Source organism: Geobacillus sp. CAMR5420 (genome assembly GCF_000691465.1).
Taxonomy (GTDB): domain Bacteria; phylum Bacillota; class Bacilli; order Bacillales; family Anoxybacillaceae; genus Geobacillus; species Geobacillus thermoleovorans.
Window position 1 is genome coordinate 57,672 of record NZ_JHUS01000054.1, and the last position, 57,469, is coordinate 115,140.

The 57,469-nt window shown below is 54.5% G+C and carries 58 protein-coding genes and 2 other annotated features (2 of these 60 only partly in view); of the genes, 6 read left to right on the top strand and 52 right to left on the bottom strand.

Features of this window, described 5'->3' with window-relative positions; genetic code table 11:
* The 14 genes from tgt to nadB all read right to left on the bottom strand — a co-directional run.
* Window positions 1-635, bottom strand: partial view of a tRNA guanosine(34) transglycosylase Tgt gene (gene tgt / locus DI44_RS04140; RefSeq protein ID WP_033014797.1) — the 5' portion only. The gene continues 508 nt to the left of window position 1, outside the view; only the first 635 of its 1,143 coding nucleotides appear in the window; it begins with the start codon at window positions 633-635; the stop codon falls past the left edge of the window.
* 17 nt (window positions 636-652) lie between these two features.
* On the bottom strand, window positions 653-1,681 hold the full coding sequence (queA, locus tag DI44_RS04135; protein ID WP_023633730.1) for a tRNA preQ1(34) S-adenosylmethionine ribosyltransferase-isomerase QueA: 1,029 nt from the start codon (window positions 1,679-1,681) through the stop codon (window positions 653-655).
* A gap of 418 nt (window positions 1,682-2,099) precedes the next feature.
* The gene (locus tag DI44_RS04130; RefSeq protein WP_013524224.1) at window positions 2,100-2,306 is read right to left on the bottom strand and encodes a DUF2905 domain-containing protein; all 207 of its coding nucleotides are present in this window, start codon (window positions 2,304-2,306) and stop codon (window positions 2,100-2,102) included.
* Window positions 2,303-3,304 (bottom strand): Holliday junction branch migration DNA helicase RuvB, encoded by a 1,002-nt coding sequence (ruvB, locus tag DI44_RS04125; RefSeq protein ID WP_033025911.1) that lies wholly within the window; start codon window positions 3,302-3,304, stop codon window positions 2,303-2,305. Before ruvB ends, DI44_RS04130 begins: the two co-directional genes overlap by 4 nt.
* 25 nt (window positions 3,305-3,329) lie before the next feature.
* Window positions 3,330-3,914 (bottom strand): Holliday junction branch migration protein RuvA, encoded by a 585-nt coding sequence (gene ruvA, locus DI44_RS04120; RefSeq protein ID WP_011232068.1) that lies wholly within the window; start codon window positions 3,912-3,914, stop codon window positions 3,330-3,332.
* 103 nt (window positions 3,915-4,017) lie between these two features.
* A complete protein-coding gene (locus DI44_RS04115; RefSeq protein ID WP_011232069.1) occupies window positions 4,018-4,494 on the bottom strand; it encodes an intercompartmental signaling factor BofC in 477 nt (158 codons plus the stop codon).
* Window positions 4,495-4,722: 228 nt separating this feature from the next.
* Window positions 4,723-5,463 carry a YebC/PmpR family DNA-binding transcriptional regulator gene (locus DI44_RS04110; protein ID WP_014196414.1) on the bottom strand — a complete coding sequence of 247 codons (741 nt, stop codon included), beginning with the start codon at window positions 5,461-5,463 and terminating at the stop codon, window positions 4,723-4,725.
* Between the two features lie 138 nt (window positions 5,464-5,601).
* Window positions 5,602-6,336: a YhcN/YlaJ family sporulation lipoprotein gene (locus DI44_RS04105; RefSeq protein WP_011232071.1), complete on the bottom strand. Its 735-nt coding sequence runs from the start codon at window positions 6,334-6,336 to the stop codon at window positions 5,602-5,604.
* Window positions 6,337-6,451: 115 nt separating this feature from the next.
* A complete protein-coding gene (nadE, locus tag DI44_RS04100; protein ID WP_011232072.1) occupies window positions 6,452-7,192 on the bottom strand; it encodes an NAD(+) synthase in 741 nt (246 codons plus the stop codon).
* Between the two features lie 34 nt (window positions 7,193-7,226).
* A complete protein-coding gene (locus DI44_RS04095; protein ID WP_033025913.1) occupies window positions 7,227-8,171 on the bottom strand; it encodes a phosphotransferase in 945 nt (314 codons plus the stop codon).
* Window positions 8,155-9,726: a SafA/ExsA family spore coat assembly protein gene (gene safA, locus DI44_RS04090; protein ID WP_033025914.1), complete on the bottom strand. Its 1,572-nt coding sequence runs from the start codon at window positions 9,724-9,726 to the stop codon at window positions 8,155-8,157. Before safA ends, DI44_RS04095 begins: the two co-directional genes overlap by 17 nt.
* A gap of 158 nt (window positions 9,727-9,884) precedes the next feature.
* Window positions 9,885-10,988, bottom strand: coding sequence for a quinolinate synthase NadA (gene nadA / locus DI44_RS04085; RefSeq protein ID WP_011232075.1), 1,104 nt, complete (start codon window positions 10,986-10,988; stop codon window positions 9,885-9,887).
* 14 nt (window positions 10,989-11,002) lie between these two features.
* Complete coding sequence (gene nadC / locus DI44_RS04080; RefSeq protein WP_011232076.1) at window positions 11,003-11,833, bottom strand: carboxylating nicotinate-nucleotide diphosphorylase; 831 nt, start codon at window positions 11,831-11,833, stop codon at window positions 11,003-11,005.
* A 28-nt stretch (window positions 11,834-11,861) separates the two neighbouring features.
* Window positions 11,862-13,454 carry an L-aspartate oxidase gene (nadB, locus tag DI44_RS04075; protein ID WP_173400011.1) on the bottom strand — a complete coding sequence of 531 codons (1,593 nt, stop codon included), beginning with the start codon at window positions 13,452-13,454 and terminating at the stop codon, window positions 11,862-11,864.
* Between the two features lie 69 nt (window positions 13,455-13,523).
* Here nadB and DI44_RS04070 point away from each other — a divergent pair, with 69 nt between their 5' ends.
* Entirely contained in the window at window positions 13,524-14,648 is a 1,125-nt protein-coding gene (locus DI44_RS04070; RefSeq protein WP_033025915.1) for an IscS subfamily cysteine desulfurase, read from the top strand.
* 15 nt (window positions 14,649-14,663) lie between these two features.
* Window positions 14,664-15,203, top strand: coding sequence for a transcription repressor NadR (locus DI44_RS04065; protein WP_014196418.1), 540 nt, complete (start codon window positions 14,664-14,666; stop codon window positions 15,201-15,203).
* A 113-nt stretch (window positions 15,204-15,316) separates the two neighbouring features.
* Here the strand turns inward: DI44_RS04065 and pheA are convergent, their stop codons facing one another.
* From pheA to DI44_RS03925, 29 genes are all read right to left on the bottom strand, one after another.
* Complete coding sequence (gene pheA / locus DI44_RS04060) at window positions 15,317-16,165, bottom strand: prephenate dehydratase (RefSeq protein WP_011232080.1); 849 nt, start codon at window positions 16,163-16,165, stop codon at window positions 15,317-15,319.
* Between the two features lie 21 nt (window positions 16,166-16,186).
* The gene (locus DI44_RS04055; protein ID WP_011232081.1) at window positions 16,187-16,630 is read right to left on the bottom strand and encodes an ACT domain-containing protein; all 444 of its coding nucleotides are present in this window, start codon (window positions 16,628-16,630) and stop codon (window positions 16,187-16,189) included.
* 16 nt (window positions 16,631-16,646) lie between these two features.
* Complete coding sequence (obgE, locus tag DI44_RS04050) at window positions 16,647-17,945, bottom strand: GTPase ObgE (RefSeq protein WP_033025916.1); 1,299 nt, start codon at window positions 17,943-17,945, stop codon at window positions 16,647-16,649.
* A 223-nt stretch (window positions 17,946-18,168) separates the two neighbouring features.
* A complete protein-coding gene (locus DI44_RS04045; protein ID WP_011232083.1) occupies window positions 18,169-18,717 on the bottom strand; it encodes a sporulation initiation phosphotransferase B in 549 nt (182 codons plus the stop codon).
* A gap of 171 nt (window positions 18,718-18,888) precedes the next feature.
* Window positions 18,889-19,179, bottom strand: a complete 291-nt coding sequence (gene rpmA, locus DI44_RS04040) for a 50S ribosomal protein L27 (protein WP_011232084.1) — start codon at window positions 19,177-19,179, stop codon at window positions 18,889-18,891.
* A 15-nt stretch (window positions 19,180-19,194) separates the two neighbouring features.
* Entirely contained in the window at window positions 19,195-19,524 is a 330-nt protein-coding gene (locus DI44_RS04035; RefSeq protein ID WP_020756216.1) for a ribosomal-processing cysteine protease Prp, read from the bottom strand.
* 2 nt (window positions 19,525-19,526) lie between these two features.
* Complete coding sequence (gene rplU, locus DI44_RS04030; protein ID WP_011232086.1) at window positions 19,527-19,835, bottom strand: 50S ribosomal protein L21; 309 nt, start codon at window positions 19,833-19,835, stop codon at window positions 19,527-19,529.
* 14 nt (window positions 19,836-19,849) lie between these two features.
* Window positions 19,850-19,929: a sequence feature (ribosomal protein L21 leader region), on the bottom strand.
* Between the two features lie 387 nt (window positions 19,930-20,316).
* Entirely contained in the window at window positions 20,317-21,177 is an 861-nt protein-coding gene (locus DI44_RS04025) for a site-2 protease family protein (RefSeq protein WP_023633735.1), read from the bottom strand.
* Entirely contained in the window at window positions 21,170-21,937 is a 768-nt protein-coding gene (locus tag DI44_RS04020) for a M23 family metallopeptidase (RefSeq protein ID WP_011232088.1), read from the bottom strand. Before DI44_RS04020 ends, DI44_RS04025 begins: the two co-directional genes overlap by 8 nt.
* Window positions 21,938-22,200: 263 nt before the next feature.
* A complete protein-coding gene (minD, locus tag DI44_RS04015; protein WP_011232089.1) occupies window positions 22,201-23,004 on the bottom strand; it encodes a septum site-determining protein MinD in 804 nt (267 codons plus the stop codon).
* Between the two features lie 2 nt (window positions 23,005-23,006).
* Window positions 23,007-23,699 (bottom strand): septum site-determining protein MinC, encoded by a 693-nt coding sequence (gene minC, locus DI44_RS04010; RefSeq protein ID WP_013144614.1) that lies wholly within the window; start codon window positions 23,697-23,699, stop codon window positions 23,007-23,009.
* Window positions 23,700-23,739: 40 nt separating this feature from the next.
* Complete coding sequence (mreD, locus tag DI44_RS04005) at window positions 23,740-24,258, bottom strand: rod shape-determining protein MreD (RefSeq protein ID WP_011232091.1); 519 nt, start codon at window positions 24,256-24,258, stop codon at window positions 23,740-23,742.
* The gene (gene mreC, locus DI44_RS04000; protein WP_013144612.1) at window positions 24,255-25,121 is read right to left on the bottom strand and encodes a rod shape-determining protein MreC; all 867 of its coding nucleotides are present in this window, start codon (window positions 25,119-25,121) and stop codon (window positions 24,255-24,257) included. Before mreC ends, mreD begins: the two co-directional genes overlap by 4 nt.
* Before the next feature lie 19 nt (window positions 25,122-25,140).
* Window positions 25,141-26,163 carry a rod shape-determining protein gene (locus DI44_RS03995; protein WP_011232093.1) on the bottom strand — a complete coding sequence of 341 codons (1,023 nt, stop codon included), beginning with the start codon at window positions 26,161-26,163 and terminating at the stop codon, window positions 25,141-25,143.
* A 157-nt stretch (window positions 26,164-26,320) separates the two neighbouring features.
* The gene (radC, locus tag DI44_RS03990) at window positions 26,321-27,001 is read right to left on the bottom strand and encodes a DNA repair protein RadC (RefSeq protein WP_013524237.1); all 681 of its coding nucleotides are present in this window, start codon (window positions 26,999-27,001) and stop codon (window positions 26,321-26,323) included.
* Between the two features lie 137 nt (window positions 27,002-27,138).
* Entirely contained in the window at window positions 27,139-27,714 is a 576-nt protein-coding gene (locus DI44_RS0117265) for a Maf family protein (protein ID WP_013524238.1), read from the bottom strand.
* A 328-nt stretch (window positions 27,715-28,042) separates the two neighbouring features.
* Window positions 28,043-29,152 carry a hypothetical protein gene (locus tag DI44_RS03985; RefSeq protein WP_033025918.1) on the bottom strand — a complete coding sequence of 370 codons (1,110 nt, stop codon included), beginning with the start codon at window positions 29,150-29,152 and terminating at the stop codon, window positions 28,043-28,045.
* 116 nt (window positions 29,153-29,268) lie between these two features.
* Complete coding sequence (locus DI44_RS03980) at window positions 29,269-29,730, bottom strand: type II secretion system protein (protein ID WP_011232097.1); 462 nt, start codon at window positions 29,728-29,730, stop codon at window positions 29,269-29,271.
* A 21-nt stretch (window positions 29,731-29,751) separates the two neighbouring features.
* Window positions 29,752-30,459: a hypothetical protein gene (locus tag DI44_RS03975; protein ID WP_033020268.1), complete on the bottom strand. Its 708-nt coding sequence runs from the start codon at window positions 30,457-30,459 to the stop codon at window positions 29,752-29,754.
* On the bottom strand, window positions 30,456-31,031 hold the full coding sequence (locus DI44_RS03970; protein WP_011232099.1) for a DUF2681 domain-containing protein: 576 nt from the start codon (window positions 31,029-31,031) through the stop codon (window positions 30,456-30,458). Before DI44_RS03970 ends, DI44_RS03975 begins: the two co-directional genes overlap by 4 nt.
* Complete coding sequence (gene pilM / locus DI44_RS03965) at window positions 31,021-31,953, bottom strand: pilus assembly protein PilM (protein WP_011232100.1); 933 nt, start codon at window positions 31,951-31,953, stop codon at window positions 31,021-31,023. Before pilM ends, DI44_RS03970 begins: the two co-directional genes overlap by 11 nt.
* A 27-nt stretch (window positions 31,954-31,980) precedes the next feature.
* The gene (locus DI44_RS03960; RefSeq protein WP_033025921.1) at window positions 31,981-32,727 is read right to left on the bottom strand and encodes an A24 family peptidase; all 747 of its coding nucleotides are present in this window, start codon (window positions 32,725-32,727) and stop codon (window positions 31,981-31,983) included.
* Window positions 32,728-32,731: 4 nt separating this feature from the next.
* Window positions 32,732-33,193: a prepilin-type N-terminal cleavage/methylation domain-containing protein gene (locus DI44_RS03955; RefSeq protein ID WP_033025923.1), complete on the bottom strand. Its 462-nt coding sequence runs from the start codon at window positions 33,191-33,193 to the stop codon at window positions 32,732-32,734.
* A gap of 95 nt (window positions 33,194-33,288) precedes the next feature.
* The gene (locus tag DI44_RS03950) at window positions 33,289-34,500 is read right to left on the bottom strand and encodes a type II secretion system F family protein (protein WP_021321856.1); all 1,212 of its coding nucleotides are present in this window, start codon (window positions 34,498-34,500) and stop codon (window positions 33,289-33,291) included.
* On the bottom strand, window positions 34,487-35,542 hold the full coding sequence (locus tag DI44_RS03945; protein ID WP_011232104.1) for a type IV pilus twitching motility protein PilT: 1,056 nt from the start codon (window positions 35,540-35,542) through the stop codon (window positions 34,487-34,489). The genes DI44_RS03950 and DI44_RS03945 overlap by 14 nt, the downstream gene beginning before the upstream one ends.
* Window positions 35,543-35,554: 12 nt before the next feature.
* Entirely contained in the window at window positions 35,555-37,219 is a 1,665-nt protein-coding gene (locus DI44_RS03940) for an ATPase, T2SS/T4P/T4SS family (RefSeq protein ID WP_011232105.1), read from the bottom strand.
* Complete coding sequence (locus DI44_RS03935) at window positions 37,216-38,556, bottom strand: VanW family protein (RefSeq protein ID WP_033025925.1); 1,341 nt, start codon at window positions 38,554-38,556, stop codon at window positions 37,216-37,218. Before DI44_RS03935 ends, DI44_RS03940 begins: the two co-directional genes overlap by 4 nt.
* A gap of 17 nt (window positions 38,557-38,573) precedes the next feature.
* Window positions 38,574-39,344 (bottom strand): PRC-barrel domain-containing protein, encoded by a 771-nt coding sequence (locus DI44_RS03930; RefSeq protein WP_033025927.1) that lies wholly within the window; start codon window positions 39,342-39,344, stop codon window positions 38,574-38,576.
* 10 nt (window positions 39,345-39,354) lie between these two features.
* Window positions 39,355-40,806 carry a hypothetical protein gene (locus DI44_RS03925; protein ID WP_011232108.1) on the bottom strand — a complete coding sequence of 484 codons (1,452 nt, stop codon included), beginning with the start codon at window positions 40,804-40,806 and terminating at the stop codon, window positions 39,355-39,357.
* A 116-nt stretch (window positions 40,807-40,922) separates the two neighbouring features.
* Between DI44_RS03925 and DI44_RS03920 the strand changes: the two genes are divergently transcribed.
* The 3 genes from DI44_RS03920 to DI44_RS03910 are packed head-to-tail and all read left to right on the top strand — an operon-like array spanning window position 40,923 to window position 43,842.
* Window positions 40,923-41,555 carry a prepilin-type N-terminal cleavage/methylation domain-containing protein gene (locus tag DI44_RS03920; RefSeq protein WP_021321853.1) on the top strand — a complete coding sequence of 211 codons (633 nt, stop codon included), beginning with the start codon at window positions 40,923-40,925 and terminating at the stop codon, window positions 41,553-41,555.
* Window positions 41,539-42,108, top strand: coding sequence for a prepilin-type N-terminal cleavage/methylation domain-containing protein (locus DI44_RS03915; protein ID WP_021321852.1), 570 nt, complete (start codon window positions 41,539-41,541; stop codon window positions 42,106-42,108). Before DI44_RS03920 ends, DI44_RS03915 begins: the two co-directional genes overlap by 17 nt.
* Window positions 42,109-42,120: 12 nt before the next feature.
* A complete protein-coding gene (locus DI44_RS03910; RefSeq protein ID WP_033025928.1) occupies window positions 42,121-43,842 on the top strand; it encodes a hypothetical protein in 1,722 nt (573 codons plus the stop codon).
* Window positions 43,843-43,908: 66 nt separating this feature from the next.
* Here DI44_RS03910 and DI44_RS03905 read toward each other — a convergent pair whose 3' ends face one another.
* The 3 genes from DI44_RS03905 to DI44_RS03895 form a co-directional block, all read right to left on the bottom strand.
* Window positions 43,909-46,797: a VWA domain-containing protein gene (locus tag DI44_RS03905; protein WP_033025929.1), complete on the bottom strand. Its 2,889-nt coding sequence runs from the start codon at window positions 46,795-46,797 to the stop codon at window positions 43,909-43,911.
* Window positions 46,798-46,884: 87 nt separating this feature from the next.
* The gene (locus tag DI44_RS03900) at window positions 46,885-48,177 is read right to left on the bottom strand and encodes a folylpolyglutamate synthase/dihydrofolate synthase family protein (protein ID WP_033025930.1); all 1,293 of its coding nucleotides are present in this window, start codon (window positions 48,175-48,177) and stop codon (window positions 46,885-46,887) included.
* 216 nt (window positions 48,178-48,393) lie between these two features.
* Entirely contained in the window at window positions 48,394-51,036 is a 2,643-nt protein-coding gene (locus DI44_RS03895) for a valine--tRNA ligase (RefSeq protein WP_033025931.1), read from the bottom strand.
* A 100-nt stretch (window positions 51,037-51,136) separates the two neighbouring features.
* Window positions 51,137-51,372 (bottom strand) — a binding site (T-box leader).
* A 139-nt stretch (window positions 51,373-51,511) separates the two neighbouring features.
* On the opposite strand from DI44_RS03895, the gene DI44_RS03890 reads away from it, so the two are divergent.
* Window positions 51,512-51,700, top strand: coding sequence for a hypothetical protein (locus tag DI44_RS03890; protein ID WP_011232115.1), 189 nt, complete (start codon window positions 51,512-51,514; stop codon window positions 51,698-51,700).
* Window positions 51,701-51,738: 38 nt separating this feature from the next.
* Here DI44_RS03890 and ysxE read toward each other — a convergent pair whose 3' ends face one another.
* The 6 genes from ysxE to hemC form a co-directional block, all read right to left on the bottom strand.
* Window positions 51,739-52,770 carry a spore coat protein YsxE gene (ysxE, locus tag DI44_RS03885; RefSeq protein ID WP_033025932.1) on the bottom strand — a complete coding sequence of 344 codons (1,032 nt, stop codon included), beginning with the start codon at window positions 52,768-52,770 and terminating at the stop codon, window positions 51,739-51,741.
* 43 nt (window positions 52,771-52,813) lie between these two features.
* Window positions 52,814-53,866, bottom strand: coding sequence for a stage VI sporulation protein D (gene spoVID / locus DI44_RS03880; protein WP_033025933.1), 1,053 nt, complete (start codon window positions 53,864-53,866; stop codon window positions 52,814-52,816).
* A gap of 118 nt (window positions 53,867-53,984) precedes the next feature.
* Window positions 53,985-55,274 carry a glutamate-1-semialdehyde 2,1-aminomutase gene (gene hemL / locus DI44_RS03875; RefSeq protein ID WP_033025934.1) on the bottom strand — a complete coding sequence of 430 codons (1,290 nt, stop codon included), beginning with the start codon at window positions 55,272-55,274 and terminating at the stop codon, window positions 53,985-53,987.
* A gap of 16 nt (window positions 55,275-55,290) precedes the next feature.
* Complete coding sequence (hemB, locus tag DI44_RS03870) at window positions 55,291-56,265, bottom strand: porphobilinogen synthase (RefSeq protein ID WP_033025936.1); 975 nt, start codon at window positions 56,263-56,265, stop codon at window positions 55,291-55,293.
* Window positions 56,266-57,036: a uroporphyrinogen-III synthase gene (locus tag DI44_RS03865; RefSeq protein WP_033020289.1), complete on the bottom strand. Its 771-nt coding sequence runs from the start codon at window positions 57,034-57,036 to the stop codon at window positions 56,266-56,268. It abuts the gene before it with no gap.
* A protein-coding gene (gene hemC / locus DI44_RS03860; RefSeq protein ID WP_033025938.1) for a hydroxymethylbilane synthase crosses the window boundary here: on the bottom strand, window positions 57,033-57,469 show its 3' end. 496 nt of this gene lie beyond the right edge of the window; 437 of the gene's 933 nt are visible here — the last part of the coding sequence; the start codon falls outside the window, past its right edge; it ends in the stop codon at window positions 57,033-57,035. The genes DI44_RS03865 and hemC overlap by 4 nt, the downstream gene beginning before the upstream one ends.

Genomic DNA, 57,469 nt, shown 5'->3' on the forward strand with positions numbered 1-57,469 from the left:
AAATCGAGCGACACTAAATCGCGGGCGCTTTGCCGGCGCAAATCTTCATATTCACCGCCTTGGACGATGCCAAACAGCCCTTGCTCATTCGGGCGGCGGTGCGCCTTCAAGCAGCGCTCCGCCCAACGGCTCGTCCGCTCGATGGACTGTTTCATGTATTCATACGTCGCTGGATACGGCGGGCACTCATCAAACGCCATGATGATGTCGGCGCCAAGCGCATTTTGAATCTCGACTGCTTTTTCCGGCGATAAAAACAGCTTATCGCCGTTTAAATGGTTGCGGAAATAGACGCCTTCTTCCTCGATGCGGCGGAATTCACTGAGGCTGAACACTTGGAAGCCGCCGGAATCCGTCAAAATGCCGCGATCCCAATTCATAAACGCATGCAACCCGCCCGCTTCCGCGACAATGTCATGCCCCGGGCGCAGCCAAAGATGATAGGTGTTGCTTAAAATGACGCCGGCCCCCATTGTCTTCAGCTCTTCCGGCGACAGCGTCTTGACCGTGGCGAGCGTCCCAACCGGCATAAACATCGGCGTTTCAAACGAGCCGTGCGGCGTATGGAGGATGCCAAGGCGCGCGCCCGTCTGCCGGCACGTTTTGATCAGTTCAAAGCGAATCGGTGTCGTCAACGTGCTCGTCTCCTTTCTCAAATGATGAGCATCGCATCACCGAAGCTGAAAAAGCGGTATCGCTCTTTGACCGCTACTTGATACGCGTGCAAAATATTTTCGCGCCCGGCAAGCGCACTCACGAGCATGATGAGCGTCGATTTCGGCAGGTGGAAGTTCGTCACCAGCCCATCAATCCCTTTGAACTCATAGCCCGGATAGATGAAAATGTCGGTCCAGCCGCTTTCGGCGACAAATCGGCCGTTATGTTTGCCGGCGATCGTCTCGAGCGTCCGTGTCGACGTCGTGCCGACGGCGATGATGCGGCCGCCCTGCTCCCGGACGCGGTTTAACGTCTCAGCCGTTTCCTCGCTCATTTGATAAAATTCGGCGTGCATATCGTGCTTCTCGACTTCATCCACTTGCACTGGCCGAAACGTGCCAAGCCCGACATGAAGGGTGATGAAGACGATATGCACCCCTTTTTCGCGAATGGCGTCAAGCAGCTCTTCGGTGAAATGCAAACCGGCGGTTGGCGCCGCTGCCGAACCAATTTCACGGGCGTACACCGTCTGATACCGTTCCGGGTCGTCAAGCTTTTCTTTAATGTACGGGGGCAGCGGCATCTCCCCAAGTTCGGCCAATACTTCATAAAACAGGCCGTCATACGAAAACTCAAGCACTCGCCCGCCGTGTTCCAGCGTATCGAGGCAGACGGCTTCAAGCTTCCCCTCGCCAAAGGTGAGTTTCGTTCCTGGCTTGACTCGTTTTCCCGGCTTGACGAGCGTCTCCCAACGGTCGCCGTCCAATTGCTTTAACAGCAGCACTTCGACCGTTCCGCCCGTTTCCTCTTTTTCGCCGTAAAGCCGCGCCGGCATGACGCGCGTATCGTTTAAAACGAGGCAGTCGCCCGGATTCAAGTACGAAATAATGTTGCGAAACGTTTCATGGCGAATGGCGCCCGTTCGTTTATCGAGCACCATGAGCCTTGATGCCGCCCGGTCTGGAAGCGGCGTTTGCGCAATCAACTCTTCCGGCAAATGAAAATCAAACAAATCGACTTTCATCCTATTTCGCGCAGGAGACTCCCACTTCAACGACCAAAGGGAGTAAGTGGGAGAGGAATGCTCGTTCCCCCTTTCTTTTGTGTATGATAGAATAAAGACGTGGAGAAAACTGTTAAATAAAGGCACTCCAATAACGGCTACTCGATGTATGGAGTTGGTTACAGGAAACGTTGTAACCGTAAAACATCGAGCGTAGGTCCGTCTGTTGTGTGTGGAAGCCAAGTACTGCCAACAGACACACCGAGAGAATCGGTAACGATGCAGGCATGACCTGCGTCGTTGGGTAGTCGTCAACCTGCCCCCTGATGCAACCCCAAGTCAAGGAAGGAGGACGAAGTCCGTTTGCACTTCTGGGGAGTTGCAAGCTCCCACTTCAAGCGTTAGCTAAGTGGGGGTAGTTGACGCAGTTCTCCTTCCTTCAGCGAAATCGTCCGAGCACGTAAAAAATCAACGATAACACAACGCTCAGCAAGATGGATGTCACAACGGGAAAATAAAACGTCATATTCCCTTTGCGGATGACGATATCCCCCGGCAAGCGGCCGAGTTTGACAAACTGCATGACAAACCCGACAATGATGAGCACAACGCCGATCGTCATGATCAACTTTGGCAAGCTGTTCACCGCTTCGGAACCTCCATTCCTAAATGGGTGTACGCAGCCGGCGTGACGACGCGCCCGCGCGGCGTACGCTGCAAGAGACCGATCTGCATCAAGTACGGCTCATACACTTCTTCAATCGTTTGTGCTTCTTCGCCGATGACGGCCGCCAGCGTTTCGAGCCCGACCGGGCCGCCGGCGAATTTTTCAATCATCGCTGAAAGCAGCTTATGGTCGATTTGGTCGAGCCCGAGCCGGTCGACTTGCAGCCGCTCGAGCGCCTCGACAGCAAGCGGCAGCGTAATTCCCCTCTCTCCGCGCACTTGCGCAAAATCGCGGACGCGCCGCAGCAAACGGTTGGCGATGCGCGGCGTGCCGCGCGCCCGACGGGCAAGCTCAAGCGCCGCTTCGCGCTCGATGCCGATTTGCAAGATGGCCGCCGCCCGCTCAATGATTTGGGCGAGTTGGTCGACGTGATAGTATTCGAGCCGGCTGATGACACCAAACCGGTCGCGAAGCGGCGCCGACAGCGCCCCGGCTCTCGTCGTCGCCCCGACGAGCGTAAATGGCGGCAAGTCGAGGCGAAGCGTGCGCGCATCCGGCCCTTTGCCAATCGTGATATCTAAGCAATAATCTTCCATCGCCGGATAGAGCACCTCTTCCACCGCCCGCGGCAGCCGGTGGATCTCATCAATAAAGAGCACATCCCCCGGCTCAAGCGAAGTGAGAAGCGCCGCCAAATCTCCCGGCCGCTCGAGCGCCGGTCCAGATGTCGCTCGCAGCTTGACGCCCATTTCATTGGCGATGATCACGGCGAGCGTCGTTTTCCCAAGCCCCGGCGGTCCGTACAGCAGCACATGGTCGAGCGTCTCTTCGCGGAGCTTGGCCGCTTCAATGAACACTTTTAAGTTTTCTTTGATCTTATCTTGCCCGATATATTCATGCAAATATTGCGGGCGCAAACTCGGTTCAAGCGCAGTTTCTTCCCCTAAGACCTCCCCGGATACAAGCCGTTCCTCCACCGTCATTCCTCCCTTTGGCCGCTGTTTATCCCAAAAGCAGCGCCAGCGCCCGCTTCACATACTGTTCCGTCGACATCGCTTCTTCGCGGAGCGCCGGAATGATTTTCTCGATCTCCCGTTCAGCGTAGCCGAGCGCCTTGAGCGCCGCCACCGCCTCGGCGAGCGCACCGGAAAGCGGTGCGGCCGAACGTGCAGCCGCCGGCGCCGCAAGCGCCCCGAGCTTCCCTTTTAAATCCAAAATCATTTGCCGGGCCGTCTTTTTGCCCACGCCTGGAAACTTGCATAAAAACGCCTCGTTTTCTTCCTCGATGGCCCGCGCCAGTTCATCCGGACGCCCGGCCGCCAAAATGGCGAGGCCGCCTTTCGGCCCGATGCCCGACACTTGCAGCAGCTTGGCGAACAAGTTGCGCTCCTCGCGCGTTGGGAACCCGTACAAGGCGTGCACACCTTCGCGTACATATTCGTATGTATAGACGGTCACCGCCGCCTCGCGGCTTTCCTGAAACGCAAACGGGTTCGGCGTAAAGATCTCGTAGCCGATGCCGTTATGGTCGATGACGATATATTCCGGGCAGACGTAATCGACATACCCACGGATAAACTCGATCAATGGATGCTCCTCTCCTTTTTTCGTCCTTTCATTGTATCATATGATTTCATTATAGCAAAAAGAAATCCCGCGATGCGCTTTGCACCACGGGCTTTCGCTTGGTTTATTGGACGACCGCAAAATGGCGGTACATTTCGATCACTTGTTCATACCGCTCTTTCGAGAGGACGCGAATTCCTTTCTTCAGCTTTTCTTGCTGACGGCTTTCGAGCTTTTGCACGTCGATTTGGAAAAACGACTGGATGATTTCGCTCGACCGGCCCGGTTTGCCGTTGAAGATAGACAACGTGCCATCGTCCGTAATTCCGAAGTAGCCGTTTGTTTTTAACAACGGCGAAATGTCGTTGATTGTTTTGCGAAATACGATCGTCTGATCATCGAGCGTCACGAGTTGCCAACCGCGATATTTTTTCCATATTTCTGTCATCGAATCGACGGTTTCGGTGACTTTCTCTTCGCTCATCTCTCCGTCCAAGTATTGCCGCTCGAGCACAATCGTCATCTTAACCGGTGCGGCGGAGGCCGAATGAACCGGCAACACGATGGCGGCGATCCACAGTATGAGGGAAAGAATTCGCATCGTTTGTTCCTCTCTTCTCGGATGATGGTTCCTTTACGCCACTAGTTTCACCAGCGGACGCCATTTTATTCCTTGATCCATCAGCTTTTTTGCCAAGCAAGCTGCCGCCGATCCAAAAAGTGGGGCGGGGATTCGAGCCAACGGCGCTCGATCATCATATTCCATTATGTTCCACGACCTTCGAACGTATGTACAAAAAAAATCCGCCGGCTTCGCCGACGGACGTCGCTACTCCTCAAGCACCGATTCGTCCAAATTATGGTACACTTCTTGGACGTCATCATCATCTTCAAGCGTATCGATCAACTTCAGCATTTTTTTCAAATCGTCGCCCTCAAGCGTCGTATACGTTTGCGGAATCATCGTAATTTCCGCGCTGGCAAACGTGAATCCTTGCTGTTCCAGCTCGTCTTTCACCGTTTCAAACGATTCGGGCGCTGTATAAATTTCGAACGATTCGTCCGTTGTTTCCATCTCCTCGGCGCCCGCTTCAATGGCCAACAGCAGCAATTCATCCTCATCAACGTTGTGCTGTTCGCGGTCAATCACGAGCAGCCCTTTGCGCTCGAACAAATAGGAGACGCAGCCCGTTTCCCCTAAATTGCCGCCGTTTTTCGAAAACGCCGCACGCACGTTGGCGGCGGTGCGGTTTTTATTATCCGTCAGGCAAACGACCATGACGGCAACGCCGCCTGGTCCATATCCTTCGTAACGAATTTCCTCATAGTTGGTATGTTCTTGGGTTCCAGTTGCTTTTTTAATCGCCCGTTCAATGTTTTCGCTCGGCATGTTGGCCGCTTTCGCCTTCTCAATGACAAGGCGCAGGCTCGGATTGGACGCTGGATCGCCTCCGCCGCTTTTGGCGGCCACATAAATTTCCTTCGCCAGTTTCATGAACAGTTTGCCGCGTTTGGCATCTTGAGCATTTTTCCGCCGTTGGATATTTTTCCACTTCGAATGTCCAGCCATCGACAGTTCTCCTCTCATCGCAACGGAATGTTCCGACTATTACTATAGCAAAAAACGCGGAAATTGTCAGCCAAGCTCCAGCGAAGGAGCAGCCATGAAAAAAGGCGCCCCGCTTTTTTGGGACGCCTTTTTCGTTTGTCACCGAGTGTTTTCCGGCCGTTCTTGAATCGTGCCATCGATAAAAATGGTGCGCAAATCACGGCGGATTTCTTCCATATTGATTGGAGTCCCGCGTCGAAGCGCGTTGTCAATCGTGCGAATGCGGTGGTACATGCTCGGATTCGAGGTGACGCGCACCCGCTTGCCGTCCGCGTACGGAGCGACCGCTTGCTCGACACGCTTCTCAAGCCGCTTGGGATGGCGGGCGTCTGTGGCAATCGCGATGAGCGCCTGATCGCCATACACAACCGCGCGGGCATCGTCGACTCCGTTCACCGCTGCGGCGCGGCGGGAGAGCTTCTCAGCCAAACCGCCGGCATAGCTTCGGTAGTACGACGGGTGCGGATCGACGTTTAGCGAGTGCAAATGCCCATGGTAGTTGTAATCACTGTCACCGAAATCGACGTCGGGCGGAAGAGCCGGAACGTCCGTGTCAAACCGGGTCGCTGCTGGTCCTCCGAGGCGGCCGCCGTCCGTCAAATAATCGGTGACCGGACCGCGGCGCGCCCATATATAACGGTTGTCATAATTGAGCGCATTCGTCCCGTATCGGCCATAGCGGAAATCGTCGCCTCGCTCCGTCGAGTAAAAACCGATCGGTCTCGCCGCATCATGATAACGCTGCGCCCCTTCCTCATTCGCCCGGTAGTTGGTGCATGAGGCGAGCAATCCGGCGACCGACAACGCGCCGATCCATCTGACCGCGTATCTCAATGGAAAACCCCCCTTGGTTTCCTTCGCCCAAGGCTGGCATGAAGCCAGCCTTACGTTTAGCTTGCGGCAAACGCGGGGGGTTTATCGCTGTCAGTTCAACCCAACGAGATGACAGCTAAAACTTCGGCGGCGCAATCGCCAACTGCCGTTTATGATGCGAACGTTCATGAAGCCGTTCAATAATTTTCCGATCGCGTTCTGGAATATCTTCCCCTTTTAAATATTTATCGATCATTTCATACGTCGTGCCCATTTCGCTTTCATCCGTCTGCCCTTCCCACAGTCCGGCGCTTGGAGCTTTCTTGATAATTTCTTCCGGGACGCCGAGCAGACGGCCCATTTCGCGCACTTCGCCTTTTGTAAAGTGAATGAGCGGCACTAAATCGACTCCACCGTCACCGTATTTCGTAAAGTAGCCCGTATGCCATTCGGCGGCGTTGTCCGTACCGACGACGAGATAGCCGTAATTGTTGGCGACCGCATACAACGTCGTCATGCGCAAACGCGCCCTTGTATTCGCATCGCCGAGGCGCGCGCGCTCTTCGCTCCATTCCCCGATGGCTTTCAGCTCGGCCTCGACCGCGCCAAACAACGTCCGGTGCGCCTCGGTCAAATCGATGACCAAATGCCGGATGCCGCAGCTTTTCACCACTTTCAGCGCATCTTCCATATCTTTCGGATTGCTTTTGCAAGGCATGATCAGCCCCAGCGAATCGTCCGGAAAGGCACGCTTAATCAAATGGGCGACAACCGCCGAGTCGATGCCGCCGCTGATGCCGACGACCGCCCCGTTTAAACCGGCTGATGAGACTTGGTCACGCAACCATTGCACGAGTTTGTCAATTTTTTCTTGCATCCGCCCTCGACTCCTTTTCCAAAGATTCCATTTCTCATTGTAGCATAGCATAAAGGCGGCGGACAAACCGTTCTCTCCGCTTGCGGTCAAACACAAGAGGGCGGCGGCGCGCGGCGGCTGACCGCCATTCGCGAAACACATCAGCCGGAAATAAGAGCGCATGCAAAAACCAGCGTTTTTCCAACCAACGGCGAAGCGGAGCGAAACGGGCGAGTGTTGAATATGACCAACCGATATACGGCAAGAGGCGATTGGCGTATTGGCAATAGTCAAGCCCGGGCGAGGCAAGAGCGGCCGCGTCATAGTCGATGAGGTACATCTGGCCGGTTGTGGTGCGCAAAAAATTATGGGAGGCGACATCACCATGAATGATGGCAGCAGAATCCGCCGTCAACTCTGGAGCATGCTCGCGACACGTTGATAGACAGTAATCCGCCCAGCGCAGCGTAAATAAAATGTCTTCTTTGTCCATGATCGTTTCAACAACAGGCAAATGTCGGCAAAACTCCTCATAGCGGCGCCGCCATTTGTCATACAGCTGCGCACGCGGCAGCCCCATCGCCTCCTGCTTGCTGCTGGCGATGTTTGCCGTTGCTGTATGGTAACGTTCGAGCAAATGAAGTCCGTCAGCGGCGTCAGCCCAAGCGGCAAACGAGATTGGACGCGCTCCGGCTACATATTCCGTCAGCAGCCAATAGCATCCGCCGGCTTCAACCACTCCTCCGCGCCCGATCGGCATAGGGGCCGGCGCGGCGGAAAAACCGGTCTTCCTTAATGCGGCAAGAAGCCAGGCGTGCCGCGCGGCCGCAACAGGAAAGCGATACGCTTTGGCGACAAACATTCCTTGCCGGGCGGCAATGGCTAAGACATGCGGTTTCAATGCCACAACTTGTTGAATAACAAGCCGATATTGGCGGTCAAGAAGAAAAAAGAGACGGCCGGCGGCGTCTCTTTTCACTTGGTTATTGTTCCTCGCCATGCCCGCTCTCCTCATCCGGCGGTTCGCTAAACAAACGGGGGCCGGCGACCGGCGGGGCGGATGATGGCGGGTAGGATGGCGGCGAGTATCCCGCTGGACTTGTCGGATAAACGACGCCTGGCCACGGAAGCGGCGGCGCTGACTGCGGCGCATATCCGTATGGAGCCGGCAGGGCGTACCCTCCATAATAGTACGGGGGCGGCGCATAGGCCGGTGCATACCCAAAAGGCGGATAGCCGACAGGCGAGGGGTGCGCCGCAGGCGGCGCATAAACTGGCGTTGCAGCGCCGGGCGGCGGGAGAACGCCCCCTGCGGACGGGACAAACGGGGCGGCAACCCCAGGCCCAGAAAACGGCGGCTCTAATGATTCACTGCTGCTTTCGTGAATGCCGGGAAACGGCGCCGAACCGTTTTCCGGACTTTCACCGCTTTTCCCAACGGCCGACGGCGCAGACGATGGCGGATAGGACGTCGGCATGATCGGCAGCGGCGGCGCGTAAAAACCGCTCCCCGGCCAAACTGGCGGCACTGGCGTACATCCTTGGTCAGTGCCAAATATTGGGATCGTCGGCGGGGCGACAGGAACGTATGGAATGTTCGGCAGCGGCGGCGCGTCTTCGCTCTCAGCCGCCGGTTCCCCTTTCCATTCAGCTGGGCTTTCATTGTCCTCCTCTTTCATCATGTTGGGCAAAATATTGCTCGGCTTCGGCGGAATCGGCGGCACGTTGGCCAGCGATTGAGCGAACGAAAGTTGAGGAGGCGGGGCCACCGGCGGAATCGTATGCACAAGCGGCGGCACAGAGGCGCCTTTCGCTTTTGCCCCTTCTTTTGCCTCCGCTTTCGGCGTTTTTGGTGCTTCTTGTGCCGTTGCTTTTGGCGCTTTTTTCTCGACAGCCTTTGGCGTTTCGTTCATCGCCGCTTTCGGCGCCTCACCCGCCGGTGCCTTTGGCGCTTCATTGATGGGCGCATTCGGCGTTTCGTTCACCAGTACGTTCGGCGCTTCATTCACCACTGCTTTTGGTGCCGCTTTTGGCGCTTCCTTCTCGACGGCCTTTGGCGCTTCATTGATGGGCACATTTGGCGTTTCATTCACTGATACATTTGGCATTTCGTTCACCGGCACGTTTGGCGCTTCATTCACTGGCACATTCTCCGCCTTCTTCTCCGGCGCTTTCGGTGTTTCCTTTACGACTGCTTTGGGCGTTTTCTTTACCACTGCTTTCGGCGCCTCACCCGCCGGTTCGTTTACCGCTGCCTCGCCTTCCGGAGCAGGGGCGACAGCAGTGTCAAGCTCGGTATCAATGTGGAATGAGACGAACGGTTTCGCCTCCGCGTACGGGTGCTCTTTTACGTGCATTTTTTTGGGTGACACAGGCGCCTTCGTCTCTTTTTTGACCGGCACCCCTGCTGTCGGCACTTTGATTTTCATTCCAGGCATAATCATATTCGGGTCGCTCAAATGCCCATTTATTTTTTTCAATTGTTCAAAATCCACTCCATATTTTTGGGCGATTTTCCAAAGGGTGTCGCCCTTTTGGACAATATGGATTTTCACTCCATTCCCCTCCTAAACCGAGACTGTTTACGCTCGATCGAACCGATGCTTGTTTCCCGTTATCGTCTTTCAACACAATGTATGACGATGATCGTTGATTTATGATAAAAAAATCCCTGACCGAACGAGGATCCCTCCTCGTCAAGCCAGGGAAAAAGCTAGGCAAGCGAAAGCATGCGGTCGAGCGCCTCTTTTGCCTCTGCGGCGATGTCTTTCGGAACGGTGATGCGATTGACGATCGCTCCTTGCTCAAGCGATTCGAGCGCCCAGACGAAATGCGGCAAATCAATTCGATTCATCGTTAAACACGGGCACATATATGGATTGAGAGAAACAATTTCTTTGTCTGGATGTTCATGCTTCAGCCGGTTCACCAAATTCATTTCCGTTCCAATCGCCCACTGGGTGCCGGGTGGAGCATTGCGGATCGTTTCAATAATGTATTTTGTCGAACCGGCGTAGTCTGCTTGCTGGACGACCTCCCAGCTGCATTCCGGATGGACGATGACATGGATTCCCGGCTTCATCCGTCGAATATGCTCGATTTGTCGCACGGTGAAGTTTTCATGCACGGAGCAATGTCCTTTCCAAAGAATGACTTTCACCTTGTCGAGATCGTCCGCCCCTTGGAGCGTCTCCTCATGCGGATCCCACACCGCCATCTCGTCAAGACGGATGCCGAGCGCATAGGCCGTATTTCTCCCTAAATGCTGATCCGGCAAAAAGAAAATCCGTTCATTCCGTGAAAACGCCCAAGCCATCATCTTTTTCGCGTTCGACGAGGTGACGGTCGCTCCGCCATGGCGGCCGACAAACGCTTTAATCGCCGCGGTCGAATTGACGTACACAAGCGGCACGATCGTCTCGCCAAACCGCTCAATAAGCGCCGCCCATGCCCGCTCGACTTGAAAAATATCGGCCATATCGGCCATTGAACAGCCGGCGCGCAAGTCCGGCAAAATGACCGTTTGGTCGTCGCTCGTTAAAATATCGGCGGTTTCCGCCATAAAATGGACGCCGCAAAACACAATATATTCGGCTTCGCTGTTCTTTGCCGCGAGCTGGGCAAGCTGAAGCGAATCGCCGGTCGCATCGGCGAACTGAATGACCTCATCCTTTTGGTAGTGATGACCCGGGATGAAAAGGCGCCGGCCGAACCGTTCTTTCACCGCGCGGGCGCGTGCTTCGAGCTCGCTTCGTTCCATCGTTTTATACCGTTTGGGCATCTCATCCAGCCGTTTCAACTGTTCAAGGACGTTCACGGTTCTCCCCTCCATTATCGCAAATTGAAACTCATATCGAGCGCCGGGGCGGAATGGGTTAAACATCCGAGCGAAATGTAGTCGACTCCGGTCGCGCCGTACGCCGCCACATTGGCGAGCGTAATTCCCCCCGACGCTTCCGTGATGATCGGCTTTGGCACAAGCCGGACGAACGCCCGCACCTCATCCGGCGTCCGGTTGTCAAACATAATGACATCCACCCCGGCCTCGACCGCCTCGAGCACTTCGTCTTCCGTTTCGGTCTCTACTTCGATTTTCACCATATGCCCAAGCCGCTCCCGCACCGTTTTGACGGCGCGGGCGATCGATCCGCAAAAGGCGATATGGTTGTCTTTAATCATGACACCGTCGTACAAGCCAAAGCGGTGATTGTAGCCGCCGCCGCATGTGACGGCATATTTTTCAAGCATGCGCAGCCCCGGCGTCGTTTTCCGCGTGTCGCAAATGCGTGTGGAGCTATTGCCAAGCAAGTCAACGGCCTGTCGCGTCACGGTGGCAATGCCGCTTAACCGCTGCAGCAAGTTTAAAATGACGCGCTCACCGGACAACAGCGGCCCGACCGGTCCGGATGCGACGGCGATCGTTTCGCCGGCTTGGACCCGTTCGCCGTCCTGTTTCATGATGGTTACTTCGACGCGCGGATCCAGCAGCTGATAGCCCGCCGCAATAATGCCGACGCCGGCCACCACCCCGTCCGCTTTGGCCATAAACATGCCTGATGCCCGTTCATGAGCCGGAAAAATCGTCTCGCTCGTCACATCGCCGTCGCCAATATCTTCAAGAAAAAACTGTCGCAACAGTTGTTCGAGCTTCAACCGGTTCATCTTTCATCCCTCCGTTTTCTTTGCCGCTTTACCTCCCAGCCCCAAGGCGGGCCCACTCTTCTTTCGTCCGCACGAGGCGCCGCCCCCGCCACTCCGGGCGTTCACGCGGAAAATCGCTCCGGTAATGGCCGCCGCGGCTTTCCGTGCGCCCAAGCGCTGATGAAGCGACAAGCCAGCCCACTAGCAACATATATCCTGTTTCAATCTCCTCTGCCGACAATCGTTCAAGGTCGCCATCCAGCCAATCCGGCAACGAAAACTGTTCCAACCAGTCGACCGCTTCGCGAAGCCGATCGCCGTTGCGGACGATGCCGACAAACGTTGACAGCTGTTCGCGGAGCAACGCCCGCTCTGGCAGCCGTGGTACAATCAAACGACGCGGGCTGGATGAATCCGCTCGGTGCACCGTTTCCGGCCACGCCGCTTGACGGCGGATGGCGCAGGCCGCACGGAATCCAAAGACGATCGCTTCAAGCAACGAGTTGCTCGCGAGCCGGTTGGCGCCGTGCACACCGGTGCACGCCGCTTCCCCGACGGCGTACAAGCCCGGAACCGTCGTCTGCCCCCACTCGTTGACGACAACGCCGCCCATTAAAAAATGGGCGCCCGGCGCGACAGGAAGGCGGCCGGCTTCAAGGTCGACGCCATAGGCCTCACATAGCGCGGCGATCGTCGGAAAGCGGCGGCGGAAGTGGGACACGCGGGAAATATTCAAATAGACGCGGCCGCCGCGATCGAGTTCCGCCGCGATCGCTCGGGCGACGATGTCGCGCGGAGCGAGATCGCGAAGCGGATGGACGCCGTCCATCAGCGGTCTTCCATCTTCCGCCTCAAGCACCGCCCCTTCGCCGCGCACCGCTTCCGAGACGAGCCCGACCGCTTTTCCGCCGGCAACGAGCATCGTCGGATGAAATTGGATAAACTCCATATCCGCCACCGCCGCACCGGCGCGGTACGCCATGGCAATGCCGTCGCCAGTCGCCGTCGGCGCATTGGAAGTGAACGTATACAATCCGGCGCATCCACCGGTCGCCAACACGACGGCCGACGCCGGCCAAATGGACACCGAACCGTCTTCCCGCTTCGTTTTCACCCCGACGCAACGCCCCTCTTCCACAAGCAAATCAATCACCTGCTCGCCTTCTTCCATCCATACGCGTCCCTCGAGCCGCTCAAGCAAAAACGAAACGAGTGCTTTGCCCGTTTGATCGCCGCCGGCGTGCAAAATCCGGCGGTGGCTATGCCCGCCTTCAAGGCCGAAACAAAACCGGCCGCGTTCGTCCCGATCAAACGCCATGCCGGCGTTGATCCATTCTTGCAGCCGCCTCGGCCCTTCGCGGACGAGCCGTTCGACCATTCGTTCATCGTTATGAAAGCAGCCGGCGACCATCGTATCGCGGAAATGAGCGCGCCAATCGTCGCTCTCTGCCAGCGCCGCGGCCACCCCTCCTTGCGCCCGCCATGAATTGCTGTCGGTGCAACGTTTTTTCGTGAATATCATCACATGGTCGAGCTCAGATAAATGATACGCGACCGTTAACGCCGCCAGCCCGCTTCCGACGATAATCACGCCACCTTCCTTCACTCTCGGACGCCCCTTTCTTTTCACCTGTCTTGACATCTATATTTACACATATTTAAACTAATGGCAAGAGGTTTGGCGAAAAAAATGATGCAAAGGCGGGGGAATATGATTTATTTGGATTACGCGGCAACGACGCCAATGTGCCAAGAGGCGATCGCCGCTTACGCTGAAGCGGCGTCCGTTTACTTTGGCAACGAAAGCAGCTTGCATGACATCGGAACGAAAGCGAAACAACTGCTTGCCTTATGCCGGCGCGAACTCGCCGCCATGATTAACGGAGAAGCGGAAGGGATCTATTTCACAAGCGGCGGAACGGAAGCGAACTTGCTCGCGATCCGTTCGCTAGCTGCCGCCTACCGGCATAAGGGAAACCACCTGATCACGACCGAAATCGAGCATGCCTCGCTCCATTACCTGTTCAAACAGCTGGAAACAGAAGGATATACGGTCACGTATTTGCCCGTCGACCGATTCGGGCGCATTCGACTTGCCGATTTGGAGCGGGCGATCACGCCGAAGACGATCCTTGCTTCCATCCAGCACGCCAACTCGGAAATCGGCACGATTCAGCCGCTTGCCGACATCGGCCGCCTCCTGCGGGCGCACGGCGTCCTTTTTCATAGCGACTGCGTGCAAACTTTTGCTAAAATACAGCTAGATGTTCAAGAGATAGGACTAGACAGCCTATCCGTTTCCGCCCATAAAGTGTACGGTCCCAAAGGGGTCGGCGCTGTGTACATCAACCCGCGCCGGCATTGGAAGCCGGTATTCCCGGGAGCGACGCACGAATCAGGCTTTCGGCCGGGAACGGTCAACGTACCGGGTATTGCCGCCTTCATTACGGCCGCGCAGCAGCTCCATCGACGAATGGCGGACGAACAGTCGCGTTTGGAACGACTGCGGAATCGGTTGCTTCACGCCATCGCCGCCAAACAGCTGCCGGTGACGGTGGAAGGCCATCCCGATTTCCGTCTTGCCCATATTATCGGTTTGTCCATCGCTGGGTACGAAGGGCAGCTTGTGATGCTTGAATGCAACCGCGCCGGCATCGCCATTTCCACCGGCAGCGCCTGCCAAGTCGGGCTGCAAGCGCCGTCGCGGACGATGCTCGCCGTCGGGAAAACGCCTGAAGAAGCGAAGCAATTCATCCGCATCTCATTGGGCGCGGCCACGACCGAAGCGGAGATCGACCAGTTCGTTTCCACATTGGAGCGACTTACATCGGCATGAAAGGAGGAATGGCAGGTGAAAGAGGAAAAGAAAATTTTAGGGGAAAGGCGGCGCCAGCTCATTTTGCAATGGTTGAAAGAAAGCGAAGCGCCGCTCACGGGGGCTGAGCTGGCAGCGAAAACGAACGTCAGCCGCCAAGTGATCGTCCAAGACATTTCACTGTTAAAGGCGCGCAACGAACCAATCATCGCCACAAGCCAAGGCTATTTGTATTTAAAGCCGGCTGAACCGGCCAAAACGTACACGAGGACGATCGCCTGCTTCCATACGCCAGAACAGACGAAAGAAGAGTTGTATTTGCTCGTGGATTGCGGCGTGACGGTCAAGGACGTCAAAATCGAGCATCCGGTCTACGGCGATTTAACCGCCTCGATCATGGTGAGCAACCGCCTGGAAGTCGACCAATTCATCGCCAAAATCGAGGCGACAAAATCGTCGTATTTGTTGCAGCTGACGGACGGAACCCATTTGCATACGCTGGAAGCCGATTCACCAGTGAAGCTTGACGCCGCCTGCCGCGCCTTGAAACAGGCTGGATTTCTGATCGAAGCGTGAACGGATCGCCTTGCGCTCGTCCGTCATTCCCTCTTCGCAAATGCCGTACGTCAGGACGCTGGATAAAGAGAAAATGCGGACGGCTATGACCCATCCGCATTTTTTCGTCTTCGTCAAGCAAAATAATATGGATAGCTGCCCAACAGCTGCACTGTGCAGCCGAGCGCCTCAATTTCCGCGATCGCCCCCGGGATGAGGACGTCATCCATCGGCGCGTCGATGTCAATAATAAAGAAATAATTTCCAAGGCCCGTTTTCGCTGGGCGCGATTCGATTTTCGTCAAGTTGAGCCGCCGCCAGGCAAACGCTGATAACACTTGATGGAGTGCGCCCGGACGGTCTTGCGGCAGCATGACGACCACGGTCGTCTTGTCGCCAGCATAAAGAGGCGAAGCAGGCGAAAGCGGCTCTTTGCGCCGGCTGACGACAATAAAGCGCGTATGGTTGTAATCGTAATCGTGGACGTTTTCCTGCACGATCACTAGCCCGTATTTTTCCGCCGCCAGCCGGTTGGCGATCGCCGCCGCCGGCAAGTGCGGATGCTCGCTCACAAATTTCGCGGCGGCGCTCGTTGACGTCATCGGCACTTGCTTCGCCCCTTTCAGCACCGTATGCAAAAACTTCCGGCATTGGGCAATGGCGTGCGAGTGGGAATACACTTCTTTCACTTCGCGCCAATGAGGGGTGAAATATGGGTGCACCATCAAATGTTGCTCGATCGGCACAACGATTTCGCCGATGATCGGCAACGGCTGTTCGTGAATTAAATAGTCGAGTGTCAAATTGACCGATCCTTCCAAGGCGTTCTCGAGCGGCACCACGGCCGCTTCAATCTCTCCGGCCGCCGCGGCGTCAATGCAATCGGGAATCGTGTCATACGGCTCCCGCGGCTGCGACGGAAAAAGAAGAGCAGCCGCCGCTTCGGTGAACGTCGCCTTCGGTCCTAAATAACCGATTTTCATCTCGTTTGCCTCTCCCTTGCTTTAATACACTCCCGAACCGACAATTTCCACTTTTTCGACAAATTCGAGCTGTTTGAGCTTAGCGAGGAGCTCATCAATCTCCTCGTTCATATCGTTTGTGCTGACCGACAGCGTCACGTTCGCCCTCCCTTGAAGCGGAATCGTTTGATGGATGGTCAGCACGTTGCAGCCGGCCGCCGCCACAACGCCAAGCAGCTGTGACAACGTTCCGGAGCGGTCTTCTAAATGGAAAAAGAGCGTGACGATGTTTTCTTTCGTCACCGCTTGGAACGGAAAAATGGCATCGCGGTATTTGTAAAACACACCGCGGCTGATGTTGGCGAGCTGCGCCGCCTCGGCGACCGAGGCGGCTTTTTTCCGCTCAAGCAGCTGTTTAGCGAGCACGACTTTCTTCATCGCTTCCGGCAGGACGTCTTCGCGCACCAAATAAAATTTTTTCTCCACCGCACCTTCCCCCGCTCTATTCATCCCAGTCGTCGACAAACTCGAACTCGTAATCAAGCAACCGGATCGTGTCTCCGTCTTTCGCGCCGCGCTCGCGCAGCGCATCATCCACCCCCATCGCCTTAAGCTGGCGGGCGAAGCGGCGCACCGATTCTTCGCGCGAGAAATCCGTCATCTTAAACAACTTTTCAATTTTGCCGCCCGCCAAAATGAATGCTCCGTCGCTGGCGCGGGTGATCGTAAACGGCGGCTCCTCTTTTTCATATTTGTACACGACGCGCTGCACGGCCGGATCTTCCCGTTCATGAAGCGGGAATTCCGGCGTCGTTTCCAACAGGTCGGCGATGGCAAACAACAGCTCGCGCACTCCTTGTCTTGTCGCTGCAGAAATCGGAAAGACCGGCACCGCATCGCCGACTTTCTCTTTGAAGCGGCGCAAATTTTCTTCGGCGTTCGGCATGTCCATTTTATTGGCGGCAACAATTTGCGGCCGCTCGGTCAAGCGCAAATTGTACTGTTTCAGCTCTTCGTTGATGACGAGATAATCGTTGTACGGATCGCGCCCTTCGACCGCCGCCATGTCGATGACATGGACGATGACACGCGTCCGTTCAATATGGCGCAAAAACTGATGCCCGAGCCCGACCCCTTGATGGGCCCCTTCAATCAATCCCGGCAAGTCGGCCATCACAAAACTGCGCCCGTCTTCCGTTTCGACAACGCCCAAGTTCGGAACGAGCGTCGTAAAATGGTACTCGGCGATTTTCGGACGGGCTGCGGAGACAACCGACAGCAGCGTCGATTTGCCGACGCTTGGAAACCCGACCAGCCCGACGTCAGCGAGAAGCTTCAGCTCTAAAATGATGTTGCGCTCTTCGCCCGGTTCGCCGTTTTCCGCAATTTCCGGCGCTGGGTTGGACGCCGTCGCAAATCGGGTGTTGCCGCGCCCGCCGCGCCCGCCTTTGGCGACGACAAACCGCTGCCCCGCCTCGGTCAAATCGGCGAGCACTTCGTTCGTATCCGCATCAATGACAACGGTGCCTGGCGGCACTTTGACAATCAAGTCTTCCGCATTTTTGCCATGCTGGTTTTTCGACATGCCGTTTTCGCCGCGCGGCGCTTTAAAATGGCGCTGGTAGCGGAAATCCATCAACGTCCGCAGCCCTTCATCAACGACAAAGACGACATCGCCGCCTTTGCCGCCGTCTCCGCCGGCCGGCCCGCCTTTTGGGACGTATTTTTCCCGGCGGAACGCGACCATGCCGTTGCCGCCGTCCCCGCCTTTCACATAAATTTTCACCTGATCAACAAACATGGCTGTTCCTCCGATTCACTTCCATCATGGTATCATGGCGAAATGAGTATGACTAATACTTATTATTGTATACAGAGTCGATTCCATGGTGTCAATATGTACGCAAGCATCGGCCGTCTGCGGGCTGGCGGGCGGTTCAAGCCCATCCGCCGCTTTCCGGTCCGATTGGATCGATCCGTCCGCACTCCATGAACTCTTCCGTGCTCCTTCATCCAATCAACGATCAAGATTCCGCCGACAAAAGCTCAAGCTCCACCGTCAATTCGCCCTCGCCAACGGCAAACGACGCGAGCCGAAGCGGCGGTGATGGTTCGCAGCGCTCAAGCCAAGCGCGAATGGTTTCGCCGTCCCTAAACGTGCCGCGGTAATCCAAAAACAGCGCCGCCCGTCGGTCGGACAGCTCAATGGACAAACATAAATGGTTTTCTGTCCGCTCATCGGATTGCGCTTCGAGCAGGCGAAAAAATTTGCGGCACCATTCAGCCAGCTGTTCATCGTACTGCGACCAATCCGCTTTGCCGTCCATGATTTCATACTCAAGAACGAGCGGACGCGGCTCCCAGTTATAGGTCATGATAAGCTCGGCGAACCGCTCGGCCTTCAAATTCGTCAACCGTGTTTCCTGATGCATCTCGCCGATCATGTCTTCAATGATTTCCTGCACCCGTTCGATTTTATTAAGCGCCAAATGCCCTTTGATGAGCTGAATTTTGTTCAGCCAGTCATGGCGGGCATGGCGCATCACCTCAACGACAGTCCATCGCTTCTCCATCCGACGCTCCCCTATCCACTAAGCGTAGGCTCCCTGCCTCGCTTGGACTTCCGCCTCCATGGGGGAGGCATGTACTTTTACTATAACATTTTTTGACATTGAACAGGAACGATTTTTCTACGCCAAAAAGAAAAAACTCTAACCGAACGGTTAGAGTTTTTTCCACATCGATTACGCTTCTTGGCTGACCGGGTAGACGCTGACGCGTTTGCGGTCGCGGCCGAGTCGCTCGAAGCGTACGATGCCGTCGATTTTCGCATACAGCGTATCGTCGCCGCCGCGGCCGACGTTCAAGCCCGGATGGACTTTCGTTCCGCGTTGACGGTACAAAATCGAACCGCTGGTGACGAATTGACCGTCAGCCCGTTTTGCGCCAAGACGTTTCGCGATCGAGTCGCGGCCGTTTTTCGTCGAACCGACCCCTTTTTTCGAAGCAAAAAATTGCAGGTCAAGTCTCAGCATGGCAGTCACCTCCCGCTAGATGGATGTCACGCGGATAAATGTTCCGTAATCGCGTTCGATCGTCTTTAGCGAAACGACCATCGCTTCCAACAACAACTGTACTTTCTCTGCCGCCGCTTCTTCCAGCTTTGGAAGCTCGCAGCGGAGGTAGCCGCCGTCTTTGCCGAGCGAAACATGCGGGCTTACGCCAATAAGTGTCTCGATGGCGTTGATCGTGCCGAACGAGACCGCCGAAGCGCCGGCGCATACAATGTCCTGCCCGCGTTTCGCAAAATGGGCGTGCCCTTCCATCGTAAACGCGCGGATGCGGCCGTCCGCTTCCCGTTCAATCGTGACGCGGATCATCTTTACGCGTTGATTTTTTCGATGACGACTTTCGTGTACGGCTGACGGTGGCCTTGTTTGCGGCGATAGTTCTTTTTCGCTTTATATTTGAAGACGATGATTTTCTTTTGTCGGCCGTGTTTTTGCACTCTCGCCGTCACGGTTGCGCCTTCGACTGTCGGGTTGCCGATTTTCACCGTTTCCCCGCCGACGAACAGCACTTTGTCAAACGTGACCGTATCGCCTTCATTCGCATCCAATTTTTCGATGTAAATTTCTTGGCCTTCTTCGACTTTCAATTGTTTGCCGCCAGTTTCGATAATTGCGTACATGCATCGCACCTCCTTCATGGACTCAGACTCGCCAGCGCCAAGGCGGCCCAAGACGGAGCGCTTCATCGCCCGCGCTGAGCGGTTGTAGTGCGGGTGCGTCTTTTTGCGACAGCCGCCCTCTTTTGCCCTTGTTGGCAGGACAAAAAGTCTACAACGTCATCTATCGTAACATAGAAACGGCCGGCCGTCAACCGTCATCTTCGTCCCCCGGCGGGCGATGATGAAACGGTGCAAACGACTATATAGAGAGGCCATTTGAAGCTTTGCCATTTGCAACTTTACCGAGTATTTGATCGACTGTTGATCGACCGAACAACGCCGCTTTCAGACCCATGTATGAGTCTGTGAAGCGAGCGGCTGTTCGGCCTCCCGTCACGCCAAGGTGTGACGAGGGCAAGCCTGTGGCTTGCCTTCGTCAGTCGAAAAATAGATAAGCGACTTTTCCATCAAGGATATGTGAAACTTTTATATATAGCCACGATCAATAGATGAGAGCGCCAAGCGGCGCATCGGCTTGTTTTTCGGCAAAAAACGCATGCAGCAGCTCGTTTTCATCGAGCGTCGCCCGTTCGCGCCCGTCGCGAACGACGATGATCGCATGCTTTTGTCCGCGGTAAAATCGCTGCAGCACGGCCGAGATGCGTTCGTCCGCCGGCGCCGTAATCGTCCGCAGCTTTGTATAGCCGCCTTTGTTTCCATAATACCGCTCAAGCAAAAAGCGCATGACGACATACGGATGCTGCTTTTGCTCCTGCCAAAGAGCATGCGCCAAAAAGGCGGCGATCGCCCATAAATCAAGCTGGCGCGGCGCCAACACAAACAAAAGAACGACGCCGACAGCAAGCACGGCGGCCGATATGGCGACCGTGTTCCGGTGCGCTTCGCTGAACGGGCGGCGGTAGGACAGCAGCAAAAACAATAACTTGCCTCCATCCAGCGGCCAGATCGGCAGCAAGTTCAAAGCGAAAATGGCCGCATTGTAGCGAAAAAAGAGCTCCCAGCTCCCGCCATCCATCATGCCGGCCTTCCACAAAAAAAACGCCGCCGCTACGAGCCACAGATGCTGGGCCGGCCCGGCGAGCGTCACGATCCACTCCTCGCGGAACGGCCGGTTGCCGTGCTCTTCGACTTCCGCCACTCCGCCGAACGGCAGCAACAAAATCCGCTTCACCCGCCAAGAGAAAAACGCGGCTGCCGCCGCATGGCCAAGCTCATGAACGAGGACGATGAAAAACAACAGGCAAAGCTGCTTGAAATGGGCGGTAAGCACCGCGATGCCGCCGATCAACCATAACAGTGGGTGGACGTGCAGCTTCCCGAGCAGCGCCATATACTTATTCAAAGGAAATCACCTGAATCGGATCGATAAATTCATCTCCTTGTTTAATAGCAAAATAAAACAGCCCTTTCTGTTTATTTGCCTCGCTCGCCCCGGCCGTGCCAACTTCCTGCCCCATTTCTACAAAATCATACAATTTCACCGAAATGGCCCCCAAACGTCCATACCACGTCTCCGTGCCGTCCGCATGTTGGATGATGACCGTTTTGCCGAGACGGTCTTTCGTACCGGCAAAGGTGACAATCCCTTCTTTCATCGCTTCCACTTTGGCTCCATTCTCGGTTTCGATCGTCACACCCTCCCCGTTTTTTTCAAAACTTTCGAGAATCCGTCCAGAAGCCGGCACTGCATAGGATGAAGCCGTTTTCACCTTTTCTTCCTTTTTCGGGGCAAAAAAAGCGAGCGGCTCACCGAACGTTTTTTCATACCAGGCTGAGACGGCCGCAAACTGAAACTCGGTTTCCATCGTCCGGGCAATAAACTGCCGCGCCGGCTCGAGGGAAGCGGACGGATGCCGGAACAAAATGGCCGTCACTAGCACGAGACAGGCAGCGATGAGTGTTTTGAATAAAAACCATTCTTTGCGGAACAACGGATGGGGAGCGGATTCAAACGAATAGCGGTCATACGTGACGACCGGCAGCCCGTACCGCTCCTCATCAGCGGCGCTCCATCTAGATTCTTTTGGATCCTGCCCCTTATATTGACGTTCCCTTCTTCGTTTTTCAATGCGTTTTTTCATCTCACGGACGCGTCGATCCATACGTCCCCCCTCCACCTTTCCAACAACGTTTGTACTAATTTATGAGACAACCTCATGGAATATGAACGAGCGTTTTTCGCCGCGCCTCGCCGAACACGTCCGCGAACAAATCCCTCAAACGGTTTCACACCAACGTTTCGGCTGAGCGCCGCAACCGATCGATACCATCTGCTTCCGTTGTTACAGATCAGGAATTCCAAACAGCACAACAATTATGAATAAAAAAAGAAGGCCCATTCAACGGCCTTCTTGCGCCAACTCCATTATTTCAAACTAAATATTTTCCGAATCTTTGAAAACAGCCCCTTCTCCTCTTCCTCAAGCGGCGGCAGCGGCACCGACTCGCCGAGGATGCGGCGGGCAATGTTGCGGAAGGCGATCGACGCTTTGCTGTTTGGGTCCAGCACAATCGGCTCGCCGCGGTTCGACGCTTTGATCACGTTTTCATCGTCGGCGATAATGCCGAGCAACTCGATCGATAAATGCGAGATGATTTCGTCGACATCCAACATATCGCCGTTTTTCACCATATGGCTGCGAATGCGGTTGATGATGAGGCGCGGCGGTTTGACGTGCTCCTCCGCTTCAAGCAAGCCGATGATGCGGTCGGCGTCGCGGACCGCCGACACTTCCGGCGTCGTGACGACGATCGCTTCGTCCGCGCCGGCGACAGCGTTGCGATAGCCTTGTTCGATTCCAGCCGGACAGTCGATGAGCACATAATCGTATTCCTGTTTCAGCTCCTCAATGAGCTGTTTCATTTGCGCGGGGTTGACCGCCGACTTATCGCTCGTTTGCGCGGCCGGCAACAAATACAAATGGTTATCGAACCGCTTGTCTTTCACAAGCGCCTTCTGCACCGTGCAACGCCCCTCCACGACATCGACCAAATCATAAATAATTCGGTTCTCAAGCCCAAGCACGACATCGAGGTTGCGCAGCCCGATGTCGGTGTCGACAAGGCACACCCGCTTCCCTAGAATGGCGAGGGCCGTCCCAAGGTTCGCGGTCGTCGTCGTTTTGCCGACGCCGCCTTTTCCGGAAGTGATGACGATCGCTTCTCCCACGGTCACATTCTCCTTTCTAAGCGCGTCAAATTCGGCCGCAAATGCATAAGCAGCTGAAGGCGGTCGACAACAATTTGGTTATGCTCATCAATATAGGCGCATTCCATTTCATTTCCTTCATCCGTTTTCGAATCGGGCGCTCGGCTCATGATGTCGCCGATGCGCAGCTGCATCGGTTTCATGACCGATGCAGCGATGATCGCCTGTTTATTGCCGGCATACCCGGCATGGGCGATGCCGCGCAGGGCGCCGAGAATGAAAATGTTGCCTCCGGCAATGACCGTTCCGCCAGGGTTCACGTCGCCGATCAGCAGCAAATCCCCTTCGACATGAAGCACTTGTCCCGAACGGACAATGCGCGAAACGGGCACAATTTCCGTTTTTCTCATCCATTCTATCGCTTCTGCTTTCGACATGACATTGCTTTCGATCGAATCGACGACCAAATTTTTTGAACGGCGGATGAGCGCACGCACCTCTTCCTCTTGGGCAGGCGTCAAATAGCGGTTCCCAATTTTCAGATGAACAGAGACAAGGGGGCTGTCTGGCGCGACGCCAGCTTGTTTGACAAGCCGCTCCTCGATTTCTTTCAATAAATCGTCATACGAGCAGCGGTCATCGAGATGCAGCGTCAGCCCATCTTTCGTCCCTTTAATCGTCACGTACTGCTGCTTTTGTTTCGCCACAACGTTCACCCCAACGAATAATTCTACAAAACGGGCCGTTTTTCCTCTTTTATTCTTCCTGCTCAAACCGGCGAATTTTTGCCAATCGCCGTTCGAGCGGGTACGAAAAGACGAGCAAAAACGCGACGTTCAGAAGCAGCGTCGGCCATAGACGGCGGTCCCAAAAAACAGAAAACGACCAATCGGTCCGCCCGATCAACAGCTGGATGCCGTAGACATAACTGTCAAGCAGCATAATGGAAAGCAGAGACAAGAGCGATGCAACGAACCAGTTTTGGTGGAACCATTTCATCGCTTTGCCCGCCAAGTAGGCTATAAGCGTATAGGCAAACGCATAAACACCGAGCAGCTCTGTGTAGACGCAGTCATACAGAAACCCGAAGATAAACCCGTACCCCATCGCCCGCGTCCCGCCGAAATGCATCGCTGTGAACACGAGAAAAACAAGAAAAAACCGGGGAACAAAAAAATAGTGGACATACAAGTCGCCTTTTGGCCATATATCAACAAAAAGGCTCTCACTCACAAAACATAACACCGCAAGGAAAGGGAGACGCCACTTGTTCACTTTGCCTCCTCCTTTTCCTGCAGTGCTGCATCGATGGTTCGTTTCACAATCATGACGTCGTCAATATCATACAAGTTGGCAAACGGCTTGACATAGACGACTTTCGTCAATCCGTATTGGTCCGGCTTGACTTCAGTCACCTCACCGATCGGCAGCCCTTTCGGAAACACGCCGCCAAGGCCGGAAGTCAACACTTTTTGCCTTTTTTCCACTTTGGCGTCAATCGGAATTTCTCCGAGCAGCAACTCGCGCCGCTTCTCATCGTAGCCTTCGATCAACCCAAACACGTTTTCCTTTCCTTGGATATAAGCGGAAATGCGGTTGTTTTGGTCAAGCGCGCTTAACAGCTGCACAGTGGACGTAAATTGGGAAGCGTGCTGCACCTTGCCGACAAGCCCCGCTGGGGTGATGACGGCCATATCTTTTTTCACGCCGTGTTGCTCGCCTTTGTTGATGATGATCGTTTCCCGCCAACGATCCGGGTTCCGCCCGATCACCGTCGCCTGAATCGAAACAAAATCACGCAAGCTCTCTTTTTTATCGAGCAACGCGCGCAGCCGTTCGTTTTCTTGCCGCAGCGCCTCGACCTCGGTCTCAAGCGCCGCATATTCCTCAAGTCTTGCCTTCAGCAGTTCGTTTTCCTTATATGTACGGCGAAGATCGCTCACATTTTCAAAGAAGCCCGCGATCTCCTGGGCGGGCTTCCCGAACAGAAGCTGAACAAAACCGACCGTATCTTTTACGAACTGCTCCGGCCACGTCAACTCTTCGCGGCTGCGCAGGGAAAAGCCGATCAACATGACAAGGATGACGATGCTGACGAGCAAAAAAATGAGACGCTTATTCCCGAAAAGCTGTGGCATGCGTCACACCTTCTTACCGTCAGCGATGGTCTCTCGCCTTGTTTTTAAACAAGTCGATGTGGTCGAGCGCTTTCCCGGTGCCAATGGCCACGCAATCAAGCGGATTTTCCGCGACGATGACCGGCATGTCCGTCTCTTTGCTGATGACCTTGTCCAAATTGCGCAACAAAGCGCCGCCGCCTGTCAGCACGATGCCCCGGTCCATAATGTCAGCCGCCAGCTCCGGCGGTGTTTTTTCGAGCGTGTTTTTCACCGACTCGACGATCGCATAGACCGTATCGTGCAGCGCCTCAGCCACTTCTTCGGCGCTGATTTCGATCGTTTTTGGCAGCCCAGTGAGCAAGTCGCGGCCGCGAATTTCCATGTTTCCGATTCCTTCCGGATTTCCGGCTGAGCCGATTTCGACTTTAATCGCCTCCGCCGTCCGTTCTCCGATCATCAAATTGTACGTTTTTCGGATGTATTGAATGATCGCCTCATCCATTTCATCGCCGGCGATGCGAATCGACTGGCTCGTCACGATGCCGCCGAGCGAAATCACGGCCACTTCAGTCGTACCGCCGCCGATGTCGACGACCATGCTCCCGGTCGGCTCCCACACCGGCAAATTGGCGCCGATCGCGGCCGCAAATGGTTCTTCAATCGTATAGGCGTCGCGTGCTCCAGCCTGGCGCGTCGCATCGATGACCGCGCGCTCCTCCACGGCCGTGATGCCGTACGGCACGCATACCATCACATACGGCTTGCTGGCAAACAACCCTTTCGTTTTGACGGCCTTGCGAATGAAATATTTCATCATCGTCGCCGTCGTTTCATAATCGGCGATGACGCCGTCTTTCATCGGACGAAGCGCCACGATGTTGCCCGGCGTGCGCCCGATCATGTTTTTCGCTTCATTGCCGACGGCGACGATTTGCTTCGTGTCGCGCTGAATGGCGACAACCGACGGCTCGCGCAAAACGATCCCTTTTCCCTTCACATAAACGAGCGTATTCGCTGTTCCTAAATCAATCCCGAGATCTTTCGTCCCAATTCCAAACATATGATCGATCTTCCTTTCCGAAACGAAATGCATATGATTTTCTATTGACAACATGGATCGGATGTCAAGTCATTTATAAATTGTACAACACCGCCCGAACGGATTCGGAAAAACCCATAGTTGATATTATAACTGATTCGACAAAAAATGAGAACCGTCAGACATAGCCTTTTTCTTTCAAACTGACGAATTTTTGATCGCCGATGATGAGGTGATCCAAGAGCTCGATGCCGATGATGCGGCCGCATTCCGCGAGCCGTTTCGTCACATCGATGTCTTCGCGGCTTGGAGTCGGATCGCCAGAAGGGTGGTTATGCACACAAATGACTGAGGCGGCGGAACGTTTGATCGCCTCTTTAAACACTTCGCGCGGATGGACAATCGAGGCGTTTAAACTGCCGATGAACACCGTTTTGCGGTAGATGACTTGATTTTTCGTATTTAAATAAATGGCGACAAAATGTTCTTGCGATAAAAAGCGCATATCTTCCATGACGTATTTCGCTCCGTCTTCCGGGCAACGAATCACATAGCGGTCGGCGCAGCCGGACTGGTGGATGCGTCGGCCGAGCTCCAACGCCGCCAAAATTTGCACGGCTTTCGTCGGCCCGATCCCTTTGATGTTCGTCATTTCTTCGACCGTTGCGTCTTTGAGCGACCTCAGCCCCTCAAAATGGCGAAGGAGACGCTGGGCGAGCTGCACGACCGACTCCTCCTTCGTGCCCGTGCGCAACAAAATGGCGATCAGTTCATGGTCGGATAAACTTTCCGGCCCTGATGACAGCAGCCGTTCACGCGGCCGGCTGTCTTTCGGCACATCGCGGATCATCCACGCCATCATACTCCCCCTTTTTTTGTTTTGCTTCATCGAAAGACGGAGAGGCTTGAACCGCCCCTCGGTACGACAGCAGAATCCGTTTGCGGGCGCGTTCTTTTGCCAAAAAGGCGCCAGACGGCGGCCGCTTTTGCTTTTATCTATGCTGGCGGCCACCCGAGCCGGCGCAATTCCCTGACCGTCCGCGACAGCGGCAGGCCGACGACCGTCAAATAGTCGCCTTCGATCCGTTTGACAAACAGGGCGGCGCGGCCTTGGATGCCATACGCCCCCGCCTTGTCCATCGGCTCCCCGGTCGCAATATAGGCGGCGATTTCCTCGTCATCGAGCTCCCAAAACGTGACTGCTGTTTTTTCCGCAAACGATGTGATTGATCCATGAGGGAGTGCGATGGCGACGCCGGTCCATACGTCATGCGTTCGCCCGGACAAGAGCCGCAACATGGCGAATGCTTCTTCTTCCGTGCGCGGCTTCCCTAACAAGCGGCCGTCGCACACAACGATCGTATCAGCGCCAAGAACGTACGCATCAGGGACAGACGGCGCCACCGCCTCCACTTTCCGGCGGGCAAGCAGTTGGACAGCTTCATCAGGGGGCGTTCCGGGGGCGATCGTCTCATCGGCTTGACTTTCTTGAACGTCAAACGGCCAACCGGCCAGCTCGAGGATCTGCCTGCGGCGCGGGGAGCGGGAAGCAAGCACGAACCGTGGAGGCATCGTTCATTCTCCTTTCACTCGTTTCGGCTCGGAAGATTCATTTGTATCGTAGCAAATTTTGCGGTGAAAGGCAATTTTCTGTATAGATGCAATTTGAAGCATGAACATTTGCAGATTTTACTAGGCATTTGATCGACTGTCGGGCGACCGAACAACGCCGCTTTCAGACCCATGTATGGGTCTGTGAAGCGGGTGGTTGTTCGGTCTTCCAAGCCACAGGCTTGCCTTCGACAGTCGAAAAATGGACAAACGGCTTTTCCGTCAAGGATATGTTAAACTTTTTCATTGCAATCTATATGCAAATGGGCAAAAAAAAAAAACGGGGCTTCTAGCTCCCTAGCGGCACCAATTCGATATAAGCGGCGAGCGCCTCGAGCAGCTGTTGCTGGGCTTTGGCCAACAGCGCTTCATCCCGTTGCTCTTTGTATGCGGCAAGGGCGGCATACGCCTGCTTCAGCGCTTCAACATACCGACCGACTGTTTTGTCGCTTGAAGCGTTGCTTTTTTCTAACGCGTCATACGCCTTTTGAAGCGCCTGCCAGTCATCTTCTCCTGCTTTCCTGCCGCCAAGCAAAGCCGCGGAGACCGCTGCCATGTTTTCATACAAAACCTCCCCTTTTTGGATGGCCTCCGACCGGCGCGCCGCCGCTTCGGCGGCAAACGACAGCTCTTTGACATACGTGCTTGGCACCCTTTGGCGATATTGGTCGTTGACCGTCCGCAACGTTTCCTTATCCGCGCCGACGGCGATATAGAGCGCTGCCGGTTTTTGCCCCGCGACGACGACCGGCACGCCTGCTGTTTTGATCGATTCGGACGCCTGCTTGGCCGCCGCCGCATTCGAATAGACGCCAGCTTGAATGACCGCAATGGAAAACGGCGCTCGTATGACGCTTTCTCTCCCTTCTCCTCCCGCCGCCGTTTCAGGCTTTGTCAATTCCGTCATCGCTTCAGATGCCGGCGACGAAGCAGATTTTTCCTTCGGAATGATGTGCAGCACCGTCATGCCAAACGCCATGCCGACCAACGCAGCGACCAACGCGGCGGCAAGCAGCGACTTGGCTTGAGCCGGGAGCCGCCATGGCCGACGTCTGCCGCTTTTCTTTTGTTGCATCGCCTCGGAAATGACCCGTTCATCCGCCTCAAGGGCGGCCGCCTCTTCCCAACCCGTCGTTTCAACATCTTCCCGAACTTGCCCATCCTCCGTAAACCACAGGCCTGTTGATGGCTTGCCTGCGGATGGCCCGCCTTCTTGAAACGCGCTCACTTGGCGGCTGTCATCCGCCTCGTTTTCTGCTCGCTGTCCTTTCCCTAGATGGCTGTCCACCGGATATCCATTCGACTCCTCGGACGGCCGTCCTTCCGACGAACGCTCCACGGTAAATGGGCGGGGCTTGCCGTTGATATTCACCATAATGCGCATGCGCTGCTTGTCCATTTGGCCACCGTCCTTCTTCCTGCTTCGATTTCTTTCGCCTATCTTACCACAAACGGAAAAAAAAAGAACAAGACATTTGTCGTCTTGTCCCCGCTTCTGTTCTTCATTTTCCGACATCAACGGTTGCGAATCGCCTCGGTCCCCAGCGCTTCGACAGGAATCGGCTGCTCGCGCCCCTCATAGGTGCAAAGCTGCTTTGTCTCGCCTTTCAAGCAAACGGCGTAATCGATCCCGCCGTCTTCCCGCTTCGTGGCAAGCACGTACGATGGATTCGTTTCCGGCGGCAATACATTTCCGGTAAACGGATCTTCGATTGGATCCAGCAAACCGTTGCCCACCAATTCTCCATACGACAATATGGCAGAAGAACGGGCTGGCAAAAATTCCACTTTCTCGGCGCCGACATACAGCCGCGCCGCTTCATACAAGCCATAAGCATCCGAAACAAACGCCCGCTCGCGCGCACGGTCGATCACCGTCCACATGGCAAGACCGACGATCATCGCCACAATGCCGATGATCACCAACACAGCCAAAAGCTCAATGAGGGTCATCCCCCGCTTCATGCGAATGAGCATATCGGCCTTCCACCATCCCCGCTACCGTCCCGAAGGCGGCGCCACTTCCACGAGCGGATTGTCTTTGCCGCTTGGCGGAGGGACATCGCGAACGGGAGACAACTGTTTCCATTTCTCAAGCTTCGGAGCATAAAACGCACGAACGGTCACCGAATACGTCAACGGTTGGACTTCATCAGCGATGGACATCAGCTCCGGAGGCCCAGTGACGGTCAACCCTTCAATCGCCACGATGCGCTCCGACTGCTCCAACACCTCTAAAAACCGTTCAAGCTGATAATAGGAAGGCGACTGCACGGTCAGTTGGGCGGTGATGGATTGAATGCTGCTTGACGGAGAAACCGCTCGATTTCCTTCGCTTCCGTTGTTCGTTCCACTGTCGTTCTGCTGTGAAGATGCTGCTCCTTCATCAGAAAAATTGACGCTCACCAGCTGGCTGTCAGCGATATATTCCGCTTTCTGAAACAAGAGCAACAACTGGTCCGTAAGCGGATGGACAGGGACTTTTTTTTGCAATGAAGCAACGGTTTGTGCTGTTTCCTCTGAAGAAGGAGGCAGCTTTTGCTTCAAAGCGGCGAGCACCTTTTTCTCGCTTTGCACCGTTTGCTCCATCTGCTCGAGCTGGCTGTAGCGAGGCATGACCAGCCATGAATAGGCGGCCGCAAACAAAAGCGCGGTGACCGCAGCCATTGCCGCAACAAGAAGCGGCCATTTGCCAAAGCGGCTCATGATTTTTTTCCCTCCCCATCAGCCTGTTGCAGCTCCAGCTCATATTGCGCCATATATCTTGGCACGACTTGATGATCTTCCGGTTCGCCACTCGTCTCGCTATTGGCCGCCACATTGACCAGTTTGACGTTTTTCACCATTCTCACTTTTTCTAATCGATCCAAATAATAGGCCGCCTCTTCCGGCGCATCAAACTGCACCACCATGGTCATCTTTGTCTGATCCGAGTACGTCACATTCATCATGAATCCGCGTTCGGGAAGCTGCTTTGTCAATGCCCGCAGCAACGGCACTGATTTCAGCGGATAGCGTTCCGCCCATTTCACCGCCTTCGCCAGCTCTTCTTGCTCCTTCTGTTCGTCTATATTTTTCATTTTCGCCGCCAGTACATCTTGCTCCGCTCGCACTTTTTTTAATTCCGCCTCCAACATGGCCTGGCGATGATCCGCACGATCGATCAACCAATACAGCACCGAACCGGCTAGGAGAAGCAGCGCCGCCCCGAACAACAAAACGAGACGGATCGGCTGCCTCGTTTCTTTTTTCGGCAATAAATTGATTTCAGCGATCATCGTCAGCCCTTCCTTCTTTCAACGCCAATCCCCAGGCGAGATGAAAGCGGTCCGGCAGCGGATCAAGAGACGCGCTGAGCCGTTCTACAGGCACTTCAAGCCGCTCTGTCAAAGCCGTGAACACATGGCCCAACTCTGGATGATCGCCGGCGAGAAACAGGCGTGTGATGGACTGTTTGCCTTGTTGGAGGGAAAACGAATAAAAGCTCATGATCCGTTCCATTTCCTTATACACATCGACGAACGGATCCACAATCGCCGCCGTCCGGTCACGATAGGCTTCAAGCGGCAAATGGCGCATAAACAACGGCAAATGACGATGAAACACGCTCAAATTCACGGCGGATTCGTCAAACTGCACAAGCAAAATATGATCGTCCGGCGCAGCTTGTCCCGCCGCATAAAACGGACGATAAGCGCAAAGCGGCGATACATCCGCGGCCACCGGGCGCAAATCGGCTTCTTCCAAAAGCGCCGCGTATTCCGACACCGCCTCTTCCGGCGCCGCAAACAGCAAAATCGACACCGCCTCGCTCGTTCTCTCCATCACCACATAATCAAACACCGGATCGGCAAAAGGAAGCGGAATCGACTCGCCAAGCTCCAGAAATAAATAGCCGCGAATCTCTTCATCCGACAAATGAGAAGGAAGGGGCAAACTGCGGATCATGACGAATGGATCAGGGACGACAAAGCGCGCGCGATGGCCGTCTATTTTCCATTCCTCCACGCATTCGTCCAAAATCATGGCCAATGTTTCCCCATCGACGATGCGGCCGTCGCGAACAACCCCTACTGGCAATGCCCGTTCGCCCCATCGTTTCACTTCAGGCGGATGCCCTAGCTTGACTTCCACATAGCGAATGGCATGGTCTTTTACGACGATGTTCACATATTTGGACTTTCCCCACCATAACGCCATTCTCGTTCGCCCCCTTTCTTCCCATCCTTACACAAAAAGATCCATATACGCATCGACAAGCTGATCACCGAAAAACAGCGCCGTCAATGACCCGAGCGCAATCGCCGGCGCAAACGGCATCGGCTTGCCGCGCCGCACGCGCCCCAGCGCCATGCCAATCAGCCCGATGATCGTTCCATACAACGTCGCCAAAAAAAAGGCGAGCAACACCATTTTCCAGCCAAGCACCATTCCCAAAACCGCAAACAGCTTCACATCGCCGCCCCCCATCCCGCCATTGGACAAAACGGCAATCAGCCATAAAAGCGAAAATCCGACCGCCGCCCCAAGGAGCATATCGACCCACGGCAAAAACGGGATCACAAGCCGCTCCATCAAAAACAAACCGGCAAACACCAAAAGCACCCGGTCAGGAATGAGCATATAACGAAGATCAGACACAACGATGATGGCCAACAAGCTGATGAGCGTCCACGCCACAATCAGCCGTCCGCCCCAGCCGATCCACATCGGCGCGGCCGTCAACAAAGCGGCGGTTGTCAATTCCATCAAAGGGTAAAGGGGGGAGATGCGCCCCCCGCACCCTTTGCATCTTCCTTTTTGCGCGACATACGAAACAACCGGGATGAGCTCCCCAGCCGATAGCGTCCGTCCGCACGCCGGGCAATGCGACCGCGGCCTGATGATTGACTCCCCGACCGGCACCCTCAGCCCGACGACGTTAAAGAACGAGGCGAGGAGGAGAGCGATAATAAAGACGAAGATGACCATCATACTATTAGTTAAGATCTACATCATCTCTTGTCAAATCACTAGCATCTTTGTCGCCTTTAATATACACATGTTTGCCATCATTGTCCACGAGTTTAACATGATATTCAATTCCTATTACCTTATTATTCGAATCGGTTTTTTGCACAATTTCTACTTTACTTTCGGTTGCATGATATTGTTTGGTCGACACCTTTCCGGGTGATTTCGGAATATTTTCCAAGTAACCCCCGTCATACAATTGTTGCAACGTATACACCGATTGCGTGTTTTTATCAGCAGTCACCGCTAAACGAGCGGCACTCACAATTTGCTGCGCATTAGCAATATGGGCATCCTTTTTCGAATTGTCCATAATCGCCCCAATTGCCGGAATCGCAATCGCCGCGATAATCCCTAAAATGACAATGACGGCGAGCAGTTCGATGAGCGTCAAGCCGCGCTCGTTTTTGATGATGCGTTTCAACATCACTTTCCTCTCCCTTTCTTTTTTAATGTTTTAGCACGATTTCCCTATTATTCTACAATATAGTCCAAAAAATAGGAAGATATTCTTAATATAAATTATTGTTGAATGTGATTAAAGATGTCGTACATCGGGACGATGATGGAGGTGACGATCGTCCCCACGACGCCGGCAAGCAGCACAATCATCAGCGGCTCGATGAGCGACTTGAGGCGATCGGTGCCGGCGTCGACTTCCGCTTCGTAAAAGTCGGCGACTTTGCCAAGCATGGCGTCAAGCGAACCGGTTTGCTCGCCGATCGTGATCATTTGCGCCACGAGCGGCGGAAACGCCCAATGGCGGCGGAGCGGCTCGGCGAGCGACTGGCCGCGCTCAAGAGCGGTTCGCGCTTCATCAAGGACGGACGCGATCACTTCATTTTCTACGACGCGCTCGGAAATGGACAGCGCCTCTAAAATCGGCACGGAGCTTGACACGAGTGAGCTCAATGTCCTCGTGACGCGCGCCAATGCCGCTTTTTGGACAAGGGTTCCGAAAATGGGCAGCCGCATGGCCGCATAGTCCAAATAATATTTCGTGCGCTTTTGCCGGCGCAGCGCGGTGAACAAAAGGAACACCCCGATCGCCAGCAACGTTATCATCCACCAATAATGCTGCATAAATGCGCTCGCTTTCAGCACAAACTTTGTGATCGCCGGCAATTCGGCGTGAAAATCGGCAAACATGTCGACAAACGTCGGCACGACCGAGACAAGCAAAAAGATGACAACCGCAACGGCGATGATGGCGACAGCCACTGGATAGGCAAGCGCCGAGACGATTTTTTGCCTTGTTCGATGCACTTTTTCAAAATGGTCGGCAAGCCGGTCGAGCGTTTCATCGAGCGTGCCGCTCGCTTCACCGGCGCGCACCATATTGACAAACAATGGCGGGAAAATGCGGGGATGCTTTGCGGCTGCGGCAGAAAGCGGATTCCCTTCTCGGAGATGCTGTTCCATATCGTCGAGTGCACGAGCAAGCGCTTTGCTTTCCGTTTGCTCCGCCAAAATGCGGATCGAATCAACGATCGTCACCCCGGCGCGCACAAGCGTTGCGAACTGGCGCAAAAAGACGACGAAGTGCTGCAGCTTGACGGCTCGTCCTATGGAAATTTCTTTGTTCCAAACAGATGACGGCACCTCGGCGATCACAATGGGGCGAATGCCTTTCTCCCTCAATTTCAGGACAGCCTCACGGCGGGAGTTTGCGGCAATCGTCCCGGATTTTTTCCGTCCGCTTCGGTCGCGCCCCTCATACTTAAATTGCGCCATCCGCTCCACGCTCCCTTGTCAAATACGCTTCCGCGGCCAATGGATCAATACGGCCAGCGGCCACAAGCTCCCTGACGCTCATTTCCATCGTCTGCATGCCCACACTGCGGCCCGTCTGCATAATATTGATGATTTGATGCTCTTTTTCATTGCGGATCAAATTGGCCACTGCGGCATTGTTGATTAAAATTTCCATAGCCGCCGTCCGTCCTCTCTTCCGACCGTCGGGAAATAAACGTTGGGCCATGACGGCAACAAGGACGGAAGCGAGCTGCAGCCGAATTTGCGCCTGCTGGGCTGACGGAAAGACGTCAATCATCCGTTCGATCGCCGCTGGGGCGCTCGCCGTATGAAGGGTGCCAAGCACTAAATGACCCGTTTCCGCGGCAGTGATCGCGGTTTGGATCGTTTCCAAATCGCGCATTTCCCCGACTAAAATCACATCCGGATCTTGACGAAGCGCAGCGCGCAATCCGGCGGCAAAACTGTTCGTGTCAAAGCCAACTTCCCGCTGGTCGATGATCGATTTTCCGTGCTGATGCAAATATTCAATCGGATCTTCCAGCGTAATGATATGTCTGGACATCGTTTTGTTCATGTAGTCGATCATCGCCGCCAATGTGGTCGATTTGCCGCTGCCGGTCGGCCCGGTGACAAGCACAAGCCCGTGCGGCTTTTCCGCGATGCGCTTTAACACGCTTGGCAAGCCGAGCTCTTCTAATGTCGGAATGCGCGGCGGGATGAGGCGCACGGCAAGCGACACGCACGACCGCTGCTTAAACACATTGATCCGGAAGCGGGAGACACCCGCAATACCGTACGAAAAATCAAGCTCCCCCGTTTCTTGAAACTGCTGCCAAAGCGGCGGCGGAATGATGGCTTTCGCCATTTGTTCCGTGTCCTCCGGGTTCAGCCGTTCTTGCCCATACGCCTTCAGTTCCCCATTCACCCGAAAAATCGGCGGCGCCCCGACCGTCAAATGTACGTCAGACGCACGGTATTCAAAAGCCGCACGCAACAACGCCTCAAGCTTTTCCTTCATCCGTCTCACCCATCAATGCAAAATGGCCACTTTCAGCACTTCTTCAAGCGTCGTCAACCCTTGCTTCACTTTCAACAGCCCGTCATCGAGCAAAAAGATCATTTTGTTTTGAATGGCGAGTTCCCGCAACTTCGAAAACGGCTCATTGTTTAAAATGACGCGGCGCATCTCGTCCGTCATGACAAGCAATTCGTGGATCGCGAGTCTCCCGCGGTAACCGGTCATATTGCACGTCGGGCAGCCGCGGCCACGGACGAGTTGGCGGATGTCGATGCCCCGACGGGCGAAAATGTCCCGCTCCCGCTTCGTCGGCTCATACACCTCCTGGCAGTCGCGGCAGATGCGGCGCACAAGCCGCTGCGAGACAACGCCAGCGAGCGATGTGGCCACTAAAAACGGCTCAATCCCCATATCGATCAGGCGGGTGATCGTGCTTAACGCATCGTTCGTATGGAGCGTGCTTAACACTAAATGCCCGGTGAGTGAGGCGCGGATCGCCACTTCCGCCGTCTCGCGGTCGCGAATCTCCCCGACCATGATGATGTTCGGGTCTTGGCGCAAAATCGAGCGAAGCCCTTGGGCAAACGTTAAGCCGACATTCGGGTTGACTTGAATTTGGTTGACGCCTTCGATCTGATATTCAACCGGATCTTCGATCGTAATGATGTTGACATGTTCGCTGTTTAAATGATTGAGCGCCGCGTAAAGCGTCGACGATTTCCCCGAACCGGTCGGCCCGGTGATCAAAATGATGCCGTTCGGACGCTCGATCAAACGGATGAACCGATCTAAATTGACCGGGTTGAAGCCAAGTTTATGAATATCGTTTAACGCCGCACCCAAATCGAGGACGCGCATCACGATTTTCTCCCCATACACCGTCGGCAATGTCGACACGCGCAAATCAACGGGATGAAAATCGATGTTCATTTTGATCCGCCCGTCTTGCGGCACACGATGCTCGGTGATGTCCATGTTGGCCAAAATTTTGATCCTCGCCGTCAACATGCTTTGCATATGTTTCGGCAGCGCCCTCTCCGTTCGAAGCAAGCCGTCAATTCGATAACGGATGAGCACTTTTGTCTCCTGCGGATCGATATGAATATCGCTTGCCCGCTGTTCGACAGCAAGCTGCAAAATTTGGTTCACTAGGCGAACAATCGGGGAATCGTCCTCGGCCGTCCGCCCGTCTTCGCGCATCTCCGTCGGCGGCGCTGGCAGCAAATCATCAAACGATTCGTCCATGTCATAATATTTATTGATCGCCCGCAAAATATCATCCTTTGAAGCGATCGCTGTTTCGATCTGAAACCCCGTTGACAAGCGCAAATCATCAATAGCAAAAAAATCCATTGGATCAGCCATTGCAACGAGCAATCGATCGTCTTCCACCTTAAGGGGCATGATCAGATGGCGGCGAGCAAACTCTTTTGGCACTAGGCTCGTCGCTTTCGGATCAATCGGGTAGCGATACAAGCTGACATGAGGAATGCCGAGCTGAAACTCAAGCGCCTCAATGAGCTGCTGCTCTGTGATGTAACCTCGCTGCAGCAACGCATCGCCAAGCTTTTGCCCAGGCGTTTTCTCACGCAACGCTTCAGCCAGCTGTTCTTCCGTAATCAGCCCCGCTTCCACCAACAAATCACCGAGGCGTTTCCGCTCACGTTTTTTGTTCATCGGCTTCCCCCGCTTTCCCCGCTTTGCTTCGATTCGGTTGAAGGGGCTGCGTTGGTCTGGTCGCTGCCGCTTTGCCCTTCGCCGTTTTGGACTTCTGATTTCTCTTGACCGCTTTCCGCTTCAGTCTGACCGCTATTCGTTGCATCAGACGGTGAAGATGGCGTTTCGCTTCCTTCCCCCGTTGTATTGGATGAAGATTCTGGGACTTCAAGCCCTCTTACCTCAACCGCATACGTCGGAGGGTAAAAATCCTCGCTCACCGTCTCTTTGCGGATCAGCCGGGAGCCATCGCGCACTTCGCGTTCGACTTTTACAAGCAATCCAGAACGGCCGACTTGTTTCGTCACGGTTTCATCCGGCGCCAACCGGGCATCGTATTGAATGATTTTGCGCGGTTCGATCCGCTCTAGCCCGCTCGTGCGCACGATATATTGATACGCAAACGGCCAACCGTACACTAACGCTTTCACTTGGCGGCCATCGTAGCGAAGAATGAGCGTATAGTCCGTCGAGTTCGGATTCAACCATTGTAAATCGCGTTTGTCATCCACCTTGGCCTCAAATCCCGGAGGAATGCCATCTGGAAGCGAACTTCCCGCATACCGTTCCATCAACAAAAAATTCGTCGACAGCACAGCACGATACACCGCTGATGCCAATGCGTCGACAGCCTGATTCGACAGCCCGCCACCAGCCTGCTGAATCACGGCGCGCAACGAGACCAATTGATTGGCGCGGAGGACGACGCGGCGTTCCGAAGCAAGAAAACGGGAGAGACTTTGATCGCGAACGGCAACAGCCGCTTCACTCACGACCGTCTGCCCCTTCCCGGAAGAGGGAAGATAATGGGCCAAGTCGAGCGGCTTGTTCGGAACGGCAAGCTGGGACGCCGCCGCCTCCAAATCCGCTTCCAACGCTTTGAGATCCAAGGCGGGGACTGCCGCCGGCGGGAGAAGGCGTTCAACGGTTTCCATGCAAGCGCTCATGTCAGCCAACACAAGAAGCGGCGAGGAACGGCCGTTGACCACGTTTTTTGTGCTTTCCGACAAGCGAAATGTAAAGATGTCAGCCGGCAGCTCGGCTTTCTTTTCTTGATAGCGGACCGAAATCGAAGCTGTCGATCGCCAGTCGCTCACCTTGTCTGCCACCGCCTGTTGGGCTTCCGCTCTCGTCATCCCAGCAAGCGAAATCGGCCCGACGTACGTCCCGGAGCGATAGCGGTCTTGATCAGGGCCAAACGACTCATAAGCCAAAACGCCCAAGCGGGCAAAGGTGAGGAAATAAACGGTGCAAACCGCCATCACGATAAACAGTTTTCCTATGGAAGCCGCTCTCACCTCGAGCTCCCCCTTTTTCACTCAGCTTCGATGTTCATCGACACATCGACAATGACGCTTGGACCCGCCTCTTGCGCTTTTCTCACATCTTCTTCGCGAAGCGTCGTTCCCGCTGGAAACAGAAGTTCGCCGTTCAAATCATAAATATCCTTGGTCACCCGTTTCCCCGCAAGAAGCGCCACTTGCTTTTCACGGAGCGATTCAAGCGCTTCGACATTTTCCGCTGTCTCCGACATAGCTTGGATCTGTTCAGGAATGTTGCTGGCCTCTGTTTCTTTTTCATTCTTTTGAATGAGCATCGACGCATCGGAAAGGAGAGCTCCCGAAGCGTCGTCGCTGACGATCAATATATCCTTTCCATAAGTCAACACTTGGGCGGATGGCAACACCGCTTCTCCACTTTCAAGGCGAAGGGCGATGCCGATAATATCCCCTGTCTCTTCGTTTAGGAAAAACTCATGGACTTCCCCCAAAAGCTGTCCTTTGCGCGTGATGGCTTTTGTATTTTTGATGCGGATTTGCTTGTTGACAAGCTGGTTGGCAATCGGAATTTCCGCCAAATCAATGACATCATGGCTGCTTGCCACCGTAACGGCGAATTCGCCGATTCCGACGATTTTTTTAAACGGAATCGCTTTTAAACTGAGTTGCACATCTTCTTGCTCGACAGTCAAAAAATCGATGGAACCTTTATCAGGATTAATGACAAAGCTTTTCACGGCGCCGATTTGCATCCCATCCGCAATGCTGATGATCGGCAATCCGATGATTTGCGCGCTCGCTTTCATCCTCTTCACCTCAACCATTTGCTAATGTAGCGGCGATTTCCCGCCAGAGTGCCAGTTCAGCCGCGATAGCTGGATAGTTTGAAAAACGTCGCTCGAGCTGGTCAACCCACGCACGAAGCTGTTGGCCATTTTGTTCCAGTGCATAATGCTCCAACAGCAGGCGGGCGAATACGTAGTAATCGCGATCGGAAAGCGGGGCTTGCAAACATTGATGCAGGCATTGTTCATACGCATCGGCCGTCAAACGGCGGCGGCTCAGCATCAATTCCGCTGCCGCCATTTGCGCTTTTTCCGAAGCAACCAAATGCATTGGTTCTTCAGCAAACGGCTCATCTGCCGCCTCGACGCATTCTTCATATTGAGGATTCTCTTCGGAATCCGCCTTTTGTTCCTCTTGCTGCTCGGAAGCGTCCGCTGTTTTTTCGCTGACCATCGCTTCAGCAGCTGATCTCAACGAAACGGCATCATCCACGAGCCGATCCATCCAATCGACCGCACCGCTGTCTTGATCATGTCCAATCTCAAGGCCATCAGCAAACATCACGCCATCGTCCTCGAAGCTTTCCGCCTCCACGCGTTGTCCTTCTTTATGATGCCAGATGTCATGGATTCCGGCAAATCCATCCTCATCCGGAGCCACGGCCGCCTCGAAAAAGACGCCTCCGTGCTCCCGTTTGACGCTGTCCGTTGAAGAGAACTCGTATTCTCCGCCTTCCACGCGCTCTGAGAAACGATCATCCATGCTCATCCATGCATCCCATTCATTCTCGCCGCGGCTCTCACCCTTAACGATTTCTGCTGCATTCAGAACCGGCTCATCGGCTTGCGATCCTTCATTTCCGCTCTCTTTTGACACTTCATCAAGCACCGCTGTCTCAAGGTCCGGCGTCACAGCGCCCGGCCACTGATCCAACCAATCGGAAACACGCCGCAGCGGTTCGGACGCTCCAACGATTTCTTCCGCTTGCTCCCACGGTGGAACAGTTTCTGCCGCTGCCTCCATCAACAAGTCAGCGGGAGAATGGTTCACTTCTTCCGACCGTTCTGCTGTCTGCTCTATCGATGATGATTCATTAGGTTCAGAAAGGGGCGGCGCTTGATCAAACTGGATCGACGGCAACGGCGCCTTTGGCAAAACAGGGACAGAAGCCAAAGATTCCGGCGCCGACCGCTCCTCTTTTTCTTCTTTTACAAAACTTGATTCACGAGAAGCCCCGGCGCGGTAAAGAGCAGCGCCAAATCGGCGGTCAAGCAAATACGATGCAGCCGCCAACAACAAAAGAACAAGAAGCCCGGCCTGCCAAAGCGGAATGATCGAACTAGCAAATTCGGCCAAAAGCGCAGCCAACAGCGCCATAACAACCGCTGTAAGCCCCCCAAGCCGGCTGAAGCCAAGCGGAAGAAGCCAAATCAGCAGCAGCGCCACGACAAAAGCACCGGCATACATGAGCGCCTCTTTCATCATGCCCCCCCCGTTTCTTCTATGACAAAAGACCTCTTTTATACTAAAAATCTGCAACATTCGACTCTTACTTATTGTATAATAAAGTTACATATTTTGAAAGAAGGTTGTGATCAATGACGGACAAGAATTTTTTTTCCTGCCGACGCACTTTAGGGTTCACCCTTATCGAGACATTGTTGTCCATCACGCTGTTGTCTGCGGTGGCGATCGGCTTGTTTTCCTTTTTCACCCACGCTATGACGTATACAGCCGATAACGAACGACGAACGGTGGCCATCAACGTGGCGCGTGGAACGATGGCGTACTTTGAAAAAAATGTTCTCTTTTCTTCCTTATCGAATTACATGACAGAGAACAATCTTTCATTTCTTAAAGTAGAGAAAAACAGCTGCAGCCATGAAGCCTTGTCCTCTTTATTGTTTCCAAGCGGAAATCAGGGCGAAACGATAAGCTCTCAACAATCATGCACCGCCCAGCTCGCCCCAACAATCAATGATGTTCAATACGAAACAACGGTGTACATCATCCGCTGCGATCAAGAAGGATGGGACGGATTCCTCACCTCCTCTGAATTTGCGTCATTGCCGGAGCGGCTCAAAGAAGAGATCCGTCGTGAACGAAACAACATGATCTCCTCCGAAGCCGGCACCTACATGGCGAAACTGTACGCCGTTGTCCGTTGGGGAGAACGAAACGGCGACATCACATGGGTGGAAGGAGTGGTGACCGATGAGACGATCCGTTAACACCCAAGATGGGATGACGCTTGTCGAGCTGTTGGCCGCCATTTCCATTTCCATGTTGATCATTGGCGCCATCTATACTGTTTTTCTAGCGGGCATTCGCGTTTATCAGCACATCGGCATTGAAAGTGAATTGCGGAGCGAGGCGGATTACGCGGTGGCACGCATCATGAATGCCTTGTACATGTTCTCGCCGGACGGCCTTGAAGCCGATCGGAGCCAAGAAAACAAAACGCTTAGTCAACTGTCGTTTGTCAAAAACGAGCAATTCAAAACGAACAACCAAGTCGGTCTTGTTTCCCGCGAAACCGCGGCGCAATCGGTCCATCGAATCATTTCGATTAAAGACGGAAAACTGATGATGGACGGGGAAGCGATTACATCCACACGCCTTTTGCTGGACGATTCTTCCTCCTTTTCGTTCCGTTGCGCGCGCAGAGACGGAGAAATTTGCCGAAGTGGGGTTATCACCATCATCTTAACGATCAAAGATGGGAATAACAACGGGATGCTTTCAATAAAACCTTTCACTTTACAGACGGAATTCGGTTTTTAGGGGGGAGGCCCTATGCGCCGAGATCAGCGAGGATATAGTTTGATTACAACATTGTTGGTCATCACCGTCTTTTTATTGCTAGGTCTAACCATTGTCACCACCGCCGTCGAGCACGCCCAATTCACCACCGTGCGCGTGGATGACGTACAATCGCTGCATGAGGCGAAGACGGATGTCAACGAGGCGGTCGCCGATCTGAAAGCAGAGTTATCGGATCCAAATTTTTTGGTCCGCCATCGTATTTTTGCGCCTGACCAATGGGATCAGTTTCTCGGGCTTGGCAGCTCGTCTCCTGGAGAAGACACGATCGCCGGCCGCCTGCGCGACCGCTACGGGGTGATCATGGAAGATGAAAGCGAGCAATATGATATTCCCAAAAACCAAGTGTTTCTTCGCGCCCTTCGTTTAACGAAAACGTTCAATGACGGCCATCGGACGCGAACCGTCAAGCGGCTCGTCTTTGTGACCAATACGCCAAGCTTTTTGAAATATGCGCTTGGCTCAAAGGAAACAGTGGTCCTCAACGGCGGGGTTTATGTCGAAAACGGGAATGTATACACAGGGCAAAACGCCTATGCCAGCAACGCGACCAACTATGTGAAGGCAAACGGACAGCTGACCGTCAATTCGTCTAACGCCGGCATGCCGCTTTTATCCTCTTCCTCGATTTGGTATACAAACGACGGACAATTGAATGCATGCGGGCAAACGACCGGTTGCTGGGAAGCATCACAAGGCCGTTTTCGCATGAAGACCAATTGGGCGCCTCGTTGGCCGACGGATGTGCCAGAACCGGCGCCAACCATCAGGCAAGAAAACGAAGATTTTATCGATGTCGATTTTGACCTTACTGTGGCCGACAAACTGTTGCAAGCATCGGGAATTTTGCCCCCGTCATCCGATTACATTGAGCGAATGGAATCCATTCAAGAAGCCGGGGACAAAAATAGCCAACTTCACACGTTAGTGGCAGAGTTGTCCAATCAATGGACCTCGATCCAATCGAATCAACCGGATCCAAACGATCCACGTAAAACGCTTGAAGAAGTGATCAAAGAGCAGTCCAAAACCAAACCGCTCTACCTCGATGGAAACAGCGTTTTGAGAGGAGATGTCGATATTCAGAACAGCGGAGTCAACCAATGGCTCATTGTCAACGGCGATCTTCGCCTTGATGGGCCGACAAATCCCAGTACATTTGTCAGCGTACGCGGAAATTTTATCGTCCTCGGTGATTTAACTTTGACAGGCAACTTGCGGCTTGACGCAAGCATCTACGTCACCGGGAGCACGAAAATTTACCAAAGCCGGATCGAACGGGCGCTAAACAACAAAGGTGTTGTGTTGCTGTCGAAAGGTCCGCTCGATATTTCCCGTATTAATGAATTCAATAACCCAACCATTCCGACACCGAATTTGAAAGGATACTTTTACACAGACAGCAGCGCCACGATTTATGCCGTTGGATCCTACTTGTATATCGAAGGCGGGCTGTTCGCCCGCGGAAACGGAGCAACAGCTCCAGACACAGACATCAATGGGCTTGTCGTCAACGCATTCCGCGGTCAAGTCAATGGGGAAAACGGAGAACCGGACCGGTTTACGCCAGGAAGTGATCCGTTATCCTCACGCCTCGTCGTCCGCTATCGTCCTGAAATGCTTGTTGAACAAGGGACAGGACTTCCTTTTGTCAATCGCATTTCGCTCGTGGTCGACCGATTGGAAGTAGAATGAAGGAGGCATTTTTGATTCAAAACGGAAAGCGGCGCTCCCGAAAGGGAGGCCGCGCTTTATTCATGGCTACCATTTGCCGCCGTTCCCGCCATTTTGGTTGGTGGAAGGCGATCGGACAATGACGGTCGCCTCAGCTTGAATATCCCGGCCATCCAGCGCTTTCACCTTGGCTGTCGCCGTGATGGTGGCATATCCGACATCAACCGCTTGCAAATACCATTTCCCGTTTTCTTGAACCACCTTGACAAACCGATCGTCAGACGTTGCAACAGAGCGAAGCGCCTTGTCCGTTGCATTTTCCGGAATGAAACGGAGTTCTGGCGCCACTTCGAGTTGATCGCCGACATTCATGTATAGAATCGGATTGCGGAACGCCATGCCTGTAAGCGGTACGTACGGATCAATCACACGAATCGTTGCCGTCGCTGACGCATTTCCTCCGTCTGTCGAGCGGACAGTGATGGTGACCGTTCCAGGCTTTAGCGCTGTCACGGTTTCGTTTTGCACCACGGCGATCGTATTGTCGCTCGATGACCATGCCAACGTTTTGTTCGTCGCATCGCTCGGAACGATCGTCACTGGAATCGTCTGCGTATCTCCGACATTCATCGTCGCCTGATATGAACCAAGCTTCAGTTCTGTAATCAGCTTTGTATACGTAAACGCTGCGCTCGTTAAACCCGTTCCTCTCGTCAATCCTCCTGACGCCTGCACATTCACCGTGTAGGAACCGTCATTGGAAATGGCAACAACATACGGCGACGAGAGCGGCGTCCAAGCGGATGCCACCCCATTTCGCACTGCTTGGTACTGATATGACACCCCTTCACCGGCTACCAACCCGGTTATTTTAACGGTCGGCGCCTCATAAGTCGTCGCTCCGTTTGGCACGACGCCATTGGCTGTCACAACGGAAAGATGGGGTTTAATGTACACCGGTACCGTCTGGCCGTTGCTGTACGTGACAAGCAGCACGCCATCATCATTCGGGTCATATTGCAGCGCTTTGACAGGTAACGGCAATAATCCATATGAATTGGAATTAGAATTGGGATTCGCCTGTCCGACAATGTCGTCTGATAAAGCAGAAAATTTGTGTTTTGTGATAGTACCCTTTCCATCCCCTTCATAGTAAAAGTATGGAAAATCATCCAAACGAACTGTCATGCCGATTCGTTCCGCCGGCGGAACGAGCGTCGATGTTTGGGCGCCATAACGGCTGTCGGTGAATGTCACCGAAGCTGGCGGCAATTGAACACTGTTCATGGCAAAGTCCGCCTGCATCACCCATTGCGCCGAGAGCGTCAGTTTGTTGAGCTGGCTGTAGTCGAACGTTTGATTGGTGAAAGACCATTTGGCATAACGCTTGCCATTCTCCACATAGGTTGTGACTTTGTCATCGGGAACAACGGAGATGCCATCGGGCAGTTCTTGGACAATGCTCACATTGCTGATCGTCCCGGTCGCATTGCCGACATACCCGACAAGCGACAACGAATACGTAGCCCGGAAGCGGTTGTCGTCGCCATCGGTGGCCCCGCGTTTGATTAAGCTCGTGACATCATTGGTCAACCCTTGCAGCTTCACCGTTCCAGTAAACGACGGCGGCGCTTCATCTTTGACAGTGACGGTCACCGTTTTCGTCACAGCCGGCTGTGGTTGGCCATACACATCCCGATACGTCAGTTCAGCATTGAACGTATATGTCCCTTTTGCTTTAAATGACACGGGAATCGGAACTGTCACCGGCGCCGGTGTGCCCTGGCCAACTTGGTATGGGATGGAAAACGAAATATACGCGTTTTGCTTGTTTTCATCCAGCCATACTTGGCCGTTTTCCGCAACGGCGACATTGCCGCCAAACGACGAAAGCGGGATGCGGATCGTTCCGGTGATCGCCGGCGTGGTGGCAAGCTGGGAAAACTGTTGGAACAAGGCGGTCAAATTTTGCGTCGTTCCTTGCCGCGCCTCGCCGCCGGCAGTCGCTGAAAGCGACCGTAAATAGTCCATATCGACTTCATCATTGTCGCCGAAGCCGATTGAGTAAAGAGTGATATTGTTCATCCCGAGCGTTTTCGCCACCGCTGTGGCATCGGCTCGGATTTTCCCTTCGATGCCGCTGTAAGTGAACGAATAGCCGTTATCCCAAGACACCCGCCATCCATTGACATAATCTTGCCCGTCGCTGTAAAATTGGCGAGAATATCCTTTGTTGTCGGTAAAACGGATACCGGCAGTCCGTCCATCGCTGTACAATTCGTATGTGACCGAAAGAGAATCGGTTACTCTATTCCCTGTATACTGATATCCGCCCCAAAATTTCGGTTTAACCTCCCGGTACGTAATCGTATCGACTGTATTCAACACCGTCGGCATGCCATCCGTTAAGAAAATGATATACTTTTTCCTCGTTGGGTCCGTGAAATACGACTTAGCAAGAGACAAAGCAGCCGAATAGTTCGTTCCGCCGCCGGCGGTCAAGCTGTTGCCGGTATTGAGAATGGCATCAAGCTGACTTGCAACATTCGAGTACTTCCCAAACGGAACCACACTTGCTTCCCGCACTCCATCGGAAAACGGAATAAGAGCAAAGCGGTCATTTTGGTTGTAATTGGACTTAAAGTAGTTGACCGCCGCTTGCAGAGCGGATTTGGCGCTTTGCAGCTTCATTGCCGTCATCGACCCCGACACGTCCATGACAAACACGACATCGATCGGCGGGCGGATGATTCCTGAAACAGCGCCTTGTGGAACGAGCGTCACATCGAGCCGGCCTTGGGCATCGCCGTTTGGCGGCTTGGCGTACTCTGATTGTGACGAAGAAAACTGCAATTGAAGCGATGGCAGAGAGGAAGAAGCGGCTTGAACGGCAACCTCCTTCCCACCTGTGCAAAACATGAGCAAAAATGCCCAGACCGACGCTGTAAGAGCTTGGAAAAACCTCCTTTTCCTCATGTTCCTCTCCCCGTTTCATGACAAATTGCCTATTTTTCTTTATCTTCATTATACCATTTCAAAGACGTTGTTGATAGCAAATTTTTCTTACGCAAGCCGTTTTTTTACTTCGGAAATAAAGTACAAAGACCCCGTAATCAGCAACATTTCTTGAGCCGACAAACGTGTTTTCTGCTCACCGATCCACTCCTTCCAACGATGAACAGTCGCCTTATGCCGATGGGATGAAAGAGCAGCCAACTGTTCCGCCGCTGCCGCGCGCGGAAAATCAAACGTGGTAAACGTAATCGTATCCGCGAGCTCATCAAGCCGTTGAATCATCCGCTCAAGCGGCTTGTCTGTCAGCGCGGCGAACAAGACATGGACGCGTTTGTCGGGATAATGGGTGCGCACCGTCTCCACAAGAGCGCGGATGCCCGCTTCGTTATGGGCGCCGTCGAGGATGATCAGCGGATGGTCGCTCACCCGCTCAAACCGGCCGGGCCAAGCGGCTGTGGCCAGCCCATCGGCGATATGCTCCGGATCGATCAAAAACGAATAGCCAAGGCGCAATAGTTCTGCCGCCATCACCGCCACCGCCGCGTTTTCGACTTGATGGGCGCCGGGCATAGAAATGCGCAAATTGGGATACTCGGCAAACGGCGTCATGACGGAAAACTGCTCCCCTTCCGCCGTCGCCTGCCGGTCGGAAACGGTGAAATCGACGCCGAGACGATATGTTTTCGCTTTCCGCTCCGCCGCCGTCTTGGCGATCACATCCCACGCCTCAGACTCGTTGACCGCTGTCACAAGCGGAACCCCTGATTTAATGATCCCCGCTTTTTCCGCGGCGATCTGATCGAGCGTATCGCCTAAGATGTTCATATGATCGTAGCTGACGTTCGTAATGACGGAAAGGAGCGGATAAATGATGTTGGTTGAGTCCAAGCGGCCGCCGAGACCGACTTCAATGAGCACGATGTCTTGAATGTTTTTTTTGCCAAAATAATCAAGCATCATCGCCGTGATCACTTCAAATTCGGTCGGTCCGCCAAGTTCCGTCTGTTCCAATTCGTCCGCAAGCGGTTTGATCGTTTGCACAAGCTCCACGATCTCTTCATCGCGAATCGGTTCGCCGTTTATGCTGATTCGTTCGTTAAACTGCTCGACATACGGCGAGGTGAACGTGCCGACCGAATAGCCCGCCGCTTGCAAAATGGAGCGCAAATAGGCGACCGTTGACCCTTTGCCGTTCGTTCCCCCGATATGGACGGCGCGGACGCGGCGTTCCGGGTGGCCAAGTTTTTCCATCATCCATTCCATCCGTTTCAATCCCGGTTTCATGCCAAGCCGCAGCCGCCCGTGAATCCAAGCGACCGCTTCTTCATACGTTCGAACCATGCCCATCATCCTCCTTTTTCCATTAGTGTCTTGCCGCCCCCTGCCGGCTTCATGCGGCGGATGCGCCACACATCGAGAAGCTTGGCGAAAGCGAGTATATGTTGACAACAAACATTTTCTCAGAATATGCCAACCTTCCATCATGATCCATCGAAAAAGACGAATCCACAGGAAAGCGGATTCGTCTTCATCATAATCAACAGCAAGATCGTTTGTCTACCGTTTGAGCTCGGCGAGGCGCGCCTTGACGGCTTCGCGTTTTTCCATGTAATCTTGCCGCTTGCGCCGCTCTTCTTCGACGACATGAGCCGGCGCTTTCGCCAAAAAGCCTTCGTTCGCCAGTTTCTTTTCGACGCGCTCGACTTCTTTGTTCCATTTGTCAAGCTCTTTTTCAAGCCGCTTAATTTCTTCCTCAATATTGATCAACCCTTCAAGCGGCATGATGAGCTCGGCGCCGGTGACGACCGCCGTCATCGCTTTGTCCGGCGCGGGAACGTTTGTATCGATCAAGAGCTCGCTCGGGTTGCAGAACCGCTCAAGATAGGCGCGGTTTTTCATGAGCGCCGCCCGCACTTGTTCATCTTTCACCTTAATATAGAGCGCAATCGGCTTGCTCGGCGGCGTGTTCACTTCGGCGCGGACGTTGCGGACGGCGCGGATGATGTCGACGAGCATCCGCATTTCTTCCGCCGCTTCTTCGTTCGACAGCTCAGGGCGCACTTGCGGCCACGGAGCGACGGTGATCGATTCGCCTTCATGCGGCAAGTTTTGCCAAATTTCCTCGGTAATGAACGGCATGAACGGGTGAAGCAGGCGCATCGTGTTGTCGAGCACATACGCCAACACGGAGCGCGTCGTCTTTTTCGCCGCTTCGTCGTCACCGTAAAGCGGCAATTTCGCCATTTCAATGTACCAGTCGCACAAGTCGTCCCAAATAAAGTTGTACAGCGTGCGCCCCGCTTCGCCGAATTCGTATTTCTCAGCAAGCTTCGTCACCGTGTCGATCGTTTCGTTGAGGCGCGTTAAAATCCAATGGTCGGCGACCGTTTTTTCGCCGCTCAAATCAAGCTCCTCGTACGTCATGCCGACCATGTTCATCAAGGCAAAGCGCGAGGCGTTCCAAATTTTGTTGGCAAAATTCCACGTCGCTTCAACTTTTTCGGTGCTGAAGCGCAAGTCTTGCCCCGGCGAGCTGCCGGTCGCCAAGAAGTAACGGAGCGCATCGGCGCCGTACTGATCGATCACATCCATCGGATCGACGCCGTTGCCGAGCGATTTGCTCATTTTCCGCCCTTGGGCATCGCGGACAAGACCGTGGATGAGCACGTCTTTGAACGGGCGCTTCCCGGTGAATTCGAGCCCTTGGAAAATCATGCGCGACACCCAGAAGAAAATGATGTCATAGCCGGTGACAAGCACATCAGTCGGGTAGTAGCGCTTGTAATCCGACGATTCCACATCCGGCCATCCCATTGTCGAGAACGGCCAAAGCGCCGAGCTGAACCACGTATCAAGCACGTCGGGGTCTTGCTCCCAGTTTTCAATGTCTTTTGGCGGTTCATGGTCGACGTAAATTTCACCCGTTTCTTTATGGTACCATGCCGGGATGCGATGCCCCCACCAAAGCTGGCGCGAAATGCACCAGTCGCGGATGTTTTCAAGCCAATGCAAATACGTTTTTTCAAAACGCTCCGGCACGAACTGCACTTTGCCGTCGGTTTGCTGGAGCTTGATGGCGGCTTCGGCGAGCGGCTTCATTTTCACAAACCATTGCGTCGACAAATACGGCTCGATAACAGCGCCGCTCCGTTCACTGTGACCGACTGAGTGCACGTGCTCCTCGATTTTAAAGAGGACGCCTTGTTCTTGCAAATCGCGGACGATCTGCTTCCGGCATTCAAACCGGTCAAGCCCTTGGTATTTCATGGCGTTTTCATTCATCGTGCCGTCTTCGTTCATGACAAGAATGCGCGGCAAGTTGTGGCGGTTGCCGATTTCAAAGTCGTTCGGGTCGTGCGCCGGCGTAATTTTGACCGCCCCGGAGCCGAACTCCATATCGACGTATTCGTCGGCAATGATCGGAATTTCGCGGCCAACGATCGGCAGTTTTACCATTTTGCCGATCAAGTGCTTGTACCGCTCGTCATCGGGGTGCACAGCAACGGCCGTATCGCCGAGCATCGTTTCCGGACGGGTCGTCGCCACTTCAATGTAGCCGGAGCCGTCAGCGAGCGGATAGCGCAAATGGTAGAGCGCGCCTTTTACTTCTTTATAAACGACCTCAATGTCTGACAAAGCGGTTTTCGTCACCGGGTCCCAGTTGATGATGTACTCGCCGCGGTAAATAAGCCCTTTCCGGTAGAGCGAGACGAACACTTCGCGCACCGCTTTTGAGAGCCCTTCATCGAGCGTGAACCGCTCGCGCGTGTAATCGAGGCCAAGCCCTAACTTCGCCCATTGGCTGCGAATATGGCCGGCGTATTCTTCCTTCCACTTCCACGTTTCTTCTAAAAATTTTTCCCGGCCTAAATCGTAGCGCGACAGCCCTTGCTGGCGCAGCTTCTCTTCCACTTTCGCCTGGGTGGCGATGCCGGCGTGATCCATTCCCGGAAGCCACAGAACGTCATACCCTTGCATCCGTTTCATGCGCGTAATGATGTCTTGCAGCGTCGTATCCCACGCGTGCCCCAGATGCAGTTTGCCGGTGACGTTGGGCGGCGGGATGACGATCGTAAACGGTCGTTTGTTCGGATCACCGGTCGCTTCAAAAAATTTTCCTTTCAGCCACCATTCGTAGCGCCCCGCTTCGACCGCGCGGTGGTCGTATTTGGGCGGCATCGACACTTCGTGCTGTGCCATGTTTCATTTCCCTCCTTCAACATGATGGACAATGCGGCCGACGGCGGCTTCCCACTGAGCAATGCCGCGCAGCCGGCAAGCAAAAAAGCCCCTTTCATCCAAAAAGGACGAAAGGAGCTGCTTTCGCGGTACCACCTTTTTTCTTAAGCCCAAAGGCTTAAGCGCTTCATTGGCATAACGGCATGATGCCGGCTTCCTCTACTCGGCAGCAGCGCCTTTCAAAGAAGCAGCTCAAGGGCGACCTTCCAGCAGCCGTCATCCTAGGAAATCTCGCAGCTTCTGATTTCCCTCTCTGCAGGCGCGGACCGCTGTACTCCTCCCCGTCTTCGCTTTTGTCATCATTGTTCGATTATTATACTACCATTGTCCATCATCTTTGCCAAGTTTTTATTTATTTATTCCATCCGTGTGCATTTGGTGACAAACAATCGCACGTTTCATATTGTATAGTAAACCGGAGAAGGAGGGAATGTCGATGCGGCGATTCAACCCGTATTCGTGGCCGCCGTGGCTTCGGCAAGTGCGCGCCGTCTGCGCCCAAGTGATCATCCCGCTCACCATTTTTCAAGCGATCCGCACCATTTTTCTGCCAACGACGTTTGATGTCATTTTATTGGCCATCTTCGTTTTCATTGCCGTGGCGCTCCATTTGGAATGGATTTAGTGCGACGCCATTTTGTTTGGGCTGCATTCAACATCCATTTAACCATTGCTGCTTTCATCCGCCGGCGGTTCGTTGTCCACCGCTTCTTCCTGCTGCCGCGCGGCGTCGCGTTGGACAAGGTGCATAACGAGCGCCTCCGTATTTTTGAACGCCAAATAACGACGCTGCAACGCGGCCACATATTCCCGTTCGTTCCGCTCGTTCCGCGAAGCGGCCTCATACCTCTCCAAACAGCGGACAAACCCGCGCGGCTCCGCCAAATGGCTGTATAAAAACGCCCGCTCTCCGTCGGACAGCGGCAGCTCCTTCTCGTACTCCTCCATCCCTTCAAGCCACTCGCGCCCAAGCGGCGGCATTGTCTGTACGTGAAAACGGAGCGCGGCGATCACATCAAAGAGCGGTGAATTCCAATGCGCCCGCTCCCAACTGATCCAATACGGCGGGATATAGTGGGAGAGGCGCGCTTTGCCGTGCACCCAGGCGATGCGCCATTGCTTCGTCTCTTTGAGCGTCTCTTCCCACACATCGAGCCGTTCTTCAGCGAACGAGTACGCGCGCATCACCTCATGGAAATATGTGCAGCATTGAAGCTGAAACGGAGACATGTACCACGCCGCTTCGTACCGCTCAATCCGTTCTTCCCACACCGTCCGCGCCCGTTGCCATTCGTCCTTTTTTTGCTTTCGGTACGCCGCCGCCTCTTCCTCACTCACCTCGATCGTGCGGACGGTGGCGCGATGGAGGCGGGCGAGTTCGCGAAAAAAGGAGCGAACGGCATCCTCATCCGCTCTCGCTTCGCCATGATGCCAGGCTTGCAAATAATAAAGACGGCCTCCTTCTGTGGCAAACAGCGACCGCTGCCGCGTCAGGTAAAGCGGGAGACAACGGGGACCGCCATGCTGAAGAGACTGCCAAACGGCGGCGGCTTCTTGCTCGCTTTCGAGCGGCTTTAAAGCAAAAACGCCGCGGTTCGTGTATACCTTGACGGCTTTGCCTCGCTGCTCAATGCGCACTGGTCGAAGCCCATACTGGACGAGCACAGCATCATATCGGTCAGACTGTGCGGCCATCGTTACGCCCCCTTATCAGCAAAAGAAACGGAAAGCGTCCCTTTCATGAGAAAGGACGGCTTCCCGCCATGGCCGGAATATATAGCAGCTGCCCCTCGTGCACGTCATCTGGGCTTTCCAAATCATTGGCGCGCAAAAGCTGCGAGACGGTCACATCATACCGTTCGGCAATCTTGTCCAATGAATCTCCTTGCTGGACGATGCAAATTTTCAGTTTCGTAAACTCTTCCGCCTCGCTTTTCGCAAACAATTTCGTCAAGTAAAGCGCATTTTCGCTTTTTGTTTTCGTTTCTTCTTCCTCTTCTTCCTCAACCGCCTTTTTCGCCGCCCCGATCGATACCTTCGCCTCAGTTGGCGGCAGCAGCGAAGCGATGTCTTCCTCCGTCTGTGCGCTGACCACCTTCGTTTCCGTCTCAAGCGGCAAAAACGGCTCTTTGGCCTCCTCTTCTTCAGCCCCCGTTTCTTCATGACGCAAGGCGGCTGGCTCCATGACGGAAACCGTCGTTTCGCCGGCGGCCAAAGCCGGCTGTTCATCCGCCTCATCGGCGAGATCATCCACGGAAGCAAACGCTTCCTCACCGGCCGCTTCCTTGCGGGCGATCGATTCAAACGGGGCAAACAGCGGCTCATCGTCCTCCTCATCGTCCGGCAAATCATCGCCAAGCGGCGCTTCACTGATGCCGCTGATCGAAATGTCGGCAGTGATCAGCAATCTTCCGTTTTCATCCAAATCATAATCAAACGATTCAACCGTCACGTACACATCCTCAAGGGAACGAATGCGGTTTTTTGGAATCGTAATATCGATTGGAAAACGGTGCGACAGTTCGCTGATCCCGTCTTCGCGCACCGAAATGTGCTGAATGAACCGATAACCAGCCAGCTCAAACACGTCGTCATCCGCCTCGACGAGCCCTTCGCCCGCCTGACGAAATTCACCGTTTAGCTCGAGCGCCCCACGGATCGTAATATATTGGTCGTACTCATCGACGGAAATGACCGGATCAAGAGAAATGGATAAAAACTCGGCGACTTCCTGTCCTCTTTTAAACCAGACCGATTCTTCCAATGAAAAACGCAAATACGATTGCTCCAACCGGGCCTCCTCCTTCCGTCCCTTCGGCAAATGGTTTTGATGACATTATCCATTGTATGAACGGAAACGAGGCGGTATGATAAAAAATTGGGCTGCCGACGGTCGGCAGCCCCTTTCCTTATCCGCGCAGACGGGCAAACACCCGCTCAGCAGCGGCAATCGTATATTCAATATCATCATCACTGTGCGCCGTCGACAAAAACAGCCCTTCAAATTGCGACGGCGGCAGGAAAATGCCTTCATTCGCCATTTCCCGATAATAGGCGGCAAACAGCTCCAAGTCGGACGTTTTCGCTGTCTCGTAGTTGACCACCGGCTCGTTCGTGAAGAAAAAGCCGATCATCGACCCAGCGCGGTTGATCGTATGCGGGATGTCGTATTTCTCTGCTGCCTGATGAAGCCCATCCGCAAGGCGCGCCGCTTTGCGGCCAAGCTCTTCGTACGTTTCCGGCGTCAGCTGGCGGAGCGTCTCGTACCCGGCCGTCATGGCGAGCGGATTGCCGGAGAGCGTGCCGGCTTGGTACACCGGTCCGCTCGGCGCGACAAGCTCCATGATCTCGGCTTTGCCCCCGTACGCCCCGACCGGCAAGCCGCCGCCGATCACTTTGCCAAGGCACGTCAAATCCGGCTCAACGCCGTAATACCCTTGGGCGCAATGGTAATCGACGCGGAACCCGGTCATGACCTCGTCGAAAATCAATAAAGCGCCGTATTGTTTCGTCACCTCGCGCAACCCTTCCAAAAAGCCAGGCACTGGCGGAACGACGCCCATGTTGCCGGCGACCGGTTCGACGATCACCGCGGCGATGTCTTCGCCAAACCGCTCAAACGCATAGCGGACGCTGTCCAAATCGTTGTACGGCACCGTGATCGTATGCTGGGCGACCGATTCCGGAACGCCCGGGCTGTCCGGCAAGCCGAGCGTCGCCACGCCGGAGCCGGCTTTAATGAGCAGCGAATCGCCGTGGCCGTGGTAGCTGCCTTCGAATTTCATGATTTTGTTGCGCTTCGTATAGCCGCGCGCTAAGCGGAGGGCGCTCATCGTCGCCTCCGTACCGGAATTGACCATCCGCACGATTTCCACCGACGGCACCCGCTCAATCACGAGCTTGGCGAGCTCATTTTCAAGCAATGTCGGAGCGCCAAAGCTCGTCCCTTGTTCCGCCACCCGCTTCAACGCTTCAACGACTTGGGGATGGGCATGCCCTAAAATGAGCGGCCCCCATGACAGCACGTAATCAATGTACTCATTGCCGTCAATATCGTAAATTTTCGATCCTTGGCCGCGCGCCATGAAAATCGGCGTCATCCCGACCGACTTGAAGGCGCGCACCGGGCTGTTCACCCCGCCCGGCATCAATTTCACCGCTTCTTCGTAAGCGGTTTTTGACCGTTCGTAGCTTCGCATGCTTCCGCCCTCCTCTCTATTCAGCCAGCCAGCGGGCGACATCTTTGGCAAAATACGTAATGATCAAATCCGCGCCCGCCCGTTTCATCCCTGTCAACATTTCCATGACAACCGGCTTCTCATCGATCCAGCCGTTTTGCGCCGCCGCCTTGATCATCGCATACTCGCCGCTCACGTTATAAGCGACAAGCGGCAGCGGAAAACGGTTTTTGATGTCGCGGATAATATCCATGTAGGCAAGCGCTGGCTTCACCATCAAGAAATCAGCGCCTTCTTTGACATCCGACTCCGCCTCGCGAAACGCCTCAAGGCGGTTGGCCGGATCCATTTGGTACGTCTTCCGGTCGCCAAACTGCGGCGCGCTGTCGGCGGCATCACGGAACGGGCCGTAAAACGCCGAAGCGTATTTGATTGCATACGACATGATCGGCACATACTCAAACCCTGCTTCATCAAGCCCACGGCGAATGGCGGCGACAAAGCCGTCCATCATGTTCGACGGCGCGATGATGTCGGCGCCGGCTTGCGCTTGGCTCACCGCCGTTTTGGTGAGGAGCTCGAGCGACGGGTCGTTCAGCACACGCTCGTTTTCGACGACGCCGCAATGGCCGTGGCTCGTATATTCACATAAACACGTATCAGCAATGACGACTAGATCTGGGTGTTCGGCTTTGATTTGGCGGATCGCCCGCTGAACAATCCCTGTTTCGCAATACGCCTGCGAACCGACTTCATCTTTTTCATTCGGCACGCCAAACACCATGACGGCGGGAATGCCAAGCTTGGCGATGTCGTCCACTTCCTCGGATAAGCGGTCAAGCGATAAATGGTAAACCCCTGGCATCGACGGCACTTCCCGCTTAATGCCGCTGCCCTCGACCACAAACAGCGGGTAAATGAGATCCTCGACACGAAGATGCGTCTCGCGCACCATCGCCCGAATCGCAGCCGTTTGCCGCAAACGGCGATGGCGGTCAAATGACAGTGCCATTCATCGTCCCTCCATGGAAAAATATTGTTCCATCGCTTTGATTATACCATCCGTGGTGTAATCCGTCGGACAAATATGGACTGGAATGCCCGCCCGCTCGGCCGCTTCTTTCGTCACCGGTCCGATGCAGGCGACCGCAACACTGGAAAGAAGGGCATCCGCTTCTTTGTCGAGAAGGCGGACAAGGCTGTCAACCGCCGACGGGCTCATCAAGGTGACCGCATCAAGCTCCCGCCGGCGCAACAGCGACAACAACCGCTCCCGGCCGCTTTCGTCAGACGCGGTCTCATACACCGTGAGCTCGTCGACCGCGGCGCCGGCGTTTCGCAACGCCTCAGGCAAGGTCGGGCGCGCCAAATTGCCTTTGACAAACAGCACCCGGTCGCCTTGTTTGACGCGCGGCATGAGCAAGTCAGCCAGCCGTTCGGCGGTGTAATCATCCGGCACGAGCGCCGGGGAAAGACCATGCTCGGCGAGCGCCGCCGCTGTTTTCCGGCCGACGACAGCCATCTCCGGCAGCGGCCGCGGCAACGAAACATGCGGAAAAAAGAAGCGGACGGCGTTCGCGCTTGTGAAAACGAGCCAACGGTATTCGCCAAGCCGCTCAACCATAGAAGCGATTTCTTCCGGCGCCGTCGCCGGTCGAATGACAATGAGCGGAAGCTCGACTGGAACGGCGCCAACAGCACGCAGCTTGGCAGAAAATGACGCGGCCTGCTCCTTGCCGCGCGTCACGAGCACCGTTTTGCCGGCGAGCGCGCTGTGTGTCATGATTGGCTCAACTCCTGTTTCACCCGCTCGATAAGCGCTTTCGCCCCTTGTTCGATTAAGACAGCGGCCGCCTGCCGGCCGACGGCCTCCGGATCGGCGCCCGTGACCATTTCTTTATACTTTTCTTTTCCATCCGGCGAAGCGACAAGGGCCGTGAGGCGCACCATACCGCCGTCTGCTTCGGCGTAGCCGGCAATCGGCACTTGACAGCCGCCTTCCATTTGCTGCAAAAAGGCGCGCTCCGCCCGAACAGCCCGCTCGGTTTGCTCGTCGTTTAACCGGCTGAGCCATTCGCGCAATTCGTCATCATCCTCCCGGCATTCGATCGCCAGCGCCCCTTGGCCGACCGCCGGAACACAGACATCAAAAGGAAGATAGTCGCTGATGACGTCATCGCCCCAACCCATGCGCGCAAGACCCGCCGCCGCCAGCA

What these genes read in the sequence shown, in the direction of transcription:
- obgE (WP_033025916.1), bottom strand. Translation starts at nt 17,945, where the DNA reads ATGTTTGTTGATCAGGTGAAAATTTATGTGAAAGGCGGGGACGGCGGC.
- DI44_RS04035 (WP_020756216.1), bottom strand. Translation starts at nt 19,524, where the DNA reads ATGATCCGCGTCACGATTGAACGGGAAGCGGACGGCCGCATCCGCGCG.
- hemL (WP_033025934.1), bottom strand. Translation starts at nt 55,274, where the DNA reads ATGCGAAGCTACGAACGGTCAAAAACCGCTTACGAAGAAGCGGTGAAA.
- nadC (WP_011232076.1), bottom strand. Translation starts at nt 11,833, where the DNA reads ATGAACCGGTTGAAGCTCGAACAACTGTTGCGACAGTTTTTTCTTGAA.
- nadB (WP_173400011.1), bottom strand. Translation starts at nt 13,454, where the DNA reads ATGTCAAGACAGGTGAAAAGAAAGGGGCGTCCGAGAGTGAAGGAAGGT.
- DI44_RS04070 (WP_033025915.1), top strand. Translation starts at nt 13,524, where the DNA reads ATGATTTATTTGGATTACGCGGCAACGACGCCAATGTGCCAAGAGGCG.
- hemB (WP_033025936.1), bottom strand. Translation starts at nt 56,265, where the DNA reads ATGGCACTGTCATTTGACCGCCATCGCCGTTTGCGGCAAACGGCTGCG.
- DI44_RS04110 (WP_014196414.1), bottom strand. Translation starts at nt 5,463, where the DNA reads ATGGCTGGACATTCGAAGTGGAAAAATATCCAACGGCGGAAAAATGCT.
- DI44_RS03930 (WP_033025927.1), bottom strand. Translation starts at nt 39,344, where the DNA reads ATGAAAGCGAGCGCGCAAATCATCGGATTGCCGATCATCAGCATTGCG.
- DI44_RS03980 (WP_011232097.1), bottom strand. Translation starts at nt 29,730, where the DNA reads ATGCTCATTCGCATGAAGCGGGGGATGACCCTCATTGAGCTTTTGGCT.
- pilM (WP_011232100.1), bottom strand. Translation starts at nt 31,953, where the DNA reads ATGGCGTTATGGTGGGGAAAGTCCAAATATGTGAACATCGTCGTAAAA.
- DI44_RS03995 (WP_011232093.1), bottom strand. Translation starts at nt 26,163, where the DNA reads ATGTTTGGAATTGGGACGAAAGATCTCGGGATTGATTTAGGAACAGCG.
- DI44_RS03945 (WP_011232104.1), bottom strand. Translation starts at nt 35,542, where the DNA reads ATGAAGGAAAAGCTTGAGGCGTTGTTGCGTGCGGCTTTTGAATACCGT.
- DI44_RS03975 (WP_033020268.1), bottom strand. Translation starts at nt 30,459, where the DNA reads ATGAGCCGCTTTGGCAAATGGCCGCTTCTTGTTGCGGCAATGGCTGCG.
- DI44_RS04045 (WP_011232083.1), bottom strand. Translation starts at nt 18,717, where the DNA reads ATGGAGAAGCGATGGACTGTCGTTGAGGTGATGCGCCATGCCCGCCAT.
- ysxE (WP_033025932.1), bottom strand. Translation starts at nt 52,770, where the DNA reads ATGGCCGCACAGTCTGACCGATATGATGCTGTGCTCGTCCAGTATGGG.
- pheA (WP_011232080.1), bottom strand. Translation starts at nt 16,165, where the DNA reads ATGAAAATCGGTTATTTAGGACCGAAGGCGACGTTCACCGAAGCGGCG.
- DI44_RS03925 (WP_011232108.1), bottom strand. Translation starts at nt 40,806, where the DNA reads ATGAAAGAGGCGCTCATGTATGCCGGTGCTTTTGTCGTGGCGCTGCTG.
- nadE (WP_011232072.1), bottom strand. Translation starts at nt 7,192, where the DNA reads ATGCAAGAAAAAATTGACAAACTCGTGCAATGGTTGCGTGACCAAGTC.
- DI44_RS03960 (WP_033025921.1), bottom strand. Translation starts at nt 32,727, where the DNA reads ATGATGGTCATCTTCGTCTTTATTATCGCTCTCCTCCTCGCCTCGTTC.
- DI44_RS03920 (WP_021321853.1), top strand. Translation starts at nt 40,923, where the DNA reads ATGACGGACAAGAATTTTTTTTCCTGCCGACGCACTTTAGGGTTCACC.
- queA (WP_023633730.1), bottom strand. Translation starts at nt 1,681, where the DNA reads ATGAAAGTCGATTTGTTTGATTTTCATTTGCCGGAAGAGTTGATTGCG.
- rpmA (WP_011232084.1), bottom strand. Translation starts at nt 19,179, where the DNA reads ATGCTGAGACTTGACCTGCAATTTTTTGCTTCGAAAAAAGGGGTCGGT.
- DI44_RS03905 (WP_033025929.1), bottom strand. Translation starts at nt 46,797, where the DNA reads ATGAGGAAAAGGAGGTTTTTCCAAGCTCTTACAGCGTCGGTCTGGGCA.
- DI44_RS03940 (WP_011232105.1), bottom strand. Translation starts at nt 37,219, where the DNA reads ATGAACAAAAAACGTGAGCGGAAACGCCTCGGTGATTTGTTGGTGGAA.
- DI44_RS03970 (WP_011232099.1), bottom strand. Translation starts at nt 31,031, where the DNA reads ATGATCGCTGAAATCAATTTATTGCCGAAAAAAGAAACGAGGCAGCCG.
- DI44_RS03955 (WP_033025923.1), bottom strand. Translation starts at nt 33,193, where the DNA reads ATGTTGAAACGCATCATCAAAAACGAGCGCGGCTTGACGCTCATCGAA.
- DI44_RS03915 (WP_021321852.1), top strand. Translation starts at nt 41,539, where the DNA reads ATGAGACGATCCGTTAACACCCAAGATGGGATGACGCTTGTCGAGCTG.
- DI44_RS03900 (WP_033025930.1), bottom strand. Translation starts at nt 48,177, where the DNA reads ATGGTTCGAACGTATGAAGAAGCGGTCGCTTGGATTCACGGGCGGCTG.
- DI44_RS0117265 (WP_013524238.1), bottom strand. Translation starts at nt 27,714, where the DNA reads ATGCCTCCACGGTTCGTGCTTGCTTCCCGCTCCCCGCGCCGCAGGCAG.
- rplU (WP_011232086.1), bottom strand. Translation starts at nt 19,835, where the DNA reads ATGTACGCAATTATCGAAACTGGCGGCAAACAATTGAAAGTCGAAGAA.
- DI44_RS03865 (WP_033020289.1), bottom strand. Translation starts at nt 57,036, where the DNA reads ATGACACACAGCGCGCTCGCCGGCAAAACGGTGCTCGTGACGCGCGGC.
- DI44_RS03950 (WP_021321856.1), bottom strand. Translation starts at nt 34,500, where the DNA reads ATGGCGCAATTTAAGTATGAGGGGCGCGACCGAAGCGGACGGAAAAAA.
- DI44_RS04115 (WP_011232069.1), bottom strand. Translation starts at nt 4,494, where the DNA reads ATGCGAATTCTTTCCCTCATACTGTGGATCGCCGCCATCGTGTTGCCG.
- DI44_RS03895 (WP_033025931.1), bottom strand. Translation starts at nt 51,036, where the DNA reads ATGGCACAGCACGAAGTGTCGATGCCGCCCAAATACGACCACCGCGCG.
- DI44_RS04095 (WP_033025913.1), bottom strand. Translation starts at nt 8,171, where the DNA reads ATGGCGAGGAACAATAACCAAGTGAAAAGAGACGCCGCCGGCCGTCTC.
- DI44_RS03890 (WP_011232115.1), top strand. Translation starts at nt 51,512, where the DNA reads ATGCGGCGATTCAACCCGTATTCGTGGCCGCCGTGGCTTCGGCAAGTG.
- DI44_RS03910 (WP_033025928.1), top strand. Translation starts at nt 42,121, where the DNA reads ATGCGCCGAGATCAGCGAGGATATAGTTTGATTACAACATTGTTGGTC.
- DI44_RS04020 (WP_011232088.1), bottom strand. Translation starts at nt 21,937, where the DNA reads ATGGATCGACGCGTCCGTGAGATGAAAAAACGCATTGAAAAACGAAGA.
- DI44_RS03985 (WP_033025918.1), bottom strand. Translation starts at nt 29,152, where the DNA reads ATGGACAAGCAGCGCATGCGCATTATGGTGAATATCAACGGCAAGCCC.
- mreC (WP_013144612.1), bottom strand. Translation starts at nt 25,121, where the DNA reads ATGCCACAGCTTTTCGGGAATAAGCGTCTCATTTTTTTGCTCGTCAGC.
- radC (WP_013524237.1), bottom strand. Translation starts at nt 27,001, where the DNA reads ATGGCGTGGATGATCCGCGATGTGCCGAAAGACAGCCGGCCGCGTGAA.